Raw genomic sequence first — 57671 nt, 5'->3', positions numbered from 1 at the left:
GTCCTTGGAATGATGCCTCATCCAGAAAGAGCCGTAGATGAATTGCTCGGCAGTGCCGATGGTTTAAAGATGTTCCAATCGATTGTAAAAGCTTGGAGGGAAGCACATGTTGTCAACGCTTGAACCAAATCCTACTCAGATTAAAGCAGAAAAAGTTTATCAGCAAATGGGTTTGTCCGACGAAGAATTTGCACTGATTGAAAACATTCTTGGCCGCACACCGAACTATACCGAAACAGGACTTTTTTCGGTTATGTGGTCGGAGCACTGCAGTTATAAAAATTCAAAGCCTATTCTAAAAAAATTCCCTATTACAGGTGAACGGGTACTTCAAGGACCCGGAGAGGGTGCTGGTATCGTCGATATCGGCGATGAACAGGCCGTTGTTTTTAAAATAGAAAGTCACAATCATCCATCAGCAATTGAACCTTACCAGGGAGCAGCAACGGGTGTTGGCGGGATTATCCGTGATGTTTTCTCAATGGGTGCACGTCCAATTGCGATGTTAAACTCGCTTCGTTTTGGGGAACTAGATTCTGCCCGTGTTCGCTATTTATTTAAAGAGGTCGTAGCAGGGATTGCCGGCTATGGAAACTGTATTGGAATCCCAACTGTTGGCGGAGAAATTCAGTTCGACCCATGTTATGAAGGGAACCCGCTCGTGAATGCGATGTGTGTGGGTCTCATCGACCATAAAGACATCAAAAAAGGGCAAGCCCATGGTGAAGGAAATACAGTGATGTATGTTGGGGCAAAAACAGGCCGTGACGGAATCCATGGTGCCACCTTCGCTTCAGAGGAATTAACAGCACAATCAAGTGAAGACCGTCCGGCGGTTCAAGTCGGCGATCCATTCATGGAGAAGTTGTTGTTAGAAGCTTGCCTAGAACTGATTCATTGTGATGCCCTAGTTGGAATTCAAGACATGGGGGCGGCGGGACTTATTAGTTCATCTGCAGAAATGGCCAGCAAGGCTGGAATGGGTATTGAGATGAATTTAGACTTGGTGCCGCAGCGTGAAACAGGAATGACTGCCTACGAAATGATGCTGTCTGAGTCCCAGGAACGGATGCTTATCGTTGTTAAAAAGGGAAGAGAGCAAGAAATCGTTGAGCTTTTTGAAAAATACGGTTTAGAAGCCGTTGGGATTGGCACGGTGACTAGCGATAAACAGATGCGCCTTTTCCATCAAGGAGAAATCGTGGCGGATGTTCCGGCTGATGCCTTAGCGGAAGAAGCACCGGTTTACCATAAGCCATCAAAAGAACCAAGCTATTTCGCTGAATTCCAAGCGATGGAAAATGAAGTTCCTCAGGTCGATGATTTGAAAGGAACGCTCGTAAGCCTGTTAAGCCAGCCAACGGTAGCTAGCAAGGAATGGGTTTATGAACAGTATGACTACATGGTGCGCACAAACACGGTCGTTTCACCAGGTTCTGATGCAGCGGTTGTAAGAATTCGCGGCACACGAAAAGCGCTGGCAATGACAACCGATTGTAATTCCCGCTATGTCTATCTGGATCCGGAAGTAGGCGGAAAAATTGCTGTTGCCGAAGCGGCTCGTAATATAGTTTGTTCTGGCGCAGAACCTTTAGCTATCACTGACAACTTAAATTTCGGTAACCCGGAAAAGCCAGAAGTGTTCTGGCAGATTGAAAAAGCAGCTGACGGCATGAGCGAAGCGTGCCGCGTCCTTGAGACCCCTGTTATCGGCGGGAACGTTTCTTTATATAACGAAACGAGTGGAACAGCGATCTATCCAACACCTGTAGTAGGGATGGTTGGTTTAGTAACAGATCTTGATCATATTACCACACAGCACTTCAAACAGAACGGTGACCTTATTTATTTAGTAGGGGAAACAAAGGATGAATTCGGCGGAAGTGAGCTGCAAAAGCTTTTGAACGGAAAAGTATTCGGTAAAGCCCCTGCATTAAATGTAATGATTGAAAAAGAAAGACAAAACCAGGTGCTTGCGGCGATTCGTGCAGGAGTAGTGGAATCAGCGCATGATTTATCAGAAGGCGGTTTAGCGGTTGCATTAGCGGAATGTCTTTTCGCGAATGAACAGCTTGGTGCACAAGTAGATATCGCTGGAAATTCGGTTTCAGCTTTATTCAGTGAAACACAATCTCGTTTTCTTTTAACAGTAAAAGAAGAGAATAAGAGTGAGTTTGAAAGTTTAGTAGATGCAGTACAAATTGGAACAGTGAATGACTCAGCGAAACTACAAATCACAAATGGTGAGTCAACGGTCCTTGAAGCTTCGATTGAAGAATTGAAAGATGCCTGGAAAGGGGCGATCCCATGCTTCCTGAAATCAAGGGATTAAATGAAGAGTGCGGCATCTTTGGTGTCTGGGGACATCAGGATGCAGCGCAGCTGACCTATTACGGACTTCACAGCCTGCAGCATCGCGGCCAGGAGGGGACAGGAATTGTGGTCTCAGATGGCAAACAGCTTAAAGGGGTAAAAGGGGAAGGGCTAGTTGCTGAAATTTTTACCACAGAAGCGATGAAGGAACTGACAGGCACATCAGCCATCGGTCATGTTCGTTATGCAACAGCAGGAGGCGGCGGTTATGAAAATGTTCAGCCGCTCCTATTCCATTCACAAACAGGAAGCCTTGCCTTGGCCCATAATGGTAACTTGGTTAACGTAAATTCATTAAAACATCAGCTTGAGGCCCAAGGGAGCATCTTTCAAACGAGTTCGGATACGGAAGTATTAGCGCACCTAATGAAAAGAAGCGGATACTCCGATTCAAAGGACCGTGCTAAAAACGCGCTCTCGATGCTAAAAGGGGCGTATGCCTACCTAATTATGACAGAAGACGAATTGATGGTAGCTCTTGATCCGCACGGCTTAAGACCACTTTCACTCGGATGTCTTGGTGATGCCTATGTAGTCGCATCGGAAACCTGTGCTTTTGATGTGATTGGTGCAGAATATATTCGCGATATTCGCCCAGGGGAACTTTTAATCATCAATAATCAGGGCATCACTTCTGAACAATTCGCGGTCAGTTCCACGAAAGCAATTTGTATGATGGAATATATTTATTTTTCAAGGCCTGACAGTAACATTCAAGGGATAAATGTCCATACTGCCCGCAAAAACCTCGGAAAAAGAATGGCAATTGAAGCGCCGTTTGAAGCCGACGTTGTCACGGGTGTCCCGGATTCCAGTATTTCAGCAGCAATTGGCTATGCAGAAGCGGCAGGTATTCCCTATGAGATGGGATTAATTAAGAACCGCTATGTCGGCAGAACGTTCATCCAGCCTTCGCAGTCGTTAAGGGAGCAAGGAGTCAAGATGAAGCTTTCCCCTGTACGAGGAGTTGTCGAAGGAAAGCGTGTCGTCATGGTTGATGATTCGATTGTTCGGGGAACAACTAGCAAGCGGATTGTCACCATGCTAAAAGATGCGGGAGCCACAGAGGTCCATGTTGTCATTACATCACCTCCGATTAAAAATCCATGCTTCTATGGGATTGACACGTCAACGAAAGAAGAACTAATAGCCTCCGATAAATCCATCGAGGAAATGAGGCAGCTGATTGGGGCGGATACTCTCACGTTTATTAGCGTGGAGGGGATGATCGAAGCAATCGGTAAAAAGGACGGGGACGGTACAAGCGGCTATTGCCTAGGATGTTTTACAGGGAACTACCCAACCGAAATTTATCCGGATACACTCCAATATTATTATCAAAAGTAGAAAGGGGCGAGCAGCGTGGCCAATGCATATACGCAAGCAGGTGTGAATATCGAAGCAGGCTATGAAGCGGTGGAGAGAATGAAAAAGCATGTTCAAAAAACAGCCCGGGCTGGCGTCCTTGGCAGCTTAGGTGGATTTGGAGGCATGTTTGATTTATCTGCATTACAACTAAAGGAACCGGTTTTGGTGTCAGGTACCGATGGGGTAGGTACGAAGTTGATGATTGCCTTTTGGATGGACCAGCATGATACGATTGGAATTGATGCGGTCGCCATGTGTGTTAATGATATTGTGGTTCAAGGAGCAGAGCCCTTGTTTTTCCTAGATTATATTGCCTGTGGCAAAGCCGTGCCTGAAAAGATTGAGGCGATTGTTAAAGGGATTGCGGACGGATGTCAGCAGGCCGGCTGTGCGCTCATCGGCGGTGAAACGGCTGAAATGCCTGGTTTATATAGTGAAAGTGAATACGATTTAGCTGGATTTACGGTGGGGGCATGTGAGAAATCACAACTTATCACAGGCGAAACGATTCAAGCAGGTGATGTGCTGATTGGCTTAGCCTCGAGCGGTATTCACAGCAATGGTTATTCCCTTGTTCGAAAAGTGTTTAATGACTGGCCGTTACTAGATTTTGTCGATGAACTCGGGTGTACATTAGGAGAAGAATTACTCAAGCCAACAAAGATTTATGTGAAACCGATTTTGTCTGCGTTAAAAAAGGTTCCAATAAAGGGAATGGCTCATATCACAGGCGGAGGATTTATTGAAAACATTCCGCGGATGTTGCCAGAAGGTCTCGGAGCAGAATTGAATGAAAAAAGCTGGGAGATTCCACCTGTGTTCAAACTAATTTCTTCCCATGGACAAATTGATTACCAAGAGATGTATAATATTTTTAACATGGGTATCGGGATGGTTATTGCTGTTGACCGTAATAATGCAGCGGATCTTTTAGAACATTTTAGACAATCTGGGGAAACCGCTTATGAAATCGGAGTGGTCACTGAAAATAAAGGGATTGAAATCAAGGCTCAGGGTGGCCGCCTATGAGAAAGATAGCGGTGTTTGCATCAGGGAGCGGAAGTAATTTCCAAGCAATTATTGATGTCGTCCAATCTGGACAACTTGATGCGGATATTTCTCTGTTAGTTTGCGACAAACCGGGTGCTTTTGCGATTGAAAGAGCGGAAGCAGCGAGGATTCCAAGTTTTGTTTTTACCGCAAAGGATTATTCTAGTAAGGAACATTATGAAGAGGAAATTTTAGCCCATTTAAAAGCAAGCGGCGTAGAATTTATTGTCTTGGCAGGATACATGCGGTTGATTGGTCCGAAATTGTTAACTGAGTATAAGGGAAGAATCGTCAATATCCACCCATCCCTGCTTCCAGCTTTTCCAGGCAAGGATGCGATTGGGCAGGCATTAGCCGCTAAAGTGAAGTGGAGCGGTGTGACCATCCATTTTGTTGATGAGGGTATGGATACAGGTCCGATTATTATTCAGGAGCGGGTTCGACTTGACGAAAATGAGACAAGAGAGAGCCTGCAACGAAAAATACAGAAATGCGAACATAAGCTTTATCCATCCGTACTTCAAATGCTATTAACACAAGGAGATGTAATCAATGACACAAAAGCGCGCGCTCATTAGTGTTTCTGATAAAAATGGAATAACAGAATTCGCAAAGGAATTAGTCAGTCTTGGATATGAATTGATTTCCACAGGAGGCACAAAAAAGGCTCTCCAAGAGCAGGGGATCCCTGTCCTTAGTGTTAGTGAGGTAACAGGTTTTCCAGAAATCTTAGAAGGCCGCGTTAAAACATTAAATCCTTTCATTCATGGCGGCTTGCTCGCAAAACAAGATGAGGCCGAGCATCAACAGCAGTTAGCCGAGCATGGGATTCAAGCGATTCAACTAGTTTGCGTCAATCTATATCCGTTCCAACAAACCATTGCCAAACCGGATGTTACGGTTGCCGATGCGATTGAAAACATTGATATCGGCGGACCTACCATGCTGCGTGCTTCGGCAAAAAACTACCAATATGTAACCGTGGTTGTTGATCCGACTGATTACCAGACGGTTATTAATGAATTGAAGGCTGATGGCGCAACAACGTTTGAAACGAGAAGAAAGCTTGCAGCGAAAGTGTTCCGACACACCGCCGCTTATGATGCCTTAATTGCAGAATACATGACCCATTTGGCAGAAGAGGAGAACCCTGAAAAATTAACGGTTACATATGAATTAAACCAAACCCTTCGTTACGGAGAAAATCCACATCAACAAGCAGCTTTTTATAAAAAGCCACTCGGCTCAACCTTCTCGATTGCTAATGCTGTGCAGCTACATGGCAAAGAGCTTTCCTACAACAATATTAATGATGCCGATGCAGCCCTGCAGATTGTAAAGGAGTTTACGGAGTCTGCGGCAGTAGCCGTAAAGCATATGAATCCGTGCGGGGTAGGAACAGGAAAAACGAGCTTTGAAGCGTTCACTAAAGCATTTGCTGCAGATCCTGTATCTATTTTTGGCGGTATCATTGCCTTTAACCGCGAAGTAGATGCCGAAACTGCTGGCAAACTTCATGAAATATTCTTAGAGATTATTATTGCACCATCATTTTCAGAGGAAGCGTTAGCGATCCTTACAGGGAAAAAGAACCTTCGCCTGTTAACGATTCCGTTTAATGAAACTAAAAAAATCGAGCGAAAAATGACAACGATTGAAGGCGGATTGCTCGTTCAAGATCAGGACCGGTTCACGTTGGAAGACGCCAATGTCACGATTGCAACGAAAAGACAACCGACAGATGCAGAATGGGAAGCATTAAAGCTTGGCTGGAAGGTTGTTAAACACGTGAAGTCAAATGCGATTGTGTTGACGAGCGAGGACATGACGATCGGAATTGGTGCCGGTCAGATGAACCGAGTTGGCGCGGCGGAAATTGCCCTTAAGCAAGCAGGTTCAAAAGCTGAGGGAGCAGCCCTAGCATCAGATGCCTTTTTCCCAATGGATGATACTGTCGAGGCGGCGGCAAAGGCAGGAATTACAGCAATTATTCAACCAGGCGGCTCCATCCGTGATGCAGATTCAATAAAAAAAGCAGATGAATATGGGATTGCCATGGTGTTTACGGGCGTAAGACATTTCAAACATTAATCGGTGGAGGTCATTCGAATGAACGTACTGGTTATCGGGCGCGGCGGTCGAGAACATGCGATTTGCCGAAAAATAAGTGAAAGCCTACAAGTAGAAAGAGTATTTGTTGCCCCTGGGAATATCGGGATGACAGATGTAGCTGAGCGGATCTCGATTGAAGAGTCAGAACATGAACAACTGCTTCAATATGCCATAGCGAACCATGTAGGCTTGACAATCATCGGTCCAGAGGTTCCTTTGCTAGAAGGGTTGGCGGACAAATTTGAAGCGGCTGGGTTGGCTGTCTTCGGTCCGCGGGCGGCAGCAGCAGAAATTGAAGGCAGCAAGTCATTCGCAAAAGAACTAATGAAGAAATATCAAATTCCAACAGCCGATTATGCTGTGTTCACCAACTATGAGGATGCTCGAAACTATGTGGAAGAAAAAGGGGCACCGATTGTCATTAAAGCAGACGGTTTGGCAGCAGGAAAAGGCGTTACGGTTGCACTTACGAAAGATGTGGCACTCCAGAGCCTTGAAGAAATGCTGATTGATGCGAAATTCGGTGCTGCCTCTTCTCAAGTGGTAATTGAAGAGTTTTTAGACGGTGAAGAATTTTCATTGATGGCTTTAGTAAATGGGGAAGTTGTGGTGCCGCTTGAAATTGCTCAGGACCATAAACGGGCCTATGATGGAGACCTTGGTCCCAATACGGGCGGGATGGGAGCTTATTCTCCTGTTCCTCAGATTGGCGCAGAAACAGTTCAAACGGCGGTTGAAACGGTCCTTTTACCAGCCGCTAAAGCGATGGTTCAAGAAGGCAGAAGTTTTTGCGGCGTCCTCTATGCGGGATTGATTAAAACAAATGAAGGCCCAAAAGTGATTGAATTTAATGCACGTTTTGGTGATCCTGAAACACAAGTGGTATTACCAAGGTTAAAATCAGATTTAGTGCAGGTCATTATCGAGCTTTTAAATGATGGTGCGCCGGTTTTGGAATGGGATGAGCAATCGATGATTGGTGCGGTTGTGGCCGCGAAAGGGTACCCGGAGGCTTATGAAAAAGGAGCTGTACTAACAGGTTTGGCAGATTTAAATCAGCAAGAGGTCTATACTTTTCATGCTGGCACTGACCAAAATGATCAAGGTGAGTTTGTCACGGCCGGGGGCAGGGTGCTTTTAGTTGGTGCAAAGGCTGAAAGTTTAGTCGAGGCTCGCGAAAAGGTGTATCTCGAACTCGAAAAGTTAACGTCTGATGGTGTATTTTATCGAAGAGATATCGGGGCAAAAGCAATTTACCCCGTGACACGCTAACGGGCTCCTCTTTTACCTGTGCGGCGGATAAAAGCATAAAGAAGTGCCACAATGCTGCCGATAATGGCAATTATCACGAACGACATGTCGGTTAGATACTCCAAAAACATGAATAATCAACTCCAATCAAGGGCTGACCCGCAAAGGGCCAGCTCTTTTTTAGCTACATAAAGATAATTATCGGTTCGGTGAGTTATTTAAACAAAATATTGAGCTTTTCAACTAAGATTTCAATTATTTTTACGAAATCCTGAGTTTTTAGACCAAAATTACAATTATTTTTACAATAAATGTGAAAAATTTACAAATCTCAACTTAAGTAGGATTATAAGGCAGAATTTCCTCGCCTTTATGGTCATTAAGTCCTTCCATTGAATCCCTTGAATCCATAGCGTGATCGTGCTCAGTGATCATGCACTGATATTTTTCAAATAATGCAGTGAGTGGACAAAACCGGACAATCCCTTCAGCCACCTTCATGGCGCCACAAAGGGCAACAAACAAATAAGAATCCCGCCATGGCTGCTTGACCAGCTTTGAAGTGGTCCAGGAAAGGATGGTTAATCCAAGCGTAATCCTGATTAGCGCGTTAATCATACTTATATTTGGTTTCACATTCACATTGTTCACTCCTTCACAAAATGTTTACATTAATTATCAATTCTTTAATGCGTTAAACAGTAAAATATGATAGTATTGTATCTAAAGTTAATTTTTTGTAAGGGCTTTCTTTGTTGTTAAATCAACTTATTATTATATAGATAGTTTTTTTGAAAGGGGAGGAAGACGTATGCTGGAACAACGCTACCGCTGGAAAAATAAAAACTTAAGGATGCATGTTTCCGTATTAGATGGAAAAACGTCTCCAACCATTTTATTGAAAAACGCCTTGTATTTAAATCAGACGTTTCGTAAGTGGTTGAGAGCAAATATTTGGATTTATGAAGACCGGATTGTTTATGTGGGTGAAAACTTGCCAACACACCTTGAAAACTGTGAAATCATTGATTGCACCAATGAGATTCTTGTTCCTGGTTATATTGAACCACATGCCCATCCGTTTCAATTATATAATCCCCTAACGCTTGCGGCCTATGCATCACAGTTTGGAACGACAACGTTAATCAATGATAATATGGCGCTTTTTTTACATTTGAAAAAAAGGGAAGCGTTTTCATTGCTAAAAGACCTTCGTTCGATTCCCTCCACAATGTTTTGGTGGAGCCGTTTTGATTCACAAACGGAAATTTTGAATGAAGAAGAGATATTTTCACATAGTAATGTTAAATCATGGCTTGAGCACGATGCAGTTCTTCAAGGAGGAGAATTGACTGGGTGGCCAAAACTGCTTGATGGCGATGATATGATGCTCCATTGGATTCAGGAAGCAAAACGAATGCGCAAGCAGATTGAAGGTCATTTCCCTGGAGCTTCGGAAAAAACATTGGCCAAAATGAGGCTGCTTGGTGCGGATTCTGACCATGAAGCGATGACAGGTGAAGAGGTTTATAACCGTTTGATGCAAGGGTATATGGTGTCTTTAAGGTATTCATCGATTCGTCCTGATTTGCCTCAGATCCTGGATGATATGAAACGATTAGGCATTGATGCTTATGATCGATTAATGTTTAATACAGACGGGGCATCCTCGACTTTCTACGAACAAGGAGTAACTGATGCGATGATTCGTATTGCGATTGAAAAAGGTGTTCCTGTCATTGATGCCTATAATATGGCGACCGTCAATATTGCCCGCTATTACAATATTGACCACCTTCATGGGAATATTGCAACGGGGCGTGTGGCCAATATCAACTTTTTAGCTACCGTTGAAAATCCTACACCTGTGTCTGTTCTTGCGAAGGGTAAATGGGTGAAAAGGGATGGAAAACCTGTCGTTGATGCCTATTCACCGATTAGTTGGGATGAATATGGGCTTCAACCACTAGCAGTGGATTGGGAATTAAACTTAGATGATTTGCAATTTTCAATGCCATTTGGAATCAAGATGGAAAATGCCGTCATCACAAAACCATATTCAATCTCAATCGATGCGTCAGAAGATGAATTGTCATCCACTAATGATGAATGCTTTTTTACATTGATGGATCGAAATGGCAAGTGGAGAGTGAATACACTTTTAAAAGGATTTGCGACTACCTTATCAGCCTTAGCCAGTTCCTATTCCAATACAGGAGATATTATTCTAATAGGAAAAAATAAACAAGATATGCTCCATGCTTTTAATAGAATGAAAGAATTGGGCGGCGGCATTGTGATGGTAGAAGATAATCAAGTAGTTTGCGAGGTTCCATTGCCTTTACACGGAATCATGTCAAACCTTTCGATTGAGGAATTAATTAGCCTGGAAAAACAGCTGCTTGTTGAGTTAAGAAATAGAGGCTACAAATTTTCTGATCCGATTTACAGTCTGGCTTTCTTTTCTGCGACACATTTGCCGTACATCCGGATTACTCCGCAGGGAATGTATGACGTGATGAATAAAACAGTACTCTTTCCGTCAATAATGCGTTAAACTGTTAGTAAGTAAAGGATTAAAGCGTGAAAGTTTTGAAGTAATAGAATGAAGGTAAATAGAGGTGTTCATGAAAATGAAAAAATGGGTTGTTTTCGTGATGGCTTTCTTATTACTGCTTTCGGGGTGCAGTAATAAGGAAAAAGAACCAGTTAAAAAGGAAAAAACAGTCACTCAAACGGAGACAAAAAAGCCGGAAGAGAAACAGGCTGACCCCTATTTTTATCCTTTAACAGGGATTGGATCTGAAACAAGCACAGAGGGAAGAGCCGTAGCAGTGATGATTAATAATCATCCAAAAGCAAGACCGCAATCAGGTCTAAACAAGGCGGACCTTGTGTATGAAATCCTTGCAGAAGGGGATATCACTCGCTTCCTCGCAGTATTTCAGAGCGAAAAGCCCGACAATATAGGTCCGGTCCGGAGTGCACGGGATTATTATATTGATTTGGCCAAAGGACTGAATGCTCTTTACATTGCCCATGGCTGGAGCCCAGAAGCGAAGAAACTGCTTAATAGTAATTATATTGATAATTTAAATGGCATGGTCTATGACGGTACGCTATTTAAACGATCAAAGACACGAAAAGCACCTCATAACTCCTATATTACGTATGAAAATATTTTAAAGGGTGCAAAAAAGAAGAACTACTCGATGGCAAAAGGCCCAGCCCCCTATAAGTTTTTCACAGAGGAAGAAGCTAAGAATATAACCGGTACAGATGCAAAAACTGTGAAGATTACTTATTCGAAGGGCGGAATTTCCAATTCCAGGTTTGAATTTGATGCGGCCGCAGGAAAGTATAAGCGGTTTTCAGGCGGTGAACAAACGGTTGATTTAAATACGAAAGAGCCTGTTTTAGTCGATAATATCTTTATTATCGAAACAACGCATCGGTTTATTGATTCCTATGGACGCCGGGAAATTGATTTTAAGTCTGGCGGCAAAGCGTATCTGCTCCAAAAGGGAAAAGTAAACCAAGTCGAATGGAAGAATAAAAACGGTGAAATTGTCCCTGTCAAAAATGGGGAAGAAATTCCACTGGTTCCAGGCAAAACATGGATCAATGTGGTTCCAACTAATCCAGGTCTTCAAAAGACTGTATCATTAGGTGTAAACTAAATAGACATTTTATCTTTTAAAGGGGTAAACAATATGCAAATAAATAAATTACGAGGAAAAGAGCTTGATCAATTATTTCAAGCCGTCCTTTCATTAAATGATCTTGAAGAATGCTATCGCTTCTTTGACGATTTGTGTACAATTAATGAAATTCAATCATTAGCACAACGTCTTGATGTGGCAAGGATGCTTCGTGAAGGAAATACGTATCATAAAATTGAAACAGAAACGGGTGCGAGCACTGCAACGATTTCACGAGTGAAACGTTGTTTGAATTACGGAAATGATACCTATGAAATGGTGCTTGAACGAATTAAAAATGATACCCATTCAACTGAACAGCAATAAACAAGCCGGAGAGAACGCTCTTCGGTTTTTCTTTTTGAAACCAGCTCAAGCACCTGAGCAAGGAGCTTCCGCTTTTTAGTTGGGTAAATTTAGATTTACTGTTTTGTTTTTTTATCGAATCCGCTAGTGCTATAATGGTGTAATGGAATTATGATGTGGGAGGACCTTTTTGATGTATGATTTTCGCGAGTGGCGGCATGTGTTTAAACTCGACCCAAATAAAGAATTATCAGAAGAACATTTAGAAAAAATCTGTGAGTCTGGAACGGATGCAATCATCGTAGGCGGCACAGATGGGATTACTATAGAAAATGTCCTAGATTTAATGGCAAGGATTCGCAGATTTTCCGTACCATGTGTCCTTGAAGTTTCTACAATCGAGACCGTTACACCTGGGTTTGACCTTTATTTTATTCCCACCATTTTAAACAGCAGTGATACGAAATGGATTACGGGGCTTCACCACCAAGCTGTTAAGGAATTTGGTGAAATTATGGATTGGGAAGAAATTGTTATGGAAGGCTATTGTATTTTGAATGAAGACTGCAAAGCGGCAAAACTGACTAGTGCGAATACAAATGTAACCGTCGAAGAGGTTAAGGCCTACGCAGTTATGGCAGAAAAAATGTTCCAGCTGCCCATTTTTTATTTAGAATATAGCGGGACTTATGGGGATGTTAATCTAGTGGCGGACGTGAAAAAATCACTAGAAAAAACGACTCTCTTCTATGGTGGTGGCATATCAACCATTGATCAGGCAGAAGAAGTGGCCAAGTATGCTGACGTGATTGTGGTCGGAAACGCAGTTTATGAAAATTTTGAACTAGCATTAGAAACTGTGAAAATTAGTCGATAGAAAATTGCTTATATGATAGAAACACGTTAAGATAAAATAAGAACAAATGTTTGTAATGGTGGTGTATAGTATGCAATATTTAACTGATAAGTTATTAAACGGTTTGAATCCAGAACAGCAAAGTGCTGTCAAGGCAACCGATGGACCGCTGTTACTCATGGCTGGGGCCGGAAGCGGTAAGACAAGAGTATTGACCCATCGAATTGGCTATTTAATTGTGGAAAAAAGGGTAAATCCTTATAATATTTTGGCGATTACATTTACTAATAAAGCGGCTCGAGAAATGAGAGAGCGAATTGGAAAAATGATGGGCGGAGCGGCTGAAGAAATTTGGATTTCGACCTTTCACTCGATGTGTGTACGAATTTTGCGCAGGGATATTGACCGTATCGGTTTTAACCGTAATTTTACCATTCTTGATTCAACCGATCAGCTATCCGTGGTGAAAACGATCCTTAAGGAAAAAAATATTGATCCGAAGAAGTTTGATCCACGTGCCATCTTAGGGACAATCAGCTCCGCTAAAAATGAGTTGATTGAACCTGAGGAGTATAAAAAGACGGGCGGAGGATATTTTGAAGATATCGCGGGCCAGGTGTATGAAGAATACCAGAAGCGATTACGAAAGAATCAGGCCCTAGACTTTGATGACCTCATCATGATGACGATTCAATTATTTAGACGGGTTCCAGATGTACTCGAATATTACCAGCGCAAGTTTCAATATATCCATGTCGATGAGTATCAGGATACGAATAAAGCGCAGTATCTGTTAGTGAAACAGCTGGCGAGCCGGTTTAAAAACTTATGTGTGGTAGGGGATTCAGACCAATCCATCTATCGTTGGCGCGGAGCGGATATTGCTAATATCCTTTCATTTGAAAAAGATTATCCCAATGCAACGGTAATTTTACTAGAGCAAAATTACCGCTCGACAAAAAGGATTCTTTTAGCTGCAAATAAAGTGATTGAGAACAATATGAACCGGAAAGCGAAGAACCTTTGGACCGAAAATCCTGAGGGGAATAAACTCGTTTATTACCGTGCGGACAGTGAGCAGGGCGAAGCACAATTCGTGGCTGGAAAAATTAAAGAGTTAACACGTAACGGTGAGTATAAGTTTTCTAACATTGCCATTCTTTATCGTACGAATGCTCAGTCCCGTGTAATGGAGGAAGTACTCCTTAAATCGAATATTGAATACTCGATTGTCGGCGGAACAAAGTTCTATGACAGAAAAGAAATCAAGGATATGCTTGCATATTTACGTTTGATCTCTAATCCTGATGATGATATTAGCTTACGCCGAATCATCAATGTACCAAAGCGCGGGATTGGCTCAAGCTCAGTCGATAAAATGGCTGATTTTGCGGCTATGCATGATATATCGATTTATCAAGCCCTTGAATCTGTGGAATTGTTAGGACTAAGCCCGAAAATCACCAAAGCAGCGCGGGAATTTCGCGATTTAATTGGTAATTATACGAATATGCAAGAGTATCTTTCTGTCACAGAACTCGTTGAAGAAGTACTAGATAAAACGGGCTACCGTGAAATGTTGAAGGCGGAAAAATCATTGGAAGCACAAAGTCGCCTCGAAAACCTTGAGGAGTTACTATCTGTTACAAAAGCCTTTGAGGATTCAAGTGAAGATAAAAGTCTAGTTGCCTTTTTAACGGATTTAGCTCTTGTTGCTGATATTGATTCCCTCGATGAAGACAAGCAGGAAAAAGTCGATTCTATTACGCTCATGACCCTGCACTCTGCAAAAGGGTTGGAATTTCCGGTTGTCTTCTTAATTGGAATGGAGGAAGGGGTGTTCCCTCATAGCCGTTCGTTGATGGAAGAAGTGGAAATGGAAGAGGAGCGCCGTCTTGCTTATGTAGGAATTACAAGAGCGGAGCAGACGTTGTTTTTGACAAATGCACAAATGAGGACATTATTTGGACGAACCAATATGAATCCACCATCCCGCTTTATTAACGAAATTCCGGCTGACTTGCTTGAAGGTGTCGAACCGGCTGAGAAAAGAATGAGCTCACCATTTGGATCAGCAGGAAAATCTTTCGGTTCTGCTCGAGGAACTTCCGCATTCGGAACACCGAAAACGTCATTTAGTACACCGGCTTCACCTAGAAAACCAGTGATGCGACCAGTATCCACAGCAGCCTCTGGTGATGAAACCGGCTGGAAGGTGGGCGATAAAGCCCAACACGGAAAATGGGGCACCGGAACCGTTGTAAGCGTAAAAGGCCAAGGGGAAGGAACAGAGTTAGATATTGCTTTCCCAAGCCCAGTTGGCATCAAACGCCTGTTAGCCAAATTCGCTCCAATAACAAAAGCGTAGTGCCTGGAGCGGAAATCAACATACCTAGTAGAATAGATTATGCTAAATGAAAGGACTGAATATATGGACCTTCCAAGTGCAGAAAAGAGAATAACAGAAATAAGCAGCCTGTTAAACCACTATGGCTATGAATACTATGTTTTAGACAAACCATCTGTACCAGATGCGGAATATGACAAGTTAATGCACGAACTGATCGAACTTGAGGAACAGTTCCCACAGCTCAAAACTACTGATTCTCCGTCAGTAAGGGTTGGTGGTACCGTGCTCGATGTATTTGAAAAGGTAGAGCACCGCACACCGATGCTTAGTCTAGGCAATGCCTTTAATGAGCAAGATTTAAGAGATTTTGATCGCCGCGTCCGTCAAGTAGTCGGTGATGATTTTTCCTATGTATGTGAGTTAAAAATAGACGGCCTAGCTGTCTCTCTAAGGTATGAAGACGGACTATTCATTCAAGGGGCAACTCGTGGGGATGGGACGATTGGTGAGGATATTACAGCAAATATAAAAACCATTAAATCCGTTCCGCTTCGTCTCCGTGAAAATGTATCGCTGGAGGTCCGCGGGGAAGCCTACATGCCAAAACGTTCGTTTGAAGCCCTAAACCAGGCACGAGAAAAGCGCGGTGAGGAGCTGTTTGCGAACCCAAGAAATGCAGCGGCAGGGTCGCTTAGACAACTAGATCCGAAAATAGCTGCCGCAAGAAGGTTGGATGTCTTTTTATATGGAATCGGTAATCTCAGTGAAAATAGCGGGATTGATTCTCACAGTGAAGGACTTGATTACTTGGATCGACTCGGCTTTAAAACCAATCAAGAGCGGAGAAGTTGTGCGTCCATTGATGAAGTGATTGAATATGTGACTAGCTGGGTCGAAAAACGTCCGCATCTTGCTTATGAGATTGACGGTATCGTCATAAAGGTTGATTCTTACGCTCAACAGGAAGTGCTCGGAACAACAGCCAAAAGTCCGCGCTGGGCAATTGCCTATAAGTTCCCTGCCGAAGAAGTGGTCACCACCCTTTTGGATATCGAGTTAAGTGTAGGGAGAACAGGCGTCATTACACCGACGGCGATTCTTGAGCCGGTCAAAGTAGCTGGGACCACAGTCCAACGCGCCTCTTTGCATAATGAAGATTTAATCCGAGAAAAGGATATCAAGCTGGGTGATAAGGTTGTTGTAAAAAAAGCAGGGGACATTATTCCAGAGGTAGTCAATGTTTTGGCTGACCTACGTACCGGTGAAGAAATCGAATTCCACATGCCAACGCATTGTCCTGAATGTGAAAGCGAACTTGTCCGTTTGGAAGGCGAAGTGGCCCTGCGTTGTATAAACCCTAAATGTCCGGCGCAACTTCGCGAAGGATTAATCCATTTTGTTTCTAGAGTGGCGATGAATATTGAAGGGCTTGGAGAAAAGGTGATCAGCCAGCTTTTTGCTGAAAAGCTAATTGCTGATGTAGCTGACATTTATAAACTGACCCGTGACCAGCTGCTAGCTCTTGAAAGAATGGGCGAAAAATCGGCTACAAACCTCATTAAAGCCATTGAGATTTCGAAAGATAATTCACTAGAAAAGCTATTATTTGGATTAGGGATCCGTCATGTCGGTGCCAAAGCCGCAAAAACATTAGCCCAACAATTTGGTTCAATGGATCATCTGGCGCGGGCTACGAAAGATGATTTACTTGCCATTAATGAGATCGGTGATAAAATGGCTGACTCGATTGTTGCTTATTTTGAAAAAGAAGAGGCAGTGGAGTTAATTAACGAATTAGTTGCTGCTGGCGTCAATATGGAATACAAGGGACCACGGCCGGTTGCCGCTGAGGAGTCCGATTCCATCTTTGCAGGCAAGACCATTGTTTTAACGGGCAAGATGGAGCAATTATCCAGAAACGAAGCAAAAGAGAAAATTGAGGCACTTGGCGGCAATGTTGCTGGTAGTGTCAGCAAAAAAACCCATCTTGTCATCGCAGGCGAGGATGCGGGTTCAAAATTAACTAAAGCACAAGAACTAGGAATCGAAGTATGGGACGAGGAGAGGCTCCTAGCTGAATTAAATAAATAAGAGGTGTTACGACGTGAGAAAGCTCTCATTGCTCGCTCTATCGCTTGTCTTTTTGCTGAGTGCCTGTGCACCAAATTTTCAGAAGCAAACTGAAAGTGTGCAAACAAAGGAGAAGGTGAAAGGGAAGGCAATTATTCCAAAGTATAATATTTCAGACAGCTATTATCGGACGATTTTGCCATTTGAACCAGGGGAAGCACGCGGATTAGTAGTTAACAATATTAATACGAGATACGACTTAAATGAATTTGAGATGGGCTTAATGCGGATTGCTCAAAATTCGTTTGATACGGAAAAATATTTGTTCCGTGAAGGACAGGAGATCAAAGAAGATAAGATTCGACTGTGGTTAAATCGGAAATTTACAAAAGCGCAGTTAAAGGATGAAAATCTTAAAGAGGCGGATAACATCGGACTCAATCCTGTCGATACAGGAAAGAAGGGGGAGCCGAGTTCGCCGATTTATTTAGCTCATATTTTAGAACACGACTATTTAATTAAGAATGACAAAGGGAATGTAACACTCGGCGGTGTGACAATTGGCCTGGCCTTAAATTCTGTTTATTATTATAAAAAAACAGCTGACGGAGATACCTTTGAGAAAAATATACCTCATTCGGAATTAGTCCGTGAAGGCAAGCAAATTGCCACAGAAGTGGTAAAACGAATGAGGAATATCAAAGGCTTAAGGGAAGTTCCGATTACGATTGCCTTGTTTGAACAAGCAAGTAAATCCTCTGTTGTTCCCGGAAACTTCATTACTTATTCCACCGTCGATAAAGGCAGTGCTACCCTAAATAGCTGGGAAAAGGTAAATGAAAAGTACTTCCTGTTCCCATCTAACGACGCAAAGGAAGCTCACCGTGATGATTTGACTGCCTTTTTAAACTTTAAGCAGGATGTCGAGGAATACTTTCCTAATTACAATGGGGTGATTGGCAGGGCGTTTTATATCGGTGATCAGTTGCAGGATTTGAATATTAACATCCCGATTCAATTCTATGGAAAAACAGAAGGGATTGGGTTTGCGCAGTATGTAACCGGACTTGTGATGGAACACTTTCCTAAGTATTTGTCTGTTTCAGTAAGTGTCACCTCTGTCGATGGACCAGAAGCATTGATTGTCCGGAAAGCGAACGAGACTGAACCATTTGTTCATATTTATCAATAAGACCTGGCATCTGCTGGGTCTTTTATTTATAATCTAATTCTGATTCGCTGATTGAAGCTGAGAATTCGCTGATTGGACTCTCGTATTCGCTGATTGAATACAGAAATTCGCTGATTGAACCTAAAAATTCACTGATAGAAGGATTTTCTCTACGATTTAAGAGGGTTTAAAAGGGGAAGTACGTTGAAATTTTTGAATATATCATTAAAAGAGAGGATCCCACTACTTTTTATGGCGTGGAAACCCTCATTTTTGGTGAAATGACTTTCATTGCTACAAAGAAATGAATCATGTTAGAATGAACAGTGGAGTGTAAACGCTTTTAATACATAGGAGGTTTGAAAAATGGTACAACCTTACAAACACGAACCATTTACCGATTTTACGATTGAAGAAAACCGCCAGGCCTATCTGAAGGCATTAGAAACCGTTGAAGGCTATTTAGGTCAGGATTACGACCTTGTCATTGGCGGAGAAAGAATTAAAACAGAAGATAAGATTGTTTCTTATAATCCTTCCAATAAAGAAGAAGTCATCGGTCGCGTGTCAAAAGCAAGCCAAGAACTTGCTGAAAAAGCAATGAAAGCGGCAGTCGAAGCATTTAAAACTTGGAAAAAAACAAAACCAGAAGTTCGCGCTGATGTCCTATTTAAAGCAGCTGCGATTGTTCGCCGCCGTAAGCATGAGTTTTCTGCACTGATGACCAAAGAAGCAGGAAAACCATGGAGAGAAGCAGATGCAGATACGGCAGAAGGTATTGACTTCCTTGAATATTATGGCCGTCAAATGCTTGCACTTAAAGATGGTGTGCCTGTTAATAGCCGTCCAAACGAATTTAACCGTTATGACTATATTCCACTAGGCGTGGGTATTATTATTTCTCCATGGAATTTCCCATTCGCGATCATGGCAGGAACGACAGTGGCAGCGATTGTATCAGGTAACACCGTGCTGTTAAAACCAGCTTCAACAACACCAATTATTGCAGCTAAGTTCGTTGAAGTAATGGAAGAAGCAGGTCTTCCTAAGGGTGTTCTAAACTTCGTACCAGGCAGTGGCTCTGAAGTAGGCGACTATTTAGTTGACCATAAAGATACTCGCTTTATCAGCTTTACTGGCTCCCGTGATGTCGGACTTCGTATTTTCGATCGTTCTTCTAAAGTTAGCAAAGGCCAAATTTGGATGAAGCGTCTGATTGCCGAAATGGGCGGTAAAGATACGATTGTAGTCGATAGTGAAGCAGATCTAGAGCTTGCCGCCCAATCGATCGTTGCAGGTGCATTTGGCTTCTCTGGACAAAAATGTTCAGCATGCTCGCGGGCGGTCATCGTCGAAGATGTGTACGACCAAGTCTTAAACCGTGTAGTTGAATTAACGAGCGCGTTAACGGTGGGCGACCCAACCGAGCAATCAATATTCATGGGACCTGTAAACGACAATAATGCGTTCAAGAAAATCATGGAATACGTTGAAATCGGCAAGCAAGAAGGGAAGCTAATGGCTGGTGGCGAAGGAGATAACTCAAAGGGTTACTTCATCAAACCAACGATTATTGCTGATCTTGCACCAAATGCACGCATCATGCAGGAAGAAATTTTTGGGCCTGTGGTTGGATTTACCAAGGCAAAGAATTTCGATGAAGCGATTGAAATTGCAAATAACACCGAGTACGGCTTAACTGGTGCAGTAATCACAACCAACCGTGCCCATATGGAACAAGCTCGTGAAGACTTCCATGTAGGTAACCTCTACTTCAACCGTTCATGTACAGGAGCGATCGTAGGTTATCAGCCATTTGGCGGCTTCAATATGTCAGGTACTGATTCGAAAGCAGGCGGTCCTGACTATTTGCTTCTTCATATGCAGGCAAAAACAACTTCTGAAATGTATTAATTATCAAAGTTTAACCTCTTCTCATTGTTGAGAAGGGGTTTTTATTATTAATATCATTACCTAATTCAACCAATGTAAGAATTTTATGTAATTTAAAATATTACCTATATAAAAAATAATGATAAGATAAAGAATAGGTAAAAGGAAGTAATTGTGGGGGATTATAGAATTGATTCCATTATATTTATTACACGTCACATCGGTCGAACATAGTGAAAGTTTACTGTGGACATTTTTAAGCTGTAATGTTTTTGTTGTCGGAGCCGGTATTGCATTTATCTATAAATTATTTCGACAGATACCTGTTCGGACTGCGGGAATTACGTTTGCGATTGCCTTGGCCATCAATTATATTCTTATCGCGATTTTTGGAGATATTTTTGATTTGCTTGGATAAGCAAAAGAGGGGAGATGATATTGTTGAAATATTACCGCTTGTGGATACTTGCCTTTCTCTTAAAGTTCATCGGATCTGCATGGGATGCTTCTTATCATTTTAAATATTTATTTGAGGAGTACTCGATTCCTCATATTGTTAATACCCTTGGTTTTGCACTAGGCGCACTTTTGTTAATTCAAGAATGGCGGCGGTTACAGTATCTGGACCGGTTTTCTAGAAATCTCATTACGATCGGCTATGTCTTATTCCTCATTGGCATTCCCTTAGATTTTACCTACCATATTGCGTACGGAATTGATTTAACTACGTGGAGTCCAACTCACTTTATTTATTATATCGGAACATCGATGATGATTTTTGGCGTGTGGCGGGGGTATTTTTTTTATACAAGAGCAATCGAGCCGTCATGGAAGTCACTTCATACGTGGTTTGCGATGTATCTCCTTGAATGCCTGATGTTTCCAAATATGCAGCAGGAAAATGGAGCTATTTCCTATGATCAATACATTCACGGAAAGTCGATTGCCTCAAAGGAAATTCTTGAATTAATTTCAGACCCTGCCTCACAGATTTTCGGGGGTATACCGGAATGGGTGTATCCTATCTATTCCATCTTTATGGTAGCTCTCTTAACGATTCTAACGATTCGATATTGCCGTGATTATTCCATCCCTGTGGTGGCGACAGCCCTTTATATCCTGTTAAGATTTGTAGGCAAAGCTGTCTTTGCTGCTGTTGGTTATCCAACTTCTTATGTTCCGATTACGCTATTATTCATTCCAATAGCCTATTTATTGATTAGAAAGGATAGTCGATTAGCAGGACTAATCGGCAGTCTTGCTTACTTTCTCACTTTGTATCTGATTCATACTACAGGTGCCCTTATCACGCCACCTGTAGAATTATGGGAGCTTGCTCCTGTTGTGGTGATTGGTGTGTTAGTCCCAGCCATTAATTTATGGGTCCAACCATTTCTATTACAAAAAACAGAAAAAAAGGTCGTTTAGCAAAGAATAGCATACATTTGTGTGCTATTTTTTTGTGAGATTTTATACTTTGACAATAATGTGAAATCATTCACACGTATTGTTTAAATAGTGACGTACCTCACAATTTTTATGAACTCTAGCATTTACAATTTAGCTATAAAGAAAACCTAATTATTTTAAATAATGATTGAACATATAAGGAGCGATCCAATAATGAAAAAACTAGTGATGATCGGTAATGGAATGGCAGGAGTTAGAACAATTGAAGAAATACTAAAAGTATCAATTGAACCATTGGAGATCACTATTTTTGGCCAAGAGCCCTATCCAAACTACAATCGAATTAAACTATCAAATATCCTTCAAGGCGATACAAACTTTGAAGATATCATTATTAATCCACTAGATTGGTATAAAGAAAATAATATTCAATTATTTACTGGAGAATCGATTGTTAACATTGATGTAGAAGAAAAACGTGTGGTTAGTAATCTAGGCCGTGAAGTGGAATACGATGATTTGATTATCGCGACTGGCTCCAATTCTTTTATTCTCCCAATCCCAGGGGCTGATAAACAAGGTGTGACAGGATTTCGTGATATAAAAGATTGTGAAATGATGATCAAGTCAGCCCGGCACTATAAAAAGGCTGTTGTCATCGGCGGCGGCCTCCTTGGACTCGAAGCAGCGAGAGGCCTCTTGAACCTAGGAATGAAAGTGGACGTCGTTCATCTTATGCCGCATTTGATGGAGCGTCAGTTGGACCCTGTTGCTTCATCACTACTAAAGGGAGAACTTGAAGCACAGGGCATGAACTTCTTAATGGAAAAAGAAACGGTTGAGATCCTTGGTGACGAACGCGTGACAGGCCTTCGCTTTAAAGACGGATCACAAGTGGAAGCAGACTTGGTTGTTATGGCAATCGGAATTAAGTCCAATACGGAAGTGGCGAAAAGCAGCGGCATTTATGTGAATCGCGGCATCGTTGTCAATGACTTTATGGAAACAAGTGTCCCACATGTCTATGCGGTCGGCGAATGTGCCGAGCATCGCGAGATTGTTTATGGTTTGGTTGCTCCTTTATATGAACAAGGAAAAGTGCTTGCCAACCGCATCTGTGGAAATTTAGGAGAACCTTATGAGGGATCTGTGACCGGAACGCAGCTAAAAGTAGCTGGTGTTGACCTTTTTTCTGCAGGGGAGATTTTTGAAGATGGTACAACGAAATCGATCATGGTCTACAATGAGTATGATGGGGTTTATAAAAAGATTTTAACGAGAAATAACACCATCGTTGGCGTCGTTCTTTATGGTGATACAAAGGATAGCACCAAGTTATTCCGAATGCTGACCAAAAAAGAAGATATCAGCGGCATGACTAGTATTTCGGTGCTGCAATCGGAATGTAGTGCAGAAGGTGGCAATGATGATGTTGCTTCAATGCCGAATGATGAATTAATCTGCGGCTGTAATGGGGTTACAAAAGGAGCCATTGTCGAGGCCATTAAAACACAGGGGCTAACTACATTAGACCAGGTGAGCCATTGTACGAATGCGGGCCGTTCATGTGGACGTTGTAAACCAATGGTAAGCAATATCCTTGCCTATACATTAGGCGACCAATTTGATGAAGCAGCTGCACAAAAGACAAGCCTTTGCGGTTGTACCACGCTAAGCCGTGATGAAGTAGTGGCTGAAATAAAGGAAAAAGGTTTAACCAGTGTGAAAGAAGTCATGAACGTCCTTGAGTGGAACAATGAGGAAGGCTGTACGAAGTGCCGTCCGGCCATCAATTACTACTTAGGTATGATTCATATGGATGCATATAAAGATGACCGTGACTCCCGTCTTGTTAATGAAAAAATGCATGCCAATATCCAAAAGGACGGAACCTACTCCGTTGTCCCAAGAATGTACGGCGGCGTAACAACAGCTGCGGACTTGAAGAAGATCGCTGAGGTGGCTGAAAAGTATGAGGTACCTTTGGTGAAATTAACCGGCGGGCAGCGAATTGGATTGTTCGGTGTGAAAAAAGAGGATCTGCCAGCAATGTGGGAACAACTGGATATGCCGTCAGGTTATGCTTATGGAAAAACACTTCGTACAGTAAAAACATGTGTCGGTGCCCAGTTCTGCCGCTATGGCACACAGGATTCAATGGCACTAGGAATTGAATTAGAAAAGAAATTTGAACGACTTGATACGCCGCATAAAGTAAAAATGGGTGTATCAGCGTGTCCTCGAAACTGCTCAGAGGCTGGAATTAAAGACATTGGCTTTGTCGGCATTGATGGCGGCTGGGAGATTTATGTGGCTGGGAACGGCGGGGTTGACCTCCGTGCAGGTGACCTGTTATGCACAGTGAAAACACAGGCTGAAGTAATGGAAATGACAGGAGCTTATATCCAATACTACCGTGAAACGGCCAATTATTTAGAGCGTACATCTAAATGGGTAGAACGTGTCGGCTTAGACCATGTGAAAGAAGTTCTGGCCAACGAAGAAACACGTAAAGCCTTAAACGAGCGCATGAATCAAACATTGAAAAAGTATATCGAACCTTGGAATGAAGCGATTCAAAGTGAGGAAATCCAAGATAAATATTATGCAAAACACACAATCAAGGTGGGGGAGTGATTCAGCATGCTTCAAACGATAACTCGGATTCCAGTTGCAAACTATTCTAATATAAAAGTTCGGTCAGGATATTCCCTAAAAATTGATGACACCGAAATTGCACTTTTTAAAGTAACGAGCGGAGAAGTGTATGCCATTGAAAATCGCAGTCCACATCCGAAAGGCGGTGTCCTTTCTGAAGGACTTGTCAGTGGCGAATATGTATACTGCCCCGTGTATGATTGGAAAATTTCTTTAAAAGATGGTAAAGTACAGGCACCGGATGAAGGTCAAGTACGGACATTTAAGGTAGAATTAGCAGAAGATATTGTATTTATTGTCCGATAAGGAAATGGGAAGGATTGCTGCAGGATGAAGACAGGTAAAGTATTTCTAGTAGGAGCAGGGCCAGGGGACGTACGTTTAATCACCGTAAAAGGTATGGAAGCCATTAAGCAAGCCGAGGTCATTTTATATGACCGGCTTGCCAATCCAAAACTCTTGGAATTTGCTCCAGCTGATTGCGAGCTGATTTACTGCGGAAAATTACCGAATCGCCATATCATCCGCCAAGGGAATATCAATGAAATTTTGGTTCAGAAGGCGCTTGAAGGAAAACGTGTTGTCCGCTTAAAAGGCGGAGACCCTGGCGTGTTTGGCAGAGTGGGCGAAGAAGCTGCAGCCCTTGCTGAATATCAAATTCCATTTGAAATCGTTCCTGGTATTTCATCGGGGATTGCCGCCCCGCTTTATGCAGGAATTCCTGTTACCCACCGTGAATATGCCGAATCATTTGCAGTAGTCACTGCCCATGACAAATCGAAAGAAGGCAAACCAGTACTAGACTGGGAAGGATTGGCCCGTGGTGTCGACACGATTGCTTTTTATATGGGTGTTGGAAATTTACCATTTATTTGTGAAAATCTAATTACCTATGGAAAACCATCAGCGACACCTGTCATTTTGATTCAATGGGGTACGTTTGGCCGCCAAAAAACATTACAAGGGACGCTTGCGGATATTACAGCAAAGGTTGAGGAAGCAAAGTTTAGCAACCCGTCAATTATTTTAGTAGGAAACGTCATTTCTCTTCGTGAAAAAATCAGTTGGTTCGAGAAAATGCCGCTCCATGGACGGCAAATTCTTCTTGCGAGGACGAGTGAAGGCTCTAGTGAATTAGCTAAGGAATTAATAGAATATGGGGCAGATGTGATTGAGTTTCCCAAATGGAAAAAGACGGTGCTGCCAGTTGACTTAACAAATGTGGCTTCCTATGAAAAAATTCTTTTCACCTCACCAGAAAGTGTCGAGGAATTCTTTACAGCGGTCATCGAGAAGGGAATCGATATTCGAACCATTCGTGCTAACTTTTATGGAGCGTCTCTTAAATCGATCAAGGCTCTTAAGAAGAGAGGATTTATGGCTACACATGCGGATGAGATAGACGAAACCGGAGCTTTACTCATTGTCGGAGACGATAGCATTTTGAACAAAAATTATGACTCAGCTGACATCATCGTGACCAGCAAGAAAGAACTTGATCCTCAGTTCCTGCCAATTTTTAAAAGAATGTTAGATGAAGCGAACGTGAACACGATGGTATTTCCAAGCAGTGCCTCAGTTGACTTGTTTGTTAAAGCGGTAAATGAGTGTGATTTGAATGTAGTTGACCTGTTACAAGAATTGGAAGTAGTCAGTATGGGTAGACAAACAGAGGGTGCTGTCGTAACTGCCGGCCTTCCGTCTCATGGCGTGCCTGAGAATCCGACAAAAGAAGCATTGGTTGAATATTTAGCAGCCCGACCTAAAGAGGAAGTGTAAGCGAATGAACTCAGGCTATCCAGTCATCCTTCGCTTAGAAGGGAAACGTGTCGTTGTTGTTGGAGGCGGGAAGGTGGCCGAACGGAAAGTCAGTGGACTACTTGGTACGGGTGCAAAGGTAGTCGTCGTCAGCCCTGAGGCAACGGAGGAAATCCAAATGCTTCACCATGATGGGAAAATTGTTTGGAAGCAAAAGCCTTTTGCAGCTGGTGACATAGACGATGCGTTTCTAATCTTTGCGGCAACAAACAGTAATCAACTCAATCAGTTGATCAAAAAGTCGATTCAACCCCACCAACTTGTCACACTGGCAGATGATCCAGCTGACTCTGATTTTTATGTCCCTGCACATGTTCAACGAGGATCTTTGAGCATAGCTATTTCAACAGGTGGTGCGAGTCCAACCCTGGCCAGCCAAATCCGCGAGCAGCTGGAGCAGCAGTTTGATGAATCCTATGTTGGCTATCTTGACTTTCTTGCTTCGAAACGAAGTTGGATTCTAAACGAAGTAACGAATCCATTGTTAAAGCGAAAACTATTAAAATCGATCGTCAGTCCAGCATTCTTAGCAAGCGAGCATCGGGAAGAAGATTTTATTCAATTATATGAATCACTGCTTACAGAAATAGGAGAATAACAACAAAAAGGATGTCAGCTGACATCCTTTTTTAGCTTTCTCTAGTCTCACTGCTACTAGAAGAATGGTACTTTTTTAATTCGCCCATTGAAGTCCAAGATTCGCCCATTGATATCAAAAATTCGCCCATCTTGAATAGATTATCGTTAAATATATGATGAATATCGCAGTTGAAGGTGTAATTTTACACAAAACTTCATTTTAATTGGGATTATTCCAGGGAATTACATTTTTTATATGGATACAGCCTTAAAAAATGATTTTATAAAGTGTTTTTAATGAAATGGTTCCGAAATCTAATCAACTGGTCCTACAGTAGCATGAGCAACTTATAATAAAATACCGCCATTTTTGACTATCTGGGAATGTCAGCTGACATTCTTTTTTTATGGCCATATTTTCCCTCAAATAAGGGGGACAGGGAGTTTTTACCTATTTTTATAAAAATTTTCAGAAAAGTGGTTCCAATTTTAAAAAGTGTGTTATATAATACAAAACGTAGATAGTTACTGTATTATAACAAAGAGGTGATGTAGTTCATGTCGACGCAAACGACAGGCATTGAAGTGATAGGGACAGTGAAAGCCCAGTACGAAGAGATCTTAACACCTAAGGCATTAAACTTTATTGAAGAGCTGGAGCGAAAGTTTGGCGAAAGAAGAGTCGAACTGTTACAGTACAGACAAAAACGCCAAGCAGAATTGAATAATGGAAAATTACCGGATTTCCTCCCTGAGACGAGGCATATTAGAAATGGTGATTGGACAATTGCTCCGTTGCCGGAAGACCTGCTAGACCGCCGGGTCGAAATTACCGGTCCGACCGATCGCAAAATGGTGATTAACGCTTTAAACTCAGGTGCAAAGGTTTTTATGGCTGATTGCGAAGACGCCACTTCACCGACATGGGAAAACATCATCGAAGGACAAATTAACTTAAGAGATGCGGTAAATGGGACGATATCCTTTGAAAATCCGAATGGAAAAAAATATGCACTGAATGAAAAAACAGCAGTTTTGTTTGTTAGACCACGTGGCCTTCATTTAGAAGAGAAACATATTTTACTAGATGGCAAGCCTATATCAGGGAGTTTCTTCGACTTTGGAATGTACTTTCTTCATAATGTACACCCATTACTTGCGAGGGGAACCGGTCCTTATTTTTACCTGCCAAAGCTGGAAAGTCATTTAGAGGCACGGCTTTGGAATGATGTCTTTGTATTTGCGCAAGAGAAGCTTGGGATTCCAAACGGAACGATTAAAGCGACTGTCTTACTAGAAACCATCATGGGCGCATTTGAAATGAATGAGATTTTATATGAGCTAAAAGAACACTCCGCAGGTTTGAATTGTGGGAGATGGGATTATATCTTCAGTTACTTGAAAAAGCTGCGTAATCACAAGGATGTCATTTTACCCGATCGCTCACAGGTCACGATGACCGTTCCATTTATGCGTTCATATTCTTTATTGACGATTCAAACCTGTCACCGCCGCAAGGCACCGGCCATTGGCGGGATGGCTGCCCAAATTCCGATCCGCAATAACCCATCAGCAAACGAGGAAGCCTTTGCCAAGGTTCAAGCCGATAAAGAGCGAGAAGCTCGAGACGGTCATGATGGCACATGGGTCGCACACCCAGGTCTGGTCCCTGTAGCCCTTGAGGTATTCAACCGTGAAATGCCGATTGCCAACCAAATTCATACAAGTAAACAACAGAAGATTACCGTAACGGCTCAAGACCTACTCGAATCACCTGGCGGCACAATTACCGAGGATGGCGTTCGTTTGAACATCAATGTTGGCATCCAATATGTGGCTTCGTGGTTAAGTGGAAGTGGTGCCGCACCGATTCACAACTTGATGGAGGATGCAGCAACCGCGGAAATTTCACGAGCCCAGCTGTGGCAGTGGATCCGCCACCCAAAAGGAATATTGAAAGACGGTCGGAAAGTAACCGCCGATATGTATCAGCAATTTAAAGTGGAAGAATTAGAAAAAATTAAGCAAGAAATTGGTGTGCAGGCATTTGAAAACGGCCGATTTGATGAAGCGGTAGAACTGTTTGATCGGTTGATTTTAAATGAGGAATTTGTAGAGTTTTTAACCCTGCCGGGGTATGAGTTGATCTAGGTTTATTTTAAAAAAATACTTAATAGATTAATAGGAGGAATATAAAATGACAAATTCAAGAATAGCGCAATTACAAGAAAGCTGGGAAATGGATAGCCGCTGGAACGGGATTACTAGACCGTATACGGCCGAGGATGTTATTAAACTCCGCGGATCGATTGATATTGAGCATACGTTGGCACGAAAAGGATCTGAAAAGCTTTGGAAGCTATTAAATGAAGAGGACTATGTAAATGCCCTTGGTGCATTAACCGGTAATCAAGCGGTTCAGCAAGTGAAAGCAGGCCTAAAAGCTATCTACCTCAGCGGTTGGCAGGTAGCAGCCGACGCGAACCTTTCCGGCCATATGTATCCGGACCAAAGCTTATACCCTGCGAACAGTGTACCGAATGTTGTTAAAAAAATTAATCAGGCCCTACAGCGCGCAGACCAAATCCACCACTCTGAAGGGGATCATTCGATCGATTGGTTTGCCCCAATTATCGCAGATGCCGAAGCAGGCTTTGGCGGCCAATTAAACTGTTTTGAATTAATGAAGGGGATGATTGAAGCAGGCGCTTCAGGTGTCCACTTTGAGGACCAACTCTCTTCCGAGAAAAAATGCGGTCACTTAGGTGGTAAAGTATTGCTGCCAACACAGACAGCGGTTCGTAATTTGATTGCTGCTCGTTTAGCTGCAGACGTGATGGGAGTTCCAACCGTACTAGTTGCACGGACCGATGCTAACGCTGCCGACTTAATTACGAGCGATATTGATATGAATGATGCCCCGTTTATTACAGGAGAACGGACAGGAGAAGGATTTTATCGAGTAAGAGCGGGGATTGACCAGGCGATTGCACGTGGGTTAGCATATGCGCCATATGCCGACCTTGTTTGGTGCGAAACTTCTGAGCCGAATTTGGAAGAAGCTAGACAATTTGCTGAAGCGATTCATGAGCAATTCCCAGGCAAGCTGCTCGCTTACAACTGCTCGCCATCCTTCAACTGGAAAAAGAAACTCGATCAAGAAACGATTGCTAAATTCCAGGAGGAGCTTGGAAAGATGGGATACAAATTCCAGTTCGTTACTCTTGCTGGCTTCCATGCCCTAAACCATGGCATGTTTGAATTGGCCCGCGGCTATAAGGAACGCGGAATGGCAGCATACTCCGAATTGCAGCAGGCTGAATTTGATAGCGAGCAATACGGCTACACTGCCACACGTCACCAACGTGAAGTGGGTACAGGTTACTTTGATCAAGTTTCCATGGTCATTACAGGCGGAACCTCATCAACCACTGCTTTAAAAGGTTCAACCGAGGCCGAACAATTTACAGGTAAAAACTAATTTTAAATCCTTCTCTCCAATTGGAGGGAGGGATTTTTTGATGGGGGTTACTACTGGTGGATAGCCAAATTGCCTAGTTAAAAACCCACTTTTTTGGTTTGGAACTCTTTTTAAGGTATCATCATAGATAATAATAGCCTTAATATGGAGTTGATTTATTTGAAAAAGACAACCGTTGACGAGGTTTTACAGCAAGGAATCTATGGACCGCTAGAGACAAAACCAGATGAGCGGCGGAAATTCTTAGGAACATTGCGGGAGCGGATTGTCGTCGCTCTGACAAAAAGCCAAGTGGCAGAAACAAGCGTATATCCCCAGGTTGAGAAGGAAATGAAAGAAAAGCCCCAGTCCCACCTTTTCTTAAATGGAAATATGAGTTACGAAACCCTTTCGAAATATGTAAAGCTAGCAACAAAATATAAAATTGAACATACTCTTGTGACCAATAAAGACCACGACTCGGAAATCGGCTTAGTGTTAGCCATGGATTACGCCATTGATAAGGAAGATATTTATATTACTAACAAGGCACCAAAACTGGTCGAGCAGGAAGTTAAAAAGAGCAAGGGATTTTTTTCAAAAATTTTTAAGAAATAAGAGAGGATCCATCCCGTTTACATGAGAGGTTCATAAGGACCGAAAACATGAAGCCAGAGAGCAAACAGTCCTTATGATAGGTTCATAAGGACTGAAAGTATGAAGACAGAGTCCTAAGTGTCCTTAAGAACCTGTAGACTCCTCTGTTTATCACCTAACTGCCACTTCCACACTAGCCTGTAGTTCAATCGCCACATTCCCCTGAATGGCGCGGCTGATCATACAGGATGTCTCCGCTTTTTTAGCAAGCCTCACCGCCATCTCCACATCTTTTTCCGTTGCGCCTTGTTTCAGGACAACGCAAGGTCGATGAATAATCTTTTTATAAGTAAAAACCCCCTTGGTTACATCGACAATTCCCTCAGAATCCATCGTTAAGCTTTCCTTTTCCAACCCGCTCCGCTCCATCATCGCCGCGAGGGTAATAATATAGCAGGTTGCGGCTGCCCCGAGTAGCATCTCATCAGGATTGGTGCCAATACCAGGGCCATCCATTTCTGGAGGGATGGAGATCTTTGTGATCAAATTTCCTGCCTCAATCTCTCCGACGTCATTCCGTAATCCTGGCCAGTTGGCCTTTAAATGAAAAACATGTTCAGACATTCTAAATTCCTCCAATTCCAGTTTTGCACCCACGACGCTTAAAAAATATGGTAAGGTTATTTTTGATATGTAATATATGGAGCAGTGATAATGAAAATTATAAAAAAAATGACCCTTTTCCTAATCCTTTGTTTATATTTAGCGATTCTTTCAAAATTAATTTTGTTTAAATACATCCCGTTAGCTGAAATTATTAATCATTTTAACTTTACCTATGATGAATACCACTGGCGGTCAAATAATTTCATTCCTTTTAAAACGATTAATTTTTATTTGTTCTTAGCCGATATCAATTTATATATTCGGATTGAGAACTTAGCAGGGAATATTATCGGTTTTATGCCGTTTGGATTCATCTTACCATTGCTGGCAAAGAAGTTTCAAAAACTTAGCGCCGTCACCCTAACGACCTTTTGTTTAAGTTTGACATTTGAATTGCTGCAGCTGGTATTTGAGTTTGGCAGCTTTGATGTGGACGATTTAATTTTAAATACGCTGGGTGGAATCCTTGGCTGTCTGCCTATTAAACTGGTTCTTCTGTTCAGCCGTTTTAAAAAGAAGAATATGACCGAAAATATCATTTACACAAAAAACCACCAATGAATCCTCAAAACGATTCACCGGTGGTTTTTTCGCCCCCCGTAACAGGAACGCTGTCGGCCAACAATTCCATATTTTTCGTTACTTTTGTACTGTAGGTAAAATCACCATAACAATAAGGATAACGGAAATTTTCTTTATTGCCGCCACATGTATAAATATGGGGCTTCTTTTTCACTTGTTGAAGAGAGAATTCCTTTGCCAACGCCTCGCTATGCTTACCGCCGTGCTGTGCAACATAATTTATATAACCGATTCCCATGTTGTATGACTGAATAATCGTCTGGAAATCAACCTTTTTCTTATTTCCATAAGTGAGGACACGCTGAAAATGCTTAACCCCAACCTGAATACTTTTTTTCGGATCTGTGATGGTATTCCTTGCCAAACCTGCCGATTCCGATGCCTGCATAGGATCCCCGCCAATGCCGTGGCTTTCCTGCTGCATTAAGGCGATTAATACGGTTGTATGACTTTCGAGATGATATTTTGCTAGTTCATCATGGATTAAGGGGCGATATTTTTTAACATCAGCAAATGGATCCACTTTTACAAGAGGGGAATTATCTTGTTGAAAATAACTTTGGAACATAGCCAAAGCACCAAAAAGGATGACCAACACGAAAAAGGTTTTAAATTTCTTCCGTTTTCGTTTTTTCATTTAGATGCCTCCTATCCAAGAATATTATAAGGGAAGATGCCGAAAATGTCTGTGATGAACTTTTTAGAAAAATTTAAGAGAAAAATAGAGTAAATTTTCAAAAGGGTGAACAAAAATTGACTCACTTGCCAATACTGGTAATGGAATCATTGCGGTAAAGCGGAAAAGTTTGGTATCATCATTAGTATTGATAGGACAAGACAAAAGGGATTGGGGGTTATGAAATGTCACGAATTTCAGAGGAGCAGGTTAAGCATGTCGCCAACCTTGCACGATTGGCAATAACCGAAGAAGAAACAGAAAAGTTTACTAAGCAGCTGGATGCGATTATTACCTTCGCAGAGCAGTTAAATGAATTGGACACGGAAAATGTGGAGCCTACATACCATGTGCTGGATATGAAAAATGTTTTACGCGAAGATAAATCCAAACCTGGATTATCGCGTGAAGAGGTACTGAAAAATGCGCCGGAGCACCAGGACGGCCAGATTAAAGTACCATCGATTATGGGGAAGGAGGATTGAAACAGGTGAGTTTATTTGATCATAAAGTTTCTGACTTACATGAGCTTTTTACGAAAAAAGAATTAAAAGTATCCGATCTTGTTGATGAATCGTATAAAAGAATTGGACAAGTCGAGGACAAAGTCCAAGCTTTTTTAACATTAGATGAAGAGCGTGCACGGGCATCAGCCAAAGCATTAGATGAGAAGGTCAATACGGATGCTGCCAAAGGTTTGCTATTTGGGATGCCGATTGGCTTAAAAGATAACTTAGTTACAAAAGGTCTTCGGACCACCTGTGCGAGTAGAATTCTTGAAAACTTTGATCCAATCTATGATGCTACAGTTGTTCAGAAACTGCAGCAAGCGGAAACGGTCACGATTGGCAAGTTAAATATGGATGAGTTTGCAATGGGATCTTCCAACGAGAATTCCCATTTCCAAACAACCAGAAATCCATGGAATCTTGAGAGAGTTCCAGGCGGTTCTTCAGGCGGTTCAGCAGCAGCTGTAGCAGCAGGAGAAGTCCTATTTTCACTAGGTTCTGATACAGGCGGTTCAATCCGTCAACCGGCCTCTTTTTGTGGGGTTGTTGGAATGAAGCCAACCTATGGCCGTGTTTCCCGGTTTGGTCTCGTGGCCTTCGCTTCCTCACTTGATCAAATTGGACCAATTACCAGAAACGTTGAGGACAATGCCTATCTGCTTCAAGCGATATCTGGACTCGATCCAATGGATTCAACCTCAGGGAATGTAGACGTACCGAACTTTGCCAGTGGCTTAACAGGAGACATAAAAGGCCTGAGAATCGCCGTTCCGAAAGAGTACCTTGGGGAAGGTGTGACGGAATCCGTCCGTCAGTCTGTTTTAAATACTTTAAAAGTACTCGAGGGCCTTGGTGCAACATGGGAAGAAGTATCCCTGCCGCATTCTAAATATGCTCTAGCCGCTTATTATTTACTTTCTTCATCTGAAGCGTCAGCAAACCTGGCCCGTTTCGATGGAGTTCGGTATGGTTACCGGACCAAGGATGCTGAAACATTAATTGATTTGTATAAAAAATCAAGGGCAGAAGGCTTCGGTGATGAAGTAAAACGCCGGATTATGCTTGGAACGTTTGCCCTTAGCTCAGGTTATTATGATGCTTATTACAAAAAGGCACAGCAGGTTCGGACATTAATCAAGCAAGACTTTGAAAATATTTTTGCAAAATTTGATGTGATCGTTGGACCGACAACACCAACTCCTGCTTTTAAAATTGGTGAAAATATTGAGGATCCATTAACAATGTACATTAATGATATTTTAACCATTCCTTTGAATCTTGCCGGCTTACCAGGAATATCAGTTCCATGCGGCTTTGATGGCGGACTGCCGTTAGGATTACAAATCATCGGCAAGTATTTTGATGAAACAACGATCTATCGTACAGCACATGCATTTGAACAGGCAACAGACTTTCATAAACAAAAGCCTGGATTATAGGGGGTGAAGACAATGGAATTTGAAACAGTAATCGGACTTGAGGTCCATGTGGAGTTAAAAACAGAATCAAAAATTTTCTCGGCGAGCCCTAACCATTTTGGTGCGGAACCGAATACGAATACTAGTGTGGTTGACCTGGGTTATCCTGGTGTTTTACCTGTCCTAAATAAAAAGGCTGTAGAATTTGGAATCAAGGCAGCGATGGCGATTAATTGTGAGGTTGCTACACATACGAAGTTTGACCGCAAGAACTATTTTTATCCAGACAATCCCAAGGCTTATCAGATTTCTCAGTTTGACAAGCCGATTGGGGAGCATGGCTATATTGATATTGAGGTCAATGGTTATACAAAGCGGATTGGGATTACGCGTATTCACTTGGAAGAAGATGCTGGTAAGCTGAACCACGGCAAAGGGTATTCATTATGTGATTACAACCGGCAGGGCACGCCGCTAGTGGAAATCGTTTCTGAACCAGACATTCGTACACCTGATGAGGCTTATGCCTATCTTGAAAAATTAAAATCAATTATCCAATATACAGGTGTGTCGGACTGTAAAATGGAAGAAGGTTCGCTTCGCTGTGACGCCAATATTTCAATTCGTCCCGTTGGACAAGAAGAATTTGGAACGAAAACAGAGTTAAAAAACCTCAACTCCTTCAATTTTGTCCGCAAAGGATTAGAATTCGAAGAGAAGCGTCAACGTGAAGTGGTTTCTGCTGGAGGAACAATCGACCAGGAAACACGCCGCTTTGATGAAGCTACAGGTGCAACTCTTTTGATGAGGGTGAAAGAAGGTTCCGATGATTATCGGTACTTCCCTGAGCCTGATTTAATGGACTTGTACATTGATGAGGATTGGAAAGCACGGATTCGTGCCGAAATCCCTGAGTTGCCTGATCAGCGTCAAAAGCGTTATGTAGAAGAACTTGGCCTCCCTGTTTATGATGCCAAGGTATTAACTGTAACGAAGGAAATGGCTGATTTCTTCGAGGCAACAGTCAATGGCGGGGCAGACGCAAAGCTTGCTTCGAACTGGTTAATGGGGGATGTTTCCGCCTATCTGAATGCAGAGCAAAAGGAACTTGATCAAATCGCTCTAACACCAGAAGGCCTGGCTAGTATGATTAAGCTGATCGAAAATGGAACAATTTCTTCAAAAATTGCTAAAACGGTTTTCAAAGAGTTAATCGAAAACGGCGGCGATGCCGAGCAAATTGTAAAAGACAAAGGGTTAGTCCAGATTTCCGACGAAGGCACACTTCTTAAAGTTATTTCAGAGGTACTGGATGCCAATCCACAGTCCATTGAAGATTTTAAGAATGGAAAAAATAAAGCTGTTGGCTTCTTAGTTGGGCAGCTTATGAAAGCAACTAAGGGTCAGGCTAATCCACAAATAGTCAATCAATTATTACAGCAAGAGTTACAAAAGCGTTAATATGAAAGCTGGCAGAGTCAATTCTGCCAGTTTTTTTGTCGAGCAGAGTTCGACATTCTTCTCATGATTTCCCGGGGAAAATTCATTGTTTTAAAAGGGTTTGTTTAATAACTAATCAAACGTTTGGTTAGAATCGAATAATTGTGGAACGTGTCGAATCATAAGAATTTCCCTATGGTTCTTCTGATATCGACCTAGTTTTTATCTTTTTTGAGGTGGAAACATAATTGATTCGACAAATGCTTTTCACAATCTATAGATGAAACCCTTGGGATATAAGGCTCGATAACTAACTAATCAAACGTTTGGTTAGTTTTTTTAAATCGAGTTAATTCCACAATCTTTTTACAGAATTTTAGGGTAAATGATTGATACAGAAAGGATATAACTCTATTTAATTAAACGTTTAATTAGTTTGCAGCCGGTCGAAGAATGTAAAATAAACAGGAATGTGGGCATTTAGGAGGCTGAATGGCTCCAATTACCGACAAATATTTCACCTGTTTACAGACAAAAACCCTTTATTTAAAAGGGTTTAAGCTAATTTTAATCAAACGTTTGATTGGTATTGCTTTTAGCTGGAAATAGTCGAGTCATGTAAATGACAGTTAAAAGTTTATCATCGACTTCGGACATTCTCATACATTTTAGGCCCAACCATGTCCGAAGTTAGCACATCTTCGGATACGGACACCCTTTTAGGCTCTACTATGTCCGAACTTAAAAGTCTATCATCGCACCGCGCTCGTCAAAAACCGCTGAAGGGTTCCACGCGACTTCCCAGAGGTTATTTTCTGGATCGGCAAAATAGGCTGTGCGCCCGCCCCAAAAGGCATCACTGGGCTCTCGCAGTATTTTTGCCCCTGTACGGCGGACGGACTCAATCACAGTATCAACTTGTTCCACCTGCTCCACATTAATGGCGAAGGTCACACCATGAAAGCTATCAGGTGACTTCGAGAATTCTATGCCTGCATCCTTTGCTAATTCAGCAATCGGAAATAGCGAAAGCAGGACACCCGCTGTTTTAAAGACAGCATATTGATCCGAGCTTATTTCAGTCTCCTCCCAGCCTAATGCTTGATAGAAAGAACGAAGAACGGGTAAATCGTATGCACCAATCGTAAGCAAGGTTACTCTTTGAGGTACCATTATTAAATCCCCCCATAAAAATGATTATGTAACTAATTTTCTCCGAACCATCCTAATTATCCTCCAAACTTACGGATATCAGATTTTCATAGTTTAAATTAACTAATAAATGGTAAGATTTTAGGAAGGTGATATCAAGAAAAGTGAGGTTAAATAAATGACCATATATATTGCGCTGCTGCGCGGAATTAATGTTGGTAAGAATAACCGGATCAAAATGGCAGATTTAAAAAGTCTATTAGAAACGATGGGCCTAGAAAAGGTAAAAACATATATTCAAAGTGGCAATGTTTTGTTTGAAGGACCAGACGATTCTGCTCAGCTTAGTAAGCAATTAGAGGATAAAATAAGTGAGACGTTTGGGTTTCCAGTCCCAGTTATGTTAAGGACAGCTGAAGAATACGAACAGATTGTCCGTAATTGCCCATACTCTATGGAAACACTGAAGGAAGGCGAAAGTATTCAACTTGCCTTTTTAGCAGACGAGCCTTCCCAAGAGAAAATAGAAAATTTACGTAGTTTCAAAAGTGAACCAGACGAATGTTTTATTAACGGTAAGGAAGTTTATTTTTATCTAAGGCAAAGTATTCTCGATTCAAAACTAGTTGCCCAGCTCCCCAAACTGGGTATACCGGCGACAGTGCGTAACTGGAAAACCGTCATGAAACTATCGGCCATGATAGAAAAGTAAATACGCTCGGATCAATGGGATCCGAGCGTGGTTATTATTTTTCGGTTTTTAACAAGCGAACACTTTCGGTAAATTCCTTTTCAATCTCATCATTTTTTCGATACGTGAGGATGCTGACCACGACAGCGACAATAAGATTGAAAACAAAACCTGGAACAATTTCATAAAGCCTGTCACCCAAGCCGACATTTTTCCAAACGATAACAGTAACAGCCCCAACAATCATCCCGAAAAGGGCGCCCCAATTCGTAATCTTTTTCCAGAATAAGCTTAGCAGGATCACTGGTCCGAATGAAGCACCAAAACCTGCCCATGCATATGCAACAAGGTCTAAAATGGTGCTGTTTTGTTTGAATGCTAGTGCCGCGGCAATGACTGAAACGAGAAGAACCGCCATTCTTCCTAAGAAGACCAGTTGCTTGTCCTTAGCATTTTTGTTCATCACCATTTTGTATAAATCTTCAACAAGTGCACTAGAGGTTACAATTAATTGAGAAGAAATCGTACTCATAATCGCTGCGAGAATAGCAGCTAAAGCAAATCCTGCAAATAATGGGTGGAATAATATCTGACTTAATTCAATAAAGACTGCTTCTGGATTCTTTAAAACATGCTCCGGGTTGTTATGGAAAAAGGCAATGCCGATAAATCCGGTAGCAATGGTCCCAAGTAGCGAGATGATCATCCAGCCCATACCAATCCGGCGGGCACTTTTCGTTTCTTTAATCGTCTTAATGGCCATAAAGCGGACAATAATATGCGGCTGTCCAAAATAGCCTAAGCCCCAGGCCATTGCTGAAATTATTCCTACAAAGGTTGTCCCTTTTAACAAATCAAGTTTGGTAGGGTCAATTGCACGAATCGTTTCCATCGTTTCTGCTGGACCTCCGGTGTGGAAGATGCCAATAGCTGGAACAAGAGCAAGCGCAATCAACATCATTAACCCTTGAATAAAATCTGTATAACTTACGGCCAAGAATCCCCCAAATAAGGTGTAGGCAACCGTAACACCGCCAACAATTAAGAGTCCGGTGTGATAGCTCGTGCCAAATGAACTCTCAAAAAAGACAGCCCCTGAAACCATTCCTGAAGATACATAGAAAGTAAAGAAAATAAGAATAACAATTCCTGAAACAATACGGAGTAGTTTTGTGTTGTCCTTAAAACGGTTTTCAAGATAGCTTGGAATCGTGATGGAATCATTGGCCACTTGGGTGTAAGAACGCAAGCGAGGTGCTACCAAAAGCCAGTTAAGATAAGCGCCAATCGTTAAACCAATTGCGATCCATGCATCCGCTAAACCGGTAACATAAATTCCACCGGGTAAGCCCATTAAAAGCCAGCCGCTCATATCAGCCGCCCCAGCACTTAACGCGGTTACAGCAGGTCCTAAAGACCTTCCCCCAAGCATGTAATCCGTTAGATTGCTAGTCTTTCGAAAGGAATACCAGCCGATAAAAAGCATGGCAGCAATATAGATTCCGATAGAAAGTAGTTGTAGTGATTCGTTAGACATAGGAGTCCTCCCCAATTTTCTTATATAGAGAATAGTATATTCAATAATATTTTCTATATAAAAAATATTCTATCAACTTTAAATCTCTATTTCTAGTGTATAAATTTACTTTTTTAAAATAGGAAAAAATACTTGCAGTATAATATTTACAATTCACCTGAAGCAGTTCAATTGTCAAGGTTTCTGAAAACAACTATGATAGGAGAAAATGGAAGGGGTGCTGTTAAAATGGATTTAAACCAGTGGTTTCAAAAAGGATTGACTGTGAACGAGTACATAAACGCAATGACCACTAATAAAGAGGAAATGCTCACAATCTATGAGGGATATACCGTTAGGGAAGACGATAAGAAAAAGCTCGAGGCATTAAGGACACGAAATATACGTGCGATAGTCTTATCGGAAGATTGGTGTGGAGATGCGATGCTAAACAATCCTATTTTGCTGAAAATGGCTGAAGCCGCTGAGATGGAAGTCCACTTCGTGCTTCGTGACTCCAATTTAGAGTTAATGGACCAGTATTTAACGAATGGCACATCTAGAGCAATTCCTATTTTTATTTTTATCGATGAAGATGGAAATGAAGTCGGCGTTTGGGGGCCAAGAGCACCGGAAATGCAGGCTTTGGTGATGGAAAAGCGTGCTAGCTTACCGGATAAGGAGGCCGCGGATTTTCAAGAGAAGCAAATGGAGATGTATAAAGGTCTTCGTACAACCTATCAAACAGATGCAGAAATTTGGCAAACCGTAGCTAACAGTATCATGTCGGTACTTATCAAATAAAAAGAGGATCCCAAGGAGTCAATTCCAAGGGATCCTTGTTTATTTCATCTAAAAACTACTATTCTTCGGCGGGATACGGTCATTAATCAACTTTTTATCATTGATTTTTGGTTCGATTCCTAGAATAAAATTACGAATATTGGAGCGGTGCAGATATAGTAAAAATAACGAAAAGAATAAAAAGATAAGTTCTAATTCTAGCTTAGAAGATATGAGGGAATAGATTAACATACTTACACCCACTGTGATTGAGCCCATAAAAACATACTTTGTTAAAAAAATGACCAAAAAGAATGCGACATAGGCGATGACCAAAAGATAGATGTTGGCAATTAACAAAGCCCCTGCGGTCGTTGCAATGGCTTTTCCGCCTTTGAACCCTGCGAAAATTGGAAAGCAATGCCCTACAACAGCAGCTAAACCAAAGTACAGGGGTTCGACGTCAAGATTGAAGTAAATTGGCAGATAGGCGGCAACAGTCCCCTTAGCGAGATCAATAATAAGCACGAATACGGCTGATTTCTTCCCCAGTACCCTCAGTGTATTGGTAGCTCCTGGGTTTTTGCTGCCGTGTTCGCGGATATCGATACCAAAAATCAGCCTGCCCACAATCAGAGCTGTGGGAACGCTTCCAATTAAGTAGGAAGCCAAAAGCAACAACCAGAACATAAGCATCATTCCCTCAACAATTATTATTTTGGATATATCCCATTATTTATAGATTCTATCATAATACAGTGGTATTATTTTGTTGAATTGTAAGGATAAGTTAAGAAAAAGGAGCACTTGATCGAGCTATATTGAATTTGGCCAAGTTGCTAATAGCTATGCAGTTTTAAGCGAAGATATTCCAATTGCCTTAATCGATAGTTTTTAGAAAAAAAGCAGCAAGGGATGATATATATGAGTAAAATGTTTAAAATCCAAAAGCCTAAAATTCCAGCCAGCTTAACGCCATTTGATTATAATGATCGAGAAGATTCTGATATTAATATGGCACTCATTAGCGACTGTACAATCTCACAAGAAGAAGTTGAAAAGATGAGATTCGAAGAGGTCGTGTTTAGAAATGTAACCTTTCTCGATGGCGCGTTTCGCTTTATTCAATTGACCGATGTTATTTTTGAACGATGTGATTTATCTAATGTGGATTTTACCGATGCCATTATCCACCGGGTTGAGTTTCGCGACTCTAAACTATTGGGGTTAAATCTTGCCGATGCTACACTGAGGAATGTATTATTTGAAAATTGTAATCTCAATATGGGGTCGTTCGGATACGCCGATTTGAAAGAAATGAGATTTGAAAATTGTTCACTTCGAAATGCGGATTTCTATGAGGCGAAGTTTAATAAAGTAGGATTTACAGAATGCGATCTTGATGATGTGAATTTTACAGGAACAACACTCAAAGGAGTGGATCTTAGCACCTGTAAGTTCAACCACTTAAATCTATCACTTGATCTTGTTGCAGGATGCATTGTTTCAGCGGATCAAGCGATTGGATTTGCGAGGCTATTAGGAGTGGAGATTAAAGATTAACCTAATGATGTACTGGTAAAACCGTGTGACACCTAACGCACGGTTTTTTTGTGCGTGCTATGATATAGGAAAATTATTTTTTTAAAAAAAGTGTAGGGGTTATTCAAAAAACTTTCGTCTATTAAGAGAGTGACAAGAAAAGAAAGGGGGAGAGAACGATTAGTGATGCTGTTTTAATAGAAAATGTGATAAACGGCAATGATCAGGCTTTTCGACTGTTGGTTGAGAAGTACCGCAATGATGTGTTCCGGACCATTTTTGCTGTGCTTCGCGACCAAAAGGAAGCAGAAGACGCCGCACAGGAAGTGTTTATGAAGATCTATACCGCTCTCCCCCACTATCAAAATCAAGGGTTTAAAACGTGGATAACGCGAATTGCTGTTAATCATGCGATAGATGTAAAACGCAAACAGGTTAGTAGAAGAGAGGATATAGCTGAAGACCTCGAGCAGCAGTTAGTAGCAGGGACACCGAAAGATAGTGTGGAGAAAGAAATAATCAAGCTAGATCGGAGAAGGCTCGTTAGGAAAAAGCTTGATGAACTGCCTGAGAATTACCGTGATGTTATTTACGGATTTTACATAGCGGAAAAAAGCTATCAGCAAATGGCTGAAGAACAAAATGTTCAGGTGAAAACAATCGAAACGAAGCTATACCGAGCACGCAACTGGATGAAAAAGAATTGGAAGGAGGACGATTTTTCATGAAGCATTACACTTATGACGAATGGTTGCAATACGTTAACGATGAAATCAATAAAACAGCCAAAGAGGAACTAGAAAAGCATTTATATACCTGCGATCAATGTCTGAACCATTATCTAAAGGCCGTGGAAGCCAATGAAACCTCGCTTCCAATACTATCAAATCAGAGCAGCTTTACCGATGCGGTAATGGCGGGAATCTCAACCCAAAAGACTTTGGTACCTTCTGTGGTACCTGACACCATTGAGGATTTAAACACTATGCCAATAGTTCCTTCGGTACCTGACACCGTTGATAATCTTAACACTATCTCAATGGAGACATTGGTACCTGACACCAAAATTAGTAGGAAGAAACCTTACTATCAGCAGGCGGCATTTCATTATCTGCTGGCTGCGGCGGCGACTCTTTTGTTGACGTTCTCTGGTGTCTTTCAGTCGTTAGCTGCTTATGCGAGTTCGATTGAAAAGCCTCAAATTCAGGAAAAGAAGCCTTCAATGACGGAGGATGTTATTAATAAAACGTTCGCATGGATGGATTCACTAGATAAAAAGGGGGCAAATAAGAAATGAAAAATCCGACCAAAGCATTGACCTTATCCTTATTTCCGGGTCTTGGTCATATTTATTTCGGCAACATGTTTCGTGGAGTACTTTATTTACTGACCGTCATGGGATTGGCATTCGTCACGGTCATTGGGTTAGTAACAAATAATGAGCAAGTTTCCATCGTGACTTTTATGTTAGGAATTTTCATTTACCTGATCAGTTTTATTGATATGGGTGTCCAGGTTTCCAAACATAAAAAGGAGTTAAGGGCAGCGAACCAGGACCTCCCGCAGACACAGGCAGCCCAAGATTCAGAACGATTCTACACGATTGTCTTATCGTTTATCCCAGGCTTAGGCCACTTCCAAATTGGCTTAATGACCAGGGGACTAACGCTTTTGGCCACCTTCTTAGGGCTCGGGGTCATGGTTATATTCGTAACAGCACTTTCCAACCGTGGTGAATTTATGGTCTTTTTGGCCGCCCTGCCAATTATTTGGGTATACGGATTCTTTGACGCGGTCCAGCAGGTGAATAAAAAGCAGCGCGGTGAGGAGTTAATCGATCGAACGATTTTTGAAGACTTTGAGATGCGTCGTGAAGATGGTAAAAAGAGCAAATCAATCGCGACCTTTCTGGCAATTTTTCCAGGCGCGGGACATCTATATCTTGGCCTCCAGCGCCGCGGTATTCAGTTAATGGCCGCCTTTCTCTTTTCTATCTATATTTTAGATACGCTCAGGCTGGGGATTTTCTTATTCCTAATCCCAATTATCTGGTTTTACAGCTTTTTTGATGCGATGCAAAAGGTCTCTAGGTACGGGGAAGAAACCATCGAGGATGTGCCAATTATTTCCTATTTCCTTAACCATCAAAAATGGGTGGGTGTTGGCCTTGTCTTAATGGGCCTATACTATCTCGTCATGAACGTGCTGCTGCCAGCCTTCTCACCATTACTAAACAGGTTAATTAATGTTGATGTGATGTATTGGGTACAGGGTTATCTTCAAACAGGGCTTGTTTGTCTGGTGTTGATTGGCGGAGGATTTAAACTTTTATCTGGAAGCAAGCAAAAACGGGAGGAAAAAAAGCATGAGTAAGTGGGGAAAAACAATAGCAGGCGCTGCAATAATCGGTTTCGGAGTTGGATTCCTTTTTAGAAAAAGAAAGGGGAGAGAAGACGCATGAGAACTTGGCGCGTTGGGACGTTTTCGATGGGGGCCTCGCTTGTATTCCTTGGACTTTTCCTCTTTTTTTCAAAGTTTTTAGGGTTGGATCTTGTCCAGGTGATGACGGCTTGGTGGCCGCTTTTGTTGGTTGTGCTTGGGATGGAGATTCTCGTTTATTTATTTTTGTCAGGTCAGGAAAAGCCAATGTTAAAGTACGATTTTCTAAGTATTTTCTTTGTGGGTGTGATTGGAACGGCCGGAATTGCCTTCGCGATTTTAAGCACCACGGGTATTATGGGAAAAGTAGAAGATGTGATGGCGAGAGAAGAACGCTCATTTGAATTGCCTGCCTTTTCTTATAAAATGGATGACAGTATTAAACGGGTAGTTGTCCGAACGGTGGGGTATCAGATGACTGTGGAATCGACGGAGGAAAAGGAAGTAACTTTGTTCGGGACGTATCGGGTGCAAACAGCTAAGAAGGCGAAGGTACTCCAACGTCCGGATGATGTGGTTTCAGCAAACCAAAAAGGTGATACGCTTTATTTAAACATGAAGTCACTGCCTAACGAACTTGGCCCGTTCCATGCTAGTGGCGAGGTTGCGGCAACGCTTTTGATTCCAAAGGATGTGAAGCTTGAGGTGATTGGCAGTGATAATTCCCTTACCTTAAAGCCGCGTTCACTTGCGAATGATTGGAATATCGATGGAGCATCAACGGTTGTTGTCGATGTAGCAGCAAATAGCAATTTGAAGGTGGATGCAGAGGGTGTCCAAGAGTTAGATGGTAGAGAAGGTGACTGGAAGGTGGCGAAAGAGAAGACGGCCGATGGCATAGATAATGGCAAGAAACAGGCTGTTTTTCAATCTGGCGCGGGACAGTACCACATCAACATTGCGGATGCATACGATATTCATCTTCAAACGAATCAGTAAAATGATTGAGTCTATTTTTGCAAAAAAATAAAAAACGGGTATGATAAGAGATGGACATTTGAAGGTAAATTCGTGTCGCCGCTTGGCAATATGTTTGTCAGTTAGAATGAAAATTGGTAGAATATTGAAATGAGCGGATAGCTAGTACTGATGTTGATTTCAAAAATAGGATGATGAAATGATGAAAAGAGCAAGACTGATCTACAATCCTACCTCAGGGCGTGAAATTCTTAAGCGGAATCTTCCAGAAATTCTTCAAAAGCTAGAAATGGCTGGATATGAAGCATCTTGTCATGCGACAACGGGTGCAGGGGATGCAACGGAGGCCGCGCGGATCGCTGTTGAGCGTAAGTATGATATTGTGATTGCTGCAGGCGGCGACGGAACGATTCATGAAGTGGTCAATGGCCTCGCAGAACAGGAGTACCGTCCAAAATTAGGAATTATTCCCGCTGGGACGACGAACGACTTTGCTAGAGCCCTGCAAATTCCTAGGGATATCGGAGCTGCAGTGGATATAATTACAAAAGGGGAAATGATTCCTGTTGATATTGGCCGTATCAATGATCGTTATTTTATTAATATTGCTGGCGGCGGTAGAATCACCGAGATTACATACGAAGTACCAAGCAAATTGAAAACGATGCTCGGTCAATTGGCTTACTATTTAAAAGGGATAGAAATGCTTCCTTCGATTAAACCATCAGAAGTAACGATTGAGTATGATGGGAAATTGTTCGAAGGGGAGGCCATGCTGTTTCTTGTTGGGTTAACCAATTCAATTGGTGGCTTTGAAAAACTAGCACCGGATGCCTCGATTAACGATGGCTTATTTTCACTTTTGATCTTGAAAAAGACGAATCTAGCTGAATTTATCCGGATCGCAACCTTAGCGCTCCGCGGGGAACATATCCATGATCCGAATGTCATCTACACACAGGCTAACCGGATTAAGGTTCATGCCACGGAAAAAGTCCAGTTAAATTTAGATGGTGAATTTGGCGGATTGTTACCTGCTGAGTTTGAAAATCTTTATCGTCACTTAGAGGTGTTTGTGCCACTTGACGATATTCGCCCGAATGACCGACCAACGGATTGGGATTCGGGGAAGAGATATAGCTAAAAGAAGGTTATTCCAATCCAACAATTGTAAACCACAGCGTTTTGGAAGAAACACCCTACGGGGTGTTTTTTGTTGGAAAATTAATTAAGGCCCCAAATTATTTGGGGCCTTTTCATTATTCATATTCAATTTTCCAGCTTTTTAGATTCCTATAACCTACGCATTTAACAGGTAGATTGGTTGCTAGCTTTTAGCTTCCAAATAGAGGGCTTGAATAAATTTTTTAATATTAATCCGGGAATGCGTGTTTTCGTCATGGGCCTTCCCTTCCAGTTCTAGCATTTTCATTCGGACTTGAGTATAGTCAAAGAAACTCGATGAATAATTTTCAAACTTTGGATTAGTGTAATCGGTCAGCCCAAGTGAAGCAATATGTTCCAGCGCTTGATGGATGGTACGTCGAATCCGTTGTTCACCCGCTTTCATTTCTTTTCTTACAACCTGAGGCGGGGAACCCGGATGGATACGTTTTTCAATTACCTTCTCATACAAATCCTTTAGAGGCGGTGTTTCACGAACCCCGTCTTTTTCTAGTTGCGATAGAATTGCTAATATATCTAGCAGGTCCTTATTGCCACTTTCTCCTATAATGCCAAGCTCACGGAGGATGTTCCTTCCAGAGTTGATTATTGGGTTTTGAATCGTCTGGTAATGTTTTTCAGGCTGTTTCATTTGTGAATGATTGGTTAAGAAGCTTAAGGATCTTTGAATGTCAGTGAGTGATCGCTCTAGCTGCAGTTGATCGCTTACCCTCTTTATGATGCTTACAACCTCAAGCTGGTTAATTGGCTTTGTAATATAATGAATAACCCCTAACGAATATGCCTCCCCAATCAAATCCTTGGTTTCAACCTGGGAGATCATAATAATTTTTCCATGGAAGAAAGGAGCAATTTCTCTAACCGTTTCAATTCCATCACGATTAGGCATTAGCAAGTCAATGATCAAGATGTCAATTTCCTGTTTATCAAGGATATCAGCATAAACCTCAGAACCATCCTCAGCCTCCCCGGCTATTGTCCCAAGATTCTCTTCTTCGATAATATTTGAAAGCATTGCCCTAACTGTAGCGGAATCATCAACAATAAAGAATTTCAAAGTCCTCATCCTCTCTCTGTTAAGCTGGAAATAGGTAGTTGAATTTCAAAGCTAGTTTTATTTGTCTCATCTGTATCAAGCAGGTTAAGACTGCCACCGATATTTTCTATTACGTTTTTAATATATGATAAACCAATCCCATTCGAGGCCATTCCAGTTTGGTCAAACTTCGTAGTAAAACCTGGTTCAAAAATGAATCGTTTGTTTTTTTCTGAAATACCGGAGCCATTATCATTAACAATAATAATGGCCATTTCATCAATTCTTTTAACAGATAACTCTATTAGACCTTTATTAAAAATTGCCTCAACGGCATTAGAGACAAGATTGTTAATGAGAGAGAATAAAATAATCGTACGATAATAGGGATGATCACCTGAAATAGTTACTTGATAATCTATTGACTTGCCGAGGATGTCTCCGTAATTTTTATTTGATCTGACGATAACCTCAATGATCTCCTCTATGGCCATAAAGTCACTCAAATTTTCTTTAATCATTAATTTAGTTAAACCGGCATAAATGCGCTGGTTATCCTTTTTAATTTCGTGCATTTGGCCGGCTATTTTCAATGCGGTTTGAGCATGATTATTACTTCCCAATTCCTTTAAATCGCGGTATAACCCATAACAAACACTTGTTAGTTCCTCAGCATTTTTCATAGATTTCTTCAATTGAACCATTTCCACATATAGATTTGAAATGATTAGCAAAATTTGCTCGTTTAGTCTTTTATGCTGTTCTTCCGCAAGTTTCGTTTCTCTTATGATAAATATATTAAAAAATCCAAGGACGAAGAAGCTTCGGATAATAGCAATTCCACCAACCACCATTAGGGACGAGAGGGTGATTGGAATATTCGAAGTAAAGGATCGACAGGTGATTTCAACCAAACTAGCAATTACTTCGATTACGACCCCTAACAAGCCAATAATAAATGGGCTATCATGAAAATTATTTATTTTAAAGGCATAAAAAAGTAATGCGTAAATTGAATAGTAAAAAAAGACAGGATAATACAAATAAAAGGAATCTAATAACTGTAAAGAATCTGCTTGAAATTCATATAGACAAATTCGAAATAAAACTACAGCAATTCCTGTGAGTAGTCCCGCAATAGGAGAGAATATTTTTCTTGACCATAATAGGATAAAGAAAAAAAGGGGTGTTCCTAAACTAACCCTTAAATCACCATCTAGCGGATAGAACTTTAACTCTCCAGCAATGGGAACAGCAATGAACATGAATAAGTAGGCTAATAGTTTATCGCGCACAGTGGACCTCCAATTTACTGCAGAAATCTCTTTCTTTTATAGTAATCGTTTCAGAGATCATAATAGACAAAAGAATTGACAAATTTATTAAGTTTCAAGTTGATTCTGTTGGTTTTTGTAGTTTTAAGTAGTCTTGACTGTATGCTCTAGATGAACAAGGAAAGCTTTCAGAAACAAACAACGGTTTCCGGAGTGTTGAAAACTTTGCAATCATTTTATTAATTGAAACCCGCAAGATGGGAGTGCAAGCCTCTATGGCGGAATACTTTGTGAATAATTTCACAAAAGGAAAGTTGGTGAAGAATTTTAAGCTTACGAATGAAGGCTCTTCTTTTATTAAGATTATTACTGAATGGAGGTATTCAATATGTTTTGGATTCAATTTTTAATCGTCCTAGGGTGTATTTTCATTGGCGCTCGGTTAGGTGGAGTTGGACTAGGCGTAATGGGTGGAGTTGGACTAGCCATTCTTGTCTTTGTCTTTGGCTTACAGCCTACATCTGCACCGATCGATGTGATGTTGATGATTTTAGCAGTGATAACCGCAGCAGGTTCCTTGCAGGCTTCAGGCGGGATGGACTATTTAGTCGTTTTGGCTGAAAAAGCCCTTCGGAAAAATCCGAAGTGGATCACATTCATTGCACCGCTCGTTACATATGTTTTTACTTTTTGTGCAGGGACTGGGCACGTGGCTTATTCCATCTTACCTGTCATTGCAGAGGTGTCACGGGAGTCAGGCGTTAGGCCTGAAAGACCAATGGCAATTGCGGTTATTGCCTCTCAGCAAGCAATTACAGCCAGTCCGATATCAGCGGCAACAGTTGCTCTGCTGGCGTTGTTAACGGATTTCAAGATTAGCTTACTCGATATTTTAATGATCTGTATCCCGTCTACACTTATTGCATGTATGATTGCAGCTTTTGTATCAAGCAAAATGGGTAAAGAGCTAAATGATGATCCTGACTACATTAAACGTTTAGAAGCTGGATTAGCACCGATTAAAAAAGATAAAAAGGAATTTCAGGCGACACCAGGCGCAAAGCTATCTGTGCTATTTTTCCTTTTAGCCGCCGTTCTTGTGGTTGTATTAGGTTCATTTGAGACCTTACGCCCTGGTTGGGACATTGAAGGTACATTCACTCGGATGACAATGCCTGCATCCATTGAAATAGTTATGTTGACGATTTCAGCATTAATTATTATCTTTTGTAAACCAAAGGTAGAAGAAATTGTTTCCGGCAGCGTCTTTAAGGCCGGCGCCGCAGCAGTTGTCGCAATCTTTGGGATCGCTTGGATGGGAGACACGTTCTTTCAAGGTAATTTAGCGCTAATTTCTGGATCTATTTCTGATTTAGTTACATCAGCACCGTGGTTATTCGCCGTTGCACTATTTGCTCTTTCTATCTTGCTATATAGTCAGGCTGCAACCGTGCGTACGTTAATGCCGCTTGGGATTACACTGGGAATTAATCCAGCTTTATTGATCGCAATGTTCCCTGCGGTTAATGGATATTTCTTTATTCCTAACTATCCAACAGTTGTCGCCGCGATTAACTTTGACCGCACGGGGACAACAAGAATCGGTAAATATATTTTAAATCATAGCTTCATGGTTCCAGGCTTAATCGCAACACTTGGAGCTGTCGGAATTGGTATTTTACTAAGCACGATTATTCTATAAAGAAGAGATTAAGGGTTAGAGGTAATCTCCTTATTACTTCGGACCCTGTCATTTTAAACATATTAGTAGTTCCAAAAAAAATAGTGGAGATGACAAGTATGAGCTATTCAGAGAATTTTCGTATTGAAAAAGATTTCCTAGGGGAGAAGCAGGTTCCAGTTGAAGCGTATTATGGTGTTCAAACTATAAGAGCAGTCGAGAATTTTCCGATTACAGGCTATCGAATTGATCCAGCCCTAATTGTAGCCATGGCGATGGTCAAAAAGGCATCTGCGTTTGCCAATGCGGAAATTGGCCAATTGAATAAAGGGATTGCGAAGGCCCTTATGGCAGCGGCAGATGAAGTAATCGATGGACGATTGCATGATCAATTTATCGTCGATCCGATTCAAGGTGGAGCAGGTACTTCTATCAACATGAATACAAATGAAGTTCTTGCCAACCGTGCCTTAGAAATAATTGGTGAACAAAAAGGAAATTACAAGCTTATCAGTCCGAATTCTCATGTTAACATGGCGCAATCTACAAACGATGCGTTTCCAACAGCGATCCATTTGTCGACACTAATGACTTTAGAAAAATTAATCAAAGCGATGGAAGAGCTTCATTTAGAATTCATGAAAAAGGCAAATGAGTTTGATGGCATTATTAAAATGGGACGCACCCATCTGCAGGATGCTGTTCCAATCCTTCTCAGTCAAGAATTTGAAGCCTACGCAAGGGTGCTAAGAAGAGACATTAAACGGGTTAAGGCAACCCGTGAGAATCTATATGAAGTAAATATGGGGGCAACTGCTGTTGGGACCGGCCTTAATGCCGAACCAGAATATATTGAGAAGACCATCCAATATTTGGCGGAAATTACTGATTTGCCGATAAAAGGTTCAGAGGATCTTGTAGATGGTACGCAAAATACGGATGCCTATATAGAAGTATCAGCAGCTTTAAAGGTTTGTATGTTGAATATGTCAAAGGTTGCGAATGATTTGCGGATGATGGCCTCTGGACCACGTTGTGGGTTAGGTGAAATCAATCTTCCTGCCCGTCAGCCGGGATCATCTATTATGCCAGGAAAAGTAAACCCGGTTATGGCTGAGGTCTTAAACCAAAGTGCCTTCCAGGTAGTAGGAAATGATTTGACCATCTGCATGGCTTCAGAAGCTGGGCAATTTGAACTGAACGTTATGGAGCCAGTGATTGTTTTCAACTTATTGCAATCGATTAGGATTATGACTAATGTGTTTACAGTCTTTCGTGAGCATTGTCTAGAGGGCATTACGGCTAATCAAGAAAGATTGGAAGCTTACGTGAATAATAGTGTAGGTGTGATTACCGCTATCAATCCACATGTTGGCTATGAAATAGCTGCTTCTATTGCAAAGGAAGCAATTGAGTCAAATAGACCGGTAAGAGAAATTGTGCTGGAAAGAGGCGTGTTAACAGCCAATGAATTGAATCGGATCTTACATCCTTTTGAAATGACGAACCCTGGTATTGCCGGTAGGGAGTTACTAATTAATAAATCTCGTGAAAAAGAATTAGCTTACGTATAAGAAAAATCTTAGTGCAGGGTATCTTTTGTTTAGAGCCCTGTGCTTTGTAAATTTTATCTCGATCTTTTCAGCATCTAAAGGAGGTTTAACGAATTATGGAGCGTGGAAATAACCAGCACTTTTACCGCAAGCTGCATTCTTTGTCAGGAATCATTCCTGTCGGAGTATTTATGACCGTTCATTTATTCGTCAATTATACTGCGTCATGGGGAGTTGATTCCTATAACAAAGCGGCAGGATTTATGGTGAATTTGCCGTTCAAATACTTTCTCGAACTATTTATCATTTTTATACCACTATTATTTCATGCCGTGTACGGCATTTTTATTGCCAAACAAGCTAAAAACAATGTCGGACGGTACAAGTATCCGCGTAACTGGAAGTTTTTCTTCCAGCGTATCACCGGTTTAATTGCGTTTGCATTTATTATCTGGCATGTCTGGGAAACGAAAGTTCAGGTGGAATTTGGAGGAGTCGAAGCGAACTATCATTTGATGGCTAACATCGTCGATAACAGCATTTCATTGTTCCTCTATATTATTGGTATTTTGTCGTGTGTGTATCATTTTGCTAATGGAATTTGGACCTTCCTAATTACATGGGGGATTACTGTATCACCACATTCACAGAAAATATCTCAATATATTACATTCGGATTATTTATTGTATTATCTTACATTGGGATCCGCGCAATCTTGGCATTTGCTTAAGCGCTAGATAGGGAGGACAAACAAATGAGCAAAGGTAACATTGTCATTGTTGGAGGCGGTCTCGCTGGATTGATGGCCGCTATTAAAATAGCAGAAGCAGGGACACATGTGGATTTATTCTCGGTTGTACCGGTAAAACGTTCCCATTCTGTATGTGCACAAGGCGGCATCAATGGTGCTGTAAATACAAAAGGCGAGAATGATTCACCGTGGGAGCATTTTGATGATTCAGTTTACGGTGGTGATTTTTTAGCAAACCAACCACAAGTAAAAGCGATGTGTGAAGCCGCTCCGAAGATTATCCATATGTTTGACCGTATGGGAGTTATGTTTAACCGGACGCCTGAAGGGTTACTTGATTTCAGACGCTTTGGGGGAACACAGTACCATAGAACTGCATTTGCCGGGGCCACGACAGGTCAGCAGCTCCTTTATGCACTAGATGAACAGGTTCGTAGCTTTGAAGTAAAGGGCCTTGTGACGAAATATGAAGGCTGGGAATTTGTCTCTGCTATTCTTGATGAAGAAGGTGTCTGCCGCGGTATTACCGCACAGAATCTACGTACAATGGAAATGAAGGCCTATCGGGCAGATGCCGTCATCATGGCAACAGGCGGGCTTGGGATCATTTTTGGAAAGTCTACGAATTCAACGATTAATACGGGTTATGCGGCAGCAAGGCTGTATCAGCAAGGTGCTTTGTATGCAAACGGGGAATTTATTCAAATTCATCCTACTGCCATTCCAGGAGACGATAAAAATCGCCTTATGAGTGAGTCCGCACGTGGTGAAGGCGGAAGGGTCTGGACGTATAAGGATGGAAAACCATGGTACTTTTTAGAGGAAAAGTATCCTGCTTATGGAAATCTGGTACCACGAGATATTGCCACCCGTGAGATTTTCGATGTGTGTGTTAATCAAAAGCTTGGTATCAATGGAGAAAATAAGGTTTATTTGGATCTCTCTCATATTGACGCGAAGCAATTGGATATCAAACTGGGCGGAATTATGGAAATCTATGAAAAATTTATGGGCGATGACCCGCGAAAGGTGCCAATGAAAATATTCCCTGGTGTCCACTATTCAATGGGTGGCTTATGGGTTGATTTGGACCAAAAAACGAATATCCAGGGCATGTTCGCTGCAGGGGAATGTGATTATTCGCAGCATGGCGCAAACCGTCTCGGTGCGAACTCGTTGTTATCAGCCGTTTATGGCGGAATGGTAGCAGGTCCGAGAGCACTTGAATACCTTAATGGGCTTAACAAGCCGACAGACAAGGTTTCCAGTTCAATTTTTGAAAAGCAAGTGAATGAAGATGTAAGAAAATATCAATCAATTCTAGCAATGAATGGTACGGAGAACGCCTATTTGCTTCATAAGGAGCTTGGCGAATTAATGACGGCGAACGTAACAGTCGTTCGTGAAAACAAAAAATTAAAGATGACTTATGAAAAGCTTCAGGACTTTACTGAACGCTATAAAAATATAAACATTGAGGACACTGCAAAGTGGAGCAACTCCAGTGCTTCATTTGTTCGACAATTAGAAGGCATGATTAATCTTGCAAATGTGATTACCCTTGGAGCCTACAATCGGAACGAGAGCCGCGGGGCCCATTATAAGCCGGAATTCCCAGACCGTAATGACGAGAAATGGCTAAAAACGACAATGGCTAAATTCAACCCAACTACTAAACTTCCAGAGTTATTTTATGAGGAAGTTGATACATCGTTGATAGAACCACGAAAGCGTGATTATACAAAAGCGAAGAAAGGAGCCAAATAATAGTGGAAACGAATAAGTATATTCATTTTATTATTACCCGGCAAAAGGATGCTCAATCTTCTCCTTACACAGAAGAATTCATGGTTCCTTATCGCTCTAATATGAATATCATCTCGGGATTGATGGAAATTCAAAAGAATCCAGTCAATGCTAAAGGTGAAAAAACGACTCCTGTAATTTGGGAATCCGTTTGCCTGGAGGAGGTTTGTGGAGCCTGCTCAATGGTCATCAACGGGAAACCGCGTCAAGCGTGTTCCTCCTTGATTGATCAACTTGAACAACCTATTCATATTGCACCGTTGACATCGTTCCCTGTGATGAGGGATTTAGTGATTGACCGTTCATGGATGTTCAATGCGTTGAAAAGGGTAAAGGCATGGATACCAATTGACGGAACACACGATTTAGGTCCGGGACCAAGAATGCCGGAAAAAACTAGGCAATGGGCATATGAAATATCGAAGTGTATGACATGCGGCTGTTGTTTGGAGGCCTGTCCGAATGTCAATGGAAAATCTAATTTCATCGGACCAGCCCCGTTAGCACAGGTACGCTTATTTAATGAGCATCCTACAGGTGCCATGCATAAGGAAGAACGGCTTTTAGCGATTATGGGAGAGGGAGGACTTACTTCGTGTGGTAACTCACAAAACTGTGTCGAGGTATGTCCAAAAGGCATTCCACTTACTACATCCCTTGCTGCGTTAAATAGACAAATAACGATTCAATCGATAAAGAACTTCTTCGGATAAGTTGCCTGTATACTACCTACTTAAATTAGAAATTGATAAAATAATAGCTATATGAAAACCCGTTCCTACTTGGAGCGGGCTTTTTTTATAAGTGATGAAGATGGCTCTAAGGAAGGATAAATTATTTCAGATATAGAATTATATATAATAATTTGCGGGAAAATTCAGTATAAAGGGGCGGAAACTATTGAAGGCACTAATTAATATTGATTACACCTATGATTTTGTAGCAAGTGAGGGGGCGTTAACATGCGGCGAGCCCGGGCAGAGGATTGAAGGAAGGATCGTGGAACTGACAAAGAAGTTTATTGCGAGTGGGGACTATGTGGTCTTTGCCATTGACGTTCATGACCGAGGCGATGAGTTCCATCCTGAAACAAAACTGTTCCCCCCACATAACCTGCGCGGGACAGCAGGCAGAGATTTATTTGGTGGCTTAAAGGAAGTATATAGTAGGTATGGCCAAAATGAAAATGTTGCCTATCTGGATAAAACTCGGTACTCGGCATTTGCGGGAACAGACCTTGAAATTAAATTACGTGAGCGCGGAATTACGGAAGTTCATTTGGTTGGGGTTTGCACCGATATATGCGTCCTTCATACCGCAGTAGATGCCTATAATAAAGGATTTAAGATTGTCGTATATAAGGACGCTGTCGCTTCGTTTAATCAGGCAGGGCATGAATGGGCACTCGGACATTTTGAACAATCTCTAGGAGCCCACGTTAAATAGACTTTCAAGGTTATTATTGGTTATAATGATGAAAAAGCTGAAATAGTACTCCGGAGGTCTAATGATGAAACACTTTTATCACGATGATAGTTTAACTCTGCATACGGATCTATATCAGATCAATATGGTAGAAACGTATTGGAGAGATGGAATACATAATAAGCGTGCGGTTTTCGAACTATTTTTCCGCAAGCTTCCGTTCGGAAATGGCTATGCTGTTTTTGCTGGCTTAGAGAAAGTGATTCAGTATATTCAAGGCTTTCGTTTTAGCGATGAAGATCTCGAGTATTTGCAAACGGAAGTAGGTTACAAAGAAGATTTTATAGCCTATCTTAAAGATATCCGTTTCACAGGCACGATCTGCGCCATGAAGGAAGGGGAACTTGTTTTTGGCAATGAGCCTATCCTGCGTGTCGAAGCGCCACTTGCCGAAGCTCAATTGATAGAAACAGCGTTGCTTAATATTGTGAATTACCAAACATTGATTGCGACGAAAGCATCGCGGATCAAGCAAGTTGTCGGTGAAGAAGTGGCCATGGAATTCGGGACAAGACGAGCACAGGAAATGGATGCAGCGATTTGGGGGACGAGAGCAGCCTATCTGGCCGGCTTTGAATCAACAAGCAACGTGAGAGCCGGTAAGCTGTTTGGCATTCCTGTGTCTGGAACGCATGCCCATTCAATGGTCCAAGCCTATAAAGACGAATATACTGCTTTCATGAAGTACGCTGAAACACACAAGGATTGTGTATTTTTAGTGGATACATATGATACTCTCCGTCTCGGTGTGCCCAATGCAATTAAAGTGGCAAGGGAGCTAGGCGATACTATTAATTTTATTGGGATTCGTCTTGATAGCGGTGACCTTGCCTATCTTTCAAAAGAAGCGCGCAAACTGCTCGATGAGGCGGGATTCCCTGATGCAAAGATTGTAGCCTCGAGTGATTTGGATGAATATACGATTATGAATTTAAAATCCCAAGGAGCTAAAATTGACAGCTGGGGTGTAGGGACAAAGTTAATTACAGCTTACGACCAAGCCGCACTTGGTGCGGTTTATAAAATTGTTTCCATCGAAGATGAAAGAGGGAAAATGGAGGATACGATTAAAATCTCATCCAATCCGGAAAAGGTTACGACACCAGGATTGAAGAGAATTTACCGGATCATCAATAATACGAACCATCATGCTGAGGGGGACTACATTGCGCTGGCGGATGAAAAGCTTCCGGAAAAGCGTTTGCGCATGTTCCATCCTACTCATACTTATTTGAATAAGGTGGTTACCAATTTTACGGCAAAAGAATTGCACGAGGAAATCTTCTCTAAAGGCGAGCTTGTCTATGAAATACCATGCTTAGAGGAATCCCGTGATTATTTAAAACAAAACCTCGATTCGCTATGGGACGAGTACAAGCGGATTATGAATCCAGCCGATTACCCTGTTGACTTGAGTCAAAAATGCTGGGATAACAAAATGAGAAACATTGAAGAAGTGAAAGAAAAAGTAGCGGCGATGAAAGAGTAACAATTAGGGTTCTCCAGGGTTGAAGGGTAGGACTACTCGCTAATTGTTACCGTGG

52 protein-coding genes (1 of these 52 only partly in view) are annotated in these 57671 nt (G+C 41.7%); 43 read left to right on the top strand and 9 right to left on the bottom strand.

Annotation, left to right across the window (positions count from 1 at the left end; genetic code table 11):
• The 7 genes in view from purQ to purD are tightly spaced (at most 18 nt apart) and all read left to right on the top strand, a layout consistent with a single transcriptional unit that may run on beyond the window.
• A protein-coding gene (gene purQ, locus V7121_RS09040; protein ID WP_335546408.1) for a phosphoribosylformylglycinamidine synthase subunit PurQ crosses the window boundary here: on the top strand, window positions 1-123 show its 3' portion. Its footprint begins 561 nt before the window's first position; 123 of the gene's 684 nt are visible here — the last part of the coding sequence; the start codon falls outside the window, past its left edge; its stop codon occupies window positions 121-123.
• On the top strand, window positions 107-2332 hold the full coding sequence (gene purL / locus V7121_RS09035) for a phosphoribosylformylglycinamidine synthase subunit PurL (RefSeq protein WP_335546406.1): 2226 nt from the start codon (window positions 107-109) through the stop codon (window positions 2330-2332). The genes purQ and purL overlap by 17 nt, the downstream gene beginning before the upstream one ends.
• Complete coding sequence (gene purF / locus V7121_RS09030) at window positions 2308-3720, top strand: amidophosphoribosyltransferase (RefSeq protein ID WP_335546404.1); 1413 nt, start codon at window positions 2308-2310, stop codon at window positions 3718-3720. Before purL ends, purF begins: the two co-directional genes overlap by 25 nt.
• 15 nt (window positions 3721-3735) lie before the next feature.
• Complete coding sequence (purM, locus tag V7121_RS09025) at window positions 3736-4770, top strand: phosphoribosylformylglycinamidine cyclo-ligase (protein WP_335546402.1); 1035 nt, start codon at window positions 3736-3738, stop codon at window positions 4768-4770.
• A complete protein-coding gene (purN, locus tag V7121_RS09020) occupies window positions 4767-5369 on the top strand; it encodes a phosphoribosylglycinamide formyltransferase (RefSeq protein ID WP_335494484.1) in 603 nt (200 codons plus the stop codon). Before purM ends, purN begins: the two co-directional genes overlap by 4 nt.
• Entirely contained in the window at window positions 5344-6882 is a 1539-nt protein-coding gene (gene purH, locus V7121_RS09015; RefSeq protein WP_335546400.1) for a bifunctional phosphoribosylaminoimidazolecarboxamide formyltransferase/IMP cyclohydrolase, read from the top strand. The genes purN and purH overlap by 26 nt, the downstream gene beginning before the upstream one ends.
• Window positions 6883-6900: 18 nt before the next feature.
• Window positions 6901-8175 (top strand): phosphoribosylamine--glycine ligase, encoded by a 1275-nt coding sequence (purD, locus tag V7121_RS09010; protein ID WP_335546398.1) that lies wholly within the window; start codon window positions 6901-6903, stop codon window positions 8173-8175.
• Here purD and V7121_RS09005 read toward each other — a convergent pair.
• Window positions 8172-8285 (bottom strand): EYxxD motif small membrane protein, encoded by a 114-nt coding sequence (locus V7121_RS09005; RefSeq protein WP_335494492.1) that lies wholly within the window; start codon window positions 8283-8285, stop codon window positions 8172-8174. The two genes, purD and V7121_RS09005, sit on opposite strands and share 4 nt — an antisense overlap.
• Window positions 8286-8490: 205 nt before the next feature.
• Window positions 8491-8796 (bottom strand): YgaP family membrane protein, encoded by a 306-nt coding sequence (locus V7121_RS09000; protein WP_335494495.1) that lies wholly within the window; start codon window positions 8794-8796, stop codon window positions 8491-8493.
• A gap of 169 nt (window positions 8797-8965) precedes the next feature.
• On the opposite strand from V7121_RS09000, the gene V7121_RS08995 reads away from it, so the two are divergent.
• The 17 genes from V7121_RS08995 to V7121_RS08915 all read left to right on the top strand — a co-directional run bounded on the left by V7121_RS08995 (window position 8966) and on the right by V7121_RS08915 (window position 31044).
• Window positions 8966-10711, top strand: coding sequence for an adenine deaminase C-terminal domain-containing protein (locus V7121_RS08995; protein WP_335494498.1), 1746 nt, complete (start codon window positions 8966-8968; stop codon window positions 10709-10711).
• A gap of 76 nt (window positions 10712-10787) precedes the next feature.
• A complete protein-coding gene (locus V7121_RS08990; RefSeq protein ID WP_335494501.1) occupies window positions 10788-11834 on the top strand; it encodes a DUF3048 domain-containing protein in 1047 nt (348 codons plus the stop codon).
• 33 nt (window positions 11835-11867) lie between these two features.
• The gene (locus V7121_RS08985) at window positions 11868-12182 is read left to right on the top strand and encodes a YerC/YecD family TrpR-related protein (protein WP_335494504.1); all 315 of its coding nucleotides are present in this window, start codon (window positions 11868-11870) and stop codon (window positions 12180-12182) included.
• A gap of 172 nt (window positions 12183-12354) precedes the next feature.
• A complete protein-coding gene (locus tag V7121_RS08980) occupies window positions 12355-13038 on the top strand; it encodes a heptaprenylglyceryl phosphate synthase (protein ID WP_335494507.1) in 684 nt (227 codons plus the stop codon).
• A 70-nt stretch (window positions 13039-13108) separates the two neighbouring features.
• Window positions 13109-15385, top strand: a complete 2277-nt coding sequence (pcrA, locus tag V7121_RS08975) for a DNA helicase PcrA (RefSeq protein ID WP_335494510.1) — start codon at window positions 13109-13111, stop codon at window positions 15383-15385.
• A 63-nt stretch (window positions 15386-15448) separates the two neighbouring features.
• Complete coding sequence (ligA, locus tag V7121_RS08970; protein ID WP_335494808.1) at window positions 15449-17458, top strand: NAD-dependent DNA ligase LigA; 2010 nt, start codon at window positions 15449-15451, stop codon at window positions 17456-17458.
• Between the two features lie 13 nt (window positions 17459-17471).
• A complete protein-coding gene (locus V7121_RS08965) occupies window positions 17472-18629 on the top strand; it encodes a CamS family sex pheromone protein (RefSeq protein WP_335494513.1) in 1158 nt (385 codons plus the stop codon).
• A 345-nt stretch (window positions 18630-18974) separates the two neighbouring features.
• Window positions 18975-20522, top strand: a complete 1548-nt coding sequence (pruA, locus tag V7121_RS08960) for an L-glutamate gamma-semialdehyde dehydrogenase (protein ID WP_335494515.1) — start codon at window positions 18975-18977, stop codon at window positions 20520-20522.
• A gap of 169 nt (window positions 20523-20691) precedes the next feature.
• The gene (locus tag V7121_RS08955; RefSeq protein WP_335494516.1) at window positions 20692-20919 is read left to right on the top strand and encodes a hypothetical protein; all 228 of its coding nucleotides are present in this window, start codon (window positions 20692-20694) and stop codon (window positions 20917-20919) included.
• Window positions 20920-20942: 23 nt separating this feature from the next.
• Entirely contained in the window at window positions 20943-21929 is a 987-nt protein-coding gene (locus V7121_RS08950) for a hypothetical protein (RefSeq protein WP_335494517.1), read from the top strand.
• 195 nt (window positions 21930-22124) lie between these two features.
• A complete protein-coding gene (gene nirB / locus V7121_RS08945) occupies window positions 22125-24548 on the top strand; it encodes a nitrite reductase large subunit NirB (RefSeq protein ID WP_335494520.1) in 2424 nt (807 codons plus the stop codon).
• Window positions 24549-24554: 6 nt separating this feature from the next.
• Window positions 24555-24875: a nitrite reductase small subunit NirD gene (gene nirD, locus V7121_RS08940; RefSeq protein ID WP_335494521.1), complete on the top strand. Its 321-nt coding sequence runs from the start codon at window positions 24555-24557 to the stop codon at window positions 24873-24875.
• A gap of 24 nt (window positions 24876-24899) precedes the next feature.
• A complete protein-coding gene (gene cobA / locus V7121_RS08935; RefSeq protein WP_335494523.1) occupies window positions 24900-26348 on the top strand; it encodes a uroporphyrinogen-III C-methyltransferase in 1449 nt (482 codons plus the stop codon).
• Between the two features lie 4 nt (window positions 26349-26352).
• Window positions 26353-26985, top strand: a complete 633-nt coding sequence (locus tag V7121_RS08930; protein ID WP_335494526.1) for a precorrin-2 dehydrogenase/sirohydrochlorin ferrochelatase family protein — start codon at window positions 26353-26355, stop codon at window positions 26983-26985.
• Window positions 26986-27524: 539 nt separating this feature from the next.
• A complete protein-coding gene (aceB, locus tag V7121_RS08925) occupies window positions 27525-29117 on the top strand; it encodes a malate synthase A (protein WP_335494529.1) in 1593 nt (530 codons plus the stop codon).
• Between the two features lie 46 nt (window positions 29118-29163).
• Window positions 29164-30447 carry an isocitrate lyase gene (aceA, locus tag V7121_RS08920; RefSeq protein WP_335494532.1) on the top strand — a complete coding sequence of 428 codons (1284 nt, stop codon included), beginning with the start codon at window positions 29164-29166 and terminating at the stop codon, window positions 30445-30447.
• A gap of 159 nt (window positions 30448-30606) precedes the next feature.
• Complete coding sequence (locus V7121_RS08915; RefSeq protein ID WP_335494535.1) at window positions 30607-31044, top strand: YueI family protein; 438 nt, start codon at window positions 30607-30609, stop codon at window positions 31042-31044.
• Between the two features lie 150 nt (window positions 31045-31194).
• On the opposite strand, the gene V7121_RS08910 is transcribed toward V7121_RS08915, so the two are convergent.
• Entirely contained in the window at window positions 31195-31647 is a 453-nt protein-coding gene (locus V7121_RS08910; RefSeq protein WP_335494538.1) for an OsmC family protein, read from the bottom strand.
• Between the two features lie 90 nt (window positions 31648-31737).
• Here V7121_RS08910 and V7121_RS08905 point away from each other — a divergent pair, with 90 nt between their 5' ends.
• On the top strand, window positions 31738-32250 hold the full coding sequence (locus V7121_RS08905; RefSeq protein ID WP_335494541.1) for a VanZ family protein: 513 nt from the start codon (window positions 31738-31740) through the stop codon (window positions 32248-32250).
• A gap of 4 nt (window positions 32251-32254) precedes the next feature.
• On the opposite strand, the gene V7121_RS08900 is transcribed toward V7121_RS08905, so the two are convergent.
• Window positions 32255-32908 carry a lysozyme family protein gene (locus tag V7121_RS08900; protein ID WP_335494542.1) on the bottom strand — a complete coding sequence of 218 codons (654 nt, stop codon included), beginning with the start codon at window positions 32906-32908 and terminating at the stop codon, window positions 32255-32257.
• A 224-nt stretch (window positions 32909-33132) separates the two neighbouring features.
• Here V7121_RS08900 and gatC point away from each other — a divergent pair, with 224 nt between their 5' ends.
• Genes gatC through gatB form a run of 3 tightly spaced genes read left to right on the top strand, consistent with a single transcriptional unit; the run spans window position 33133 to window position 36335 of the window.
• Window positions 33133-33432, top strand: coding sequence for an Asp-tRNA(Asn)/Glu-tRNA(Gln) amidotransferase subunit GatC (gatC, locus tag V7121_RS08895; RefSeq protein ID WP_335494545.1), 300 nt, complete (start codon window positions 33133-33135; stop codon window positions 33430-33432).
• A gap of 5 nt (window positions 33433-33437) precedes the next feature.
• On the top strand, window positions 33438-34895 hold the full coding sequence (gatA, locus tag V7121_RS08890) for an Asp-tRNA(Asn)/Glu-tRNA(Gln) amidotransferase subunit GatA (RefSeq protein ID WP_335494548.1): 1458 nt from the start codon (window positions 33438-33440) through the stop codon (window positions 34893-34895).
• A 12-nt stretch (window positions 34896-34907) separates the two neighbouring features.
• Window positions 34908-36335 carry an Asp-tRNA(Asn)/Glu-tRNA(Gln) amidotransferase subunit GatB gene (gene gatB / locus V7121_RS08885; protein WP_335494550.1) on the top strand — a complete coding sequence of 476 codons (1428 nt, stop codon included), beginning with the start codon at window positions 34908-34910 and terminating at the stop codon, window positions 36333-36335.
• Window positions 36336-37055: 720 nt separating this feature from the next.
• Here the strand turns inward: gatB and V7121_RS08880 are convergent.
• Window positions 37056-37487 carry a VOC family protein gene (locus V7121_RS08880; RefSeq protein ID WP_335494552.1) on the bottom strand — a complete coding sequence of 144 codons (432 nt, stop codon included), beginning with the start codon at window positions 37485-37487 and terminating at the stop codon, window positions 37056-37058.
• A gap of 157 nt (window positions 37488-37644) precedes the next feature.
• On the opposite strand from V7121_RS08880, the gene V7121_RS08875 reads away from it, so the two are divergent.
• Window positions 37645-38178, top strand: a complete 534-nt coding sequence (locus V7121_RS08875) for a DUF1697 domain-containing protein (protein WP_335494554.1) — start codon at window positions 37645-37647, stop codon at window positions 38176-38178.
• 34 nt (window positions 38179-38212) lie between these two features.
• Here the strand turns inward: V7121_RS08875 and putP are convergent, their stop codons facing one another.
• A complete protein-coding gene (gene putP, locus V7121_RS08870) occupies window positions 38213-39694 on the bottom strand; it encodes a sodium/proline symporter PutP (RefSeq protein ID WP_335494557.1) in 1482 nt (493 codons plus the stop codon).
• 228 nt (window positions 39695-39922) lie between these two features.
• On the opposite strand from putP, the gene V7121_RS08865 reads away from it, so the two are divergent.
• On the top strand, window positions 39923-40477 hold the full coding sequence (locus V7121_RS08865; protein ID WP_335494558.1) for a thioredoxin family protein: 555 nt from the start codon (window positions 39923-39925) through the stop codon (window positions 40475-40477).
• 48 nt (window positions 40478-40525) lie between these two features.
• On the opposite strand, the gene plsY is transcribed toward V7121_RS08865, so the two are convergent.
• On the bottom strand, window positions 40526-41146 hold the full coding sequence (plsY, locus tag V7121_RS08860; protein WP_335494560.1) for a glycerol-3-phosphate 1-O-acyltransferase PlsY: 621 nt from the start codon (window positions 41144-41146) through the stop codon (window positions 40526-40528).
• 234 nt (window positions 41147-41380) lie between these two features.
• Between plsY and V7121_RS08855 the strand changes: the two genes are divergently transcribed.
• The 6 genes from V7121_RS08855 (at window position 41381) to V7121_RS08830 (ending at window position 46499) form a co-directional block, all read left to right on the top strand.
• Complete coding sequence (locus V7121_RS08855) at window positions 41381-42019, top strand: pentapeptide repeat-containing protein (RefSeq protein ID WP_335546396.1); 639 nt, start codon at window positions 41381-41383, stop codon at window positions 42017-42019.
• A 218-nt stretch (window positions 42020-42237) separates the two neighbouring features.
• Window positions 42238-42726 carry a sigma-70 family RNA polymerase sigma factor gene (locus V7121_RS08850; protein WP_335546395.1) on the top strand — a complete coding sequence of 163 codons (489 nt, stop codon included), beginning with the start codon at window positions 42238-42240 and terminating at the stop codon, window positions 42724-42726.
• Window positions 42723-43295 (top strand): anti-sigma factor family protein, encoded by a 573-nt coding sequence (locus tag V7121_RS08845; protein ID WP_335494568.1) that lies wholly within the window; start codon window positions 42723-42725, stop codon window positions 43293-43295. The genes V7121_RS08850 and V7121_RS08845 overlap by 4 nt, the downstream gene beginning before the upstream one ends.
• Window positions 43292-44371, top strand: coding sequence for a DUF6677 family protein (locus V7121_RS08840; protein ID WP_335494570.1), 1080 nt, complete (start codon window positions 43292-43294; stop codon window positions 44369-44371). Before V7121_RS08845 ends, V7121_RS08840 begins: the two co-directional genes overlap by 4 nt.
• 84 nt (window positions 44372-44455) lie before the next feature.
• On the top strand, window positions 44456-45376 hold the full coding sequence (locus V7121_RS08835; protein WP_335494573.1) for a hypothetical protein: 921 nt from the start codon (window positions 44456-44458) through the stop codon (window positions 45374-45376).
• 181 nt (window positions 45377-45557) lie between these two features.
• Window positions 45558-46499 carry a diacylglycerol kinase gene (locus V7121_RS08830; protein WP_335494575.1) on the top strand — a complete coding sequence of 314 codons (942 nt, stop codon included), beginning with the start codon at window positions 45558-45560 and terminating at the stop codon, window positions 46497-46499.
• A gap of 183 nt (window positions 46500-46682) precedes the next feature.
• On the opposite strand, the gene V7121_RS08825 is transcribed toward V7121_RS08830, so the two are convergent.
• Together V7121_RS08825 and V7121_RS08820 are read right to left on the bottom strand one after the other, a co-directional pair.
• Window positions 46683-47597 carry a response regulator gene (locus V7121_RS08825; protein ID WP_335494578.1) on the bottom strand — a complete coding sequence of 305 codons (915 nt, stop codon included), beginning with the start codon at window positions 47595-47597 and terminating at the stop codon, window positions 46683-46685.
• 5 nt (window positions 47598-47602) lie between these two features.
• On the bottom strand, window positions 47603-48871 hold the full coding sequence (locus tag V7121_RS08820; RefSeq protein ID WP_335494581.1) for an ATP-binding protein: 1269 nt from the start codon (window positions 48869-48871) through the stop codon (window positions 47603-47605).
• A 367-nt stretch (window positions 48872-49238) separates the two neighbouring features.
• On the opposite strand from V7121_RS08820, the gene V7121_RS08815 reads away from it, so the two are divergent.
• From V7121_RS08815 to V7121_RS08785, 7 genes are all read left to right on the top strand, one after another.
• A complete protein-coding gene (locus tag V7121_RS08815) occupies window positions 49239-50552 on the top strand; it encodes an anaerobic C4-dicarboxylate transporter (protein WP_335494584.1) in 1314 nt (437 codons plus the stop codon).
• 98 nt (window positions 50553-50650) lie between these two features.
• Window positions 50651-52105, top strand: coding sequence for an aspartate ammonia-lyase (gene aspA / locus V7121_RS08810; RefSeq protein ID WP_335494586.1), 1455 nt, complete (start codon window positions 50651-50653; stop codon window positions 52103-52105).
• Between the two features lie 95 nt (window positions 52106-52200).
• Window positions 52201-52815, top strand: a complete 615-nt coding sequence (locus V7121_RS08805) for a succinate dehydrogenase cytochrome b558 subunit (protein WP_335494590.1) — start codon at window positions 52201-52203, stop codon at window positions 52813-52815.
• Window positions 52816-52839: 24 nt separating this feature from the next.
• Complete coding sequence (gene sdhA / locus V7121_RS08800) at window positions 52840-54603, top strand: succinate dehydrogenase flavoprotein subunit (RefSeq protein WP_335494593.1); 1764 nt, start codon at window positions 52840-52842, stop codon at window positions 54601-54603.
• A 2-nt stretch (window positions 54604-54605) separates the two neighbouring features.
• Entirely contained in the window at window positions 54606-55355 is a 750-nt protein-coding gene (gene sdhB, locus V7121_RS08795; protein WP_335494597.1) for a succinate dehydrogenase iron-sulfur subunit, read from the top strand.
• A gap of 187 nt (window positions 55356-55542) precedes the next feature.
• A complete protein-coding gene (locus tag V7121_RS08790; RefSeq protein WP_420490537.1) occupies window positions 55543-56088 on the top strand; it encodes a cysteine hydrolase family protein in 546 nt (181 codons plus the stop codon).
• A gap of 64 nt (window positions 56089-56152) precedes the next feature.
• Window positions 56153-57616, top strand: coding sequence for a nicotinate phosphoribosyltransferase (locus tag V7121_RS08785; protein ID WP_335494600.1), 1464 nt, complete (start codon window positions 56153-56155; stop codon window positions 57614-57616).
• Window positions 57617-57671 lie beyond the last annotated feature (55 nt).

It is taken from the genome of Neobacillus drentensis, assembly GCF_036962125.1.
In the GTDB taxonomy this organism is placed as follows: domain Bacteria; phylum Bacillota; class Bacilli; order Bacillales; family Cytobacillaceae; genus Neobacillus; species Neobacillus drentensis_B.
Note: the sequence above shows the minus strand (reverse complement) of the source record. Positions and strands in the feature narration are given on the sequence as shown.

Excerpts from the sequence above, each read along its gene's own strand:
- purL (WP_335546406.1), top strand. The coding sequence starts at position 107 with ATGTTGTCAACGCTTGAACCAAATCCTACTCAGATTAAAGCAGAAAAA.
- purF (WP_335546404.1), top strand. The coding sequence starts at position 2,308 with ATGCTTCCTGAAATCAAGGGATTAAATGAAGAGTGCGGCATCTTTGGT.
- purN (WP_335494484.1), top strand. The coding sequence starts at position 4,767 with ATGAGAAAGATAGCGGTGTTTGCATCAGGGAGCGGAAGTAATTTCCAA.
- purH (WP_335546400.1), top strand. The coding sequence starts at position 5,344 with ATGACACAAAAGCGCGCGCTCATTAGTGTTTCTGATAAAAATGGAATA.
- purD (WP_335546398.1), top strand. The coding sequence starts at position 6,901 with ATGAACGTACTGGTTATCGGGCGCGGCGGTCGAGAACATGCGATTTGC.
- V7121_RS09005 (WP_335494492.1), bottom strand. The coding sequence starts at position 8,285 with ATGTTTTTGGAGTATCTAACCGACATGTCGTTCGTGATAATTGCCATT.
- V7121_RS08995 (WP_335494498.1), top strand. The coding sequence starts at position 8,966 with ATGCTGGAACAACGCTACCGCTGGAAAAATAAAAACTTAAGGATGCAT.
- V7121_RS08990 (WP_335494501.1), top strand. The coding sequence starts at position 10,788 with ATGAAAAAATGGGTTGTTTTCGTGATGGCTTTCTTATTACTGCTTTCG.
- V7121_RS08985 (WP_335494504.1), top strand. The coding sequence starts at position 11,868 with ATGCAAATAAATAAATTACGAGGAAAAGAGCTTGATCAATTATTTCAA.
- V7121_RS08980 (WP_335494507.1), top strand. The coding sequence starts at position 12,355 with ATGTATGATTTTCGCGAGTGGCGGCATGTGTTTAAACTCGACCCAAAT.
- pcrA (WP_335494510.1), top strand. The coding sequence starts at position 13,109 with ATGCAATATTTAACTGATAAGTTATTAAACGGTTTGAATCCAGAACAG.
- ligA (WP_335494808.1), top strand. The coding sequence starts at position 15,449 with ATGGACCTTCCAAGTGCAGAAAAGAGAATAACAGAAATAAGCAGCCTG.
- pruA (WP_335494515.1), top strand. The coding sequence starts at position 18,975 with ATGGTACAACCTTACAAACACGAACCATTTACCGATTTTACGATTGAA.
- nirB (WP_335494520.1), top strand. The coding sequence starts at position 22,125 with ATGAAAAAACTAGTGATGATCGGTAATGGAATGGCAGGAGTTAGAACA.
- nirD (WP_335494521.1), top strand. The coding sequence starts at position 24,555 with ATGCTTCAAACGATAACTCGGATTCCAGTTGCAAACTATTCTAATATA.
- cobA (WP_335494523.1), top strand. The coding sequence starts at position 24,900 with ATGAAGACAGGTAAAGTATTTCTAGTAGGAGCAGGGCCAGGGGACGTA.
- V7121_RS08930 (WP_335494526.1), top strand. The coding sequence starts at position 26,353 with ATGAACTCAGGCTATCCAGTCATCCTTCGCTTAGAAGGGAAACGTGTC.
- aceB (WP_335494529.1), top strand. The coding sequence starts at position 27,525 with ATGTCGACGCAAACGACAGGCATTGAAGTGATAGGGACAGTGAAAGCC.
- aceA (WP_335494532.1), top strand. The coding sequence starts at position 29,164 with ATGACAAATTCAAGAATAGCGCAATTACAAGAAAGCTGGGAAATGGAT.
- V7121_RS08910 (WP_335494538.1), bottom strand. The coding sequence starts at position 31,647 with ATGTCTGAACATGTTTTTCATTTAAAGGCCAACTGGCCAGGATTACGG.
- V7121_RS08905 (WP_335494541.1), top strand. The coding sequence starts at position 31,738 with ATGAAAATTATAAAAAAAATGACCCTTTTCCTAATCCTTTGTTTATAT.
- V7121_RS08900 (WP_335494542.1), bottom strand. The coding sequence starts at position 32,908 with ATGAAAAAACGAAAACGGAAGAAATTTAAAACCTTTTTCGTGTTGGTC.
- gatC (WP_335494545.1), top strand. The coding sequence starts at position 33,133 with ATGTCACGAATTTCAGAGGAGCAGGTTAAGCATGTCGCCAACCTTGCA.
- gatB (WP_335494550.1), top strand. The coding sequence starts at position 34,908 with ATGGAATTTGAAACAGTAATCGGACTTGAGGTCCATGTGGAGTTAAAA.
- V7121_RS08880 (WP_335494552.1), bottom strand. The coding sequence starts at position 37,487 with ATGGTACCTCAAAGAGTAACCTTGCTTACGATTGGTGCATACGATTTA.
- V7121_RS08875 (WP_335494554.1), top strand. The coding sequence starts at position 37,645 with ATGACCATATATATTGCGCTGCTGCGCGGAATTAATGTTGGTAAGAAT.
- putP (WP_335494557.1), bottom strand. The coding sequence starts at position 39,694 with ATGTCTAACGAATCACTACAACTACTTTCTATCGGAATCTATATTGCT.
- V7121_RS08865 (WP_335494558.1), top strand. The coding sequence starts at position 39,923 with ATGGATTTAAACCAGTGGTTTCAAAAAGGATTGACTGTGAACGAGTAC.
- plsY (WP_335494560.1), bottom strand. The coding sequence starts at position 41,146 with ATGTTCTGGTTGTTGCTTTTGGCTTCCTACTTAATTGGAAGCGTTCCC.
- V7121_RS08855 (WP_335546396.1), top strand. The coding sequence starts at position 41,381 with ATGAGTAAAATGTTTAAAATCCAAAAGCCTAAAATTCCAGCCAGCTTA.
- V7121_RS08845 (WP_335494568.1), top strand. The coding sequence starts at position 42,723 with ATGAAGCATTACACTTATGACGAATGGTTGCAATACGTTAACGATGAA.
- V7121_RS08840 (WP_335494570.1), top strand. The coding sequence starts at position 43,292 with ATGAAAAATCCGACCAAAGCATTGACCTTATCCTTATTTCCGGGTCTT.
- V7121_RS08835 (WP_335494573.1), top strand. The coding sequence starts at position 44,456 with ATGAGAACTTGGCGCGTTGGGACGTTTTCGATGGGGGCCTCGCTTGTA.
- V7121_RS08830 (WP_335494575.1), top strand. The coding sequence starts at position 45,558 with ATGAAAAGAGCAAGACTGATCTACAATCCTACCTCAGGGCGTGAAATT.
- V7121_RS08815 (WP_335494584.1), top strand. The coding sequence starts at position 49,239 with ATGTTTTGGATTCAATTTTTAATCGTCCTAGGGTGTATTTTCATTGGC.
- aspA (WP_335494586.1), top strand. The coding sequence starts at position 50,651 with ATGAGCTATTCAGAGAATTTTCGTATTGAAAAAGATTTCCTAGGGGAG.
- V7121_RS08805 (WP_335494590.1), top strand. The coding sequence starts at position 52,201 with ATGGAGCGTGGAAATAACCAGCACTTTTACCGCAAGCTGCATTCTTTG.
- sdhA (WP_335494593.1), top strand. The coding sequence starts at position 52,840 with ATGAGCAAAGGTAACATTGTCATTGTTGGAGGCGGTCTCGCTGGATTG.
- V7121_RS08785 (WP_335494600.1), top strand. The coding sequence starts at position 56,153 with ATGAAACACTTTTATCACGATGATAGTTTAACTCTGCATACGGATCTA.